This is a genomic window from Actinocrispum sp. NPDC049592, from assembly GCF_040675465.1.
Lineage (GTDB): Bacteria > Actinomycetota > Actinomycetes > Mycobacteriales > Pseudonocardiaceae > Kibdelosporangium.
The window spans coordinates 55,344-113,014 of sequence record NZ_JBFAPA010000025.1; the positions used below are offsets into that span (position 1 = coordinate 55,344).

General features: G+C 69.4%; 48 protein-coding genes and 3 pseudogenes (2 of these 51 cut by a window edge). 27 read left to right on the forward strand and 24 right to left on the reverse strand.

The genetic code is table 11. The features are described 5' to 3' along the window. Positions 1–846, forward strand: partial view of an AMP-binding protein gene (locus tag AB0J95_RS45210; RefSeq protein ID WP_364772095.1) — the 3' portion only. 672 nt of this gene lie to the left of the window's left edge; the window shows 846 of its 1,518 coding nt (coding positions 673–1,518); the start codon falls outside the window, past its left edge; it ends in the stop codon at positions 844–846. Between the two features lie 6 nt (positions 847–852). On the opposite strand, the gene AB0J95_RS45215 is transcribed toward AB0J95_RS45210, so the two are convergent. Further along, positions 853–1,743 (reverse strand): hypothetical protein, encoded by an 891-nt coding sequence (locus AB0J95_RS45215; protein WP_364772097.1) that lies wholly within the window; start codon positions 1,741–1,743, stop codon positions 853–855. A 50-nt stretch (positions 1,744–1,793) separates the two neighbouring features. Between AB0J95_RS45215 and AB0J95_RS45220 the strand changes: the two are divergent. Beyond that, positions 1,794–1,967 (forward strand): annotated as a pseudogene (locus AB0J95_RS45220) (winged helix-turn-helix transcriptional regulator); the annotation flags it as partial. A gap of 288 nt (positions 1,968–2,255) precedes the next feature. On the opposite strand, the gene AB0J95_RS45225 reads toward AB0J95_RS45220, so the two are convergent. Then, positions 2,256–3,050, reverse strand: coding sequence for a helix-turn-helix transcriptional regulator (locus tag AB0J95_RS45225; RefSeq protein ID WP_364772099.1), 795 nt, complete (start codon positions 3,048–3,050; stop codon positions 2,256–2,258). Positions 3,051–3,098: 48 nt separating this feature from the next. Here AB0J95_RS45225 and AB0J95_RS45230 point away from each other — a divergent pair, with 48 nt between their 5' ends. The 3 genes from AB0J95_RS45230 to AB0J95_RS45240 are packed head-to-tail and all read left to right on the forward strand — an operon-like array spanning position 3,099 to position 5,105. Continuing rightward, positions 3,099–4,085 carry a DMT family transporter gene (locus AB0J95_RS45230; protein ID WP_364772101.1) on the forward strand — a complete coding sequence of 329 codons (987 nt, stop codon included), beginning with the start codon at positions 3,099–3,101 and terminating at the stop codon, positions 4,083–4,085. Beyond that, positions 4,021–4,950, forward strand: a complete 930-nt coding sequence (locus AB0J95_RS45235) for a patatin family protein (protein ID WP_364772102.1) — start codon at positions 4,021–4,023, stop codon at positions 4,948–4,950. Before AB0J95_RS45230 ends, AB0J95_RS45235 begins: the two co-directional genes overlap by 65 nt. Beyond that, positions 4,947–5,105 carry a hypothetical protein gene (locus AB0J95_RS45240; protein WP_364772104.1) on the forward strand — a complete coding sequence of 53 codons (159 nt, stop codon included), beginning with the start codon at positions 4,947–4,949 and terminating at the stop codon, positions 5,103–5,105. The genes AB0J95_RS45235 and AB0J95_RS45240 overlap by 4 nt, the downstream gene beginning before the upstream one ends. Here AB0J95_RS45240 and AB0J95_RS45245 read toward each other — a convergent pair whose 3' ends face one another. Next, positions 5,106–5,714, reverse strand: a complete 609-nt coding sequence (locus AB0J95_RS45245) for a TetR family transcriptional regulator (protein WP_364772106.1) — start codon at positions 5,712–5,714, stop codon at positions 5,106–5,108. A 47-nt stretch (positions 5,715–5,761) separates the two neighbouring features. On the opposite strand from AB0J95_RS45245, the gene AB0J95_RS45250 reads away from it, so the two are divergent. Next, a complete protein-coding gene (locus tag AB0J95_RS45250) occupies positions 5,762–6,544 on the forward strand; it encodes an SDR family oxidoreductase (protein ID WP_364772108.1) in 783 nt (260 codons plus the stop codon). A gap of 2 nt (positions 6,545–6,546) precedes the next feature. Here AB0J95_RS45250 and AB0J95_RS45255 read toward each other — a convergent pair whose 3' ends face one another. Next, entirely contained in the window at positions 6,547–7,458 is a 912-nt protein-coding gene (locus AB0J95_RS45255) for an AraC family transcriptional regulator (protein WP_364772110.1), read from the reverse strand. Between the two features lie 86 nt (positions 7,459–7,544). Between AB0J95_RS45255 and AB0J95_RS45260 the strand changes: the two genes are divergently transcribed. From AB0J95_RS45260 to AB0J95_RS45270, 3 genes are all read left to right on the forward strand, one after another. Continuing rightward, entirely contained in the window at positions 7,545–7,898 is a 354-nt protein-coding gene (locus AB0J95_RS45260) for a nuclear transport factor 2 family protein (protein ID WP_364772112.1), read from the forward strand. Between the two features lies 1 nt (position 7,899). Then, positions 7,900–8,637 carry an oxidoreductase gene (locus AB0J95_RS45265; RefSeq protein ID WP_364772114.1) on the forward strand — a complete coding sequence of 246 codons (738 nt, stop codon included), beginning with the start codon at positions 7,900–7,902 and terminating at the stop codon, positions 8,635–8,637. Between the two features lie 108 nt (positions 8,638–8,745). Further along, entirely contained in the window at positions 8,746–9,477 is a 732-nt protein-coding gene (locus tag AB0J95_RS45270) for a GAF and ANTAR domain-containing protein (RefSeq protein ID WP_364772116.1), read from the forward strand. Between the two features lie 11 nt (positions 9,478–9,488). On the opposite strand, the gene AB0J95_RS45275 is transcribed toward AB0J95_RS45270, so the two are convergent. Together AB0J95_RS45275 and AB0J95_RS45280 are read right to left on the reverse strand one after the other, a co-directional pair. Continuing rightward, positions 9,489–9,782 (reverse strand): STAS domain-containing protein, encoded by a 294-nt coding sequence (locus tag AB0J95_RS45275; protein ID WP_364772118.1) that lies wholly within the window; start codon positions 9,780–9,782, stop codon positions 9,489–9,491. Continuing rightward, the gene (locus AB0J95_RS45280; protein WP_364772120.1) at positions 9,779–13,843 is read right to left on the reverse strand and encodes a SpoIIE family protein phosphatase; all 4,065 of its coding nucleotides are present in this window, start codon (positions 13,841–13,843) and stop codon (positions 9,779–9,781) included. Before AB0J95_RS45280 ends, AB0J95_RS45275 begins: the two co-directional genes overlap by 4 nt. 208 nt (positions 13,844–14,051) lie before the next feature. On the opposite strand from AB0J95_RS45280, the gene AB0J95_RS45285 reads away from it, so the two are divergent. Both AB0J95_RS45285 and AB0J95_RS45290 read left to right on the forward strand, forming a co-directional pair. Further along, positions 14,052–15,092 (forward strand): RICIN domain-containing protein, encoded by a 1,041-nt coding sequence (locus AB0J95_RS45285; RefSeq protein ID WP_364772122.1) that lies wholly within the window; start codon positions 14,052–14,054, stop codon positions 15,090–15,092. Positions 15,093–15,378: 286 nt separating this feature from the next. Then, positions 15,379–18,546 carry an RNA polymerase sigma factor gene (locus AB0J95_RS45290; protein WP_364772124.1) on the forward strand — a complete coding sequence of 1,056 codons (3,168 nt, stop codon included), beginning with the start codon at positions 15,379–15,381 and terminating at the stop codon, positions 18,544–18,546. Here the strand turns inward: AB0J95_RS45290 and AB0J95_RS45295 are convergent. The 5 genes from AB0J95_RS45295 to AB0J95_RS45315 form a co-directional block, all read right to left on the reverse strand. Further along, positions 18,503–19,162, reverse strand: a complete 660-nt coding sequence (locus tag AB0J95_RS45295) for a hypothetical protein (RefSeq protein ID WP_364772126.1) — start codon at positions 19,160–19,162, stop codon at positions 18,503–18,505. The two genes, AB0J95_RS45290 and AB0J95_RS45295, sit on opposite strands and share 44 nt — an antisense overlap. A gap of 206 nt (positions 19,163–19,368) precedes the next feature. Further along, positions 19,369–20,346: an alpha/beta hydrolase gene (locus AB0J95_RS45300; protein ID WP_364772128.1), complete on the reverse strand. Its 978-nt coding sequence runs from the start codon at positions 20,344–20,346 to the stop codon at positions 19,369–19,371. Positions 20,347–20,431: 85 nt separating this feature from the next. Continuing rightward, positions 20,432–21,820 (reverse strand): PLP-dependent aminotransferase family protein, encoded by a 1,389-nt coding sequence (locus tag AB0J95_RS45305; protein ID WP_364772131.1) that lies wholly within the window; start codon positions 21,818–21,820, stop codon positions 20,432–20,434. A 24-nt stretch (positions 21,821–21,844) separates the two neighbouring features. After that, entirely contained in the window at positions 21,845–24,118 is a 2,274-nt protein-coding gene (locus tag AB0J95_RS45310) for a penicillin acylase family protein (protein WP_364772133.1), read from the reverse strand. Positions 24,119–24,330: 212 nt separating this feature from the next. Next, a complete protein-coding gene (locus tag AB0J95_RS45315) occupies positions 24,331–24,492 on the reverse strand; it encodes a pentapeptide repeat-containing protein (RefSeq protein ID WP_364772136.1) in 162 nt (53 codons plus the stop codon). A 72-nt stretch (positions 24,493–24,564) separates the two neighbouring features. On the opposite strand from AB0J95_RS45315, the gene AB0J95_RS45320 reads away from it, so the two are divergent. Both AB0J95_RS45320 and AB0J95_RS45325 read left to right on the forward strand, forming a co-directional pair. Beyond that, a complete protein-coding gene (locus AB0J95_RS45320) occupies positions 24,565–25,305 on the forward strand; it encodes a DUF6882 domain-containing protein (protein WP_364772139.1) in 741 nt (246 codons plus the stop codon). Between the two features lie 279 nt (positions 25,306–25,584). Beyond that, positions 25,585–28,260, forward strand: a complete 2,676-nt coding sequence (locus AB0J95_RS45325) for a BTAD domain-containing putative transcriptional regulator (RefSeq protein ID WP_364772142.1) — start codon at positions 25,585–25,587, stop codon at positions 28,258–28,260. A gap of 11 nt (positions 28,261–28,271) precedes the next feature. Here the strand turns inward: AB0J95_RS45325 and AB0J95_RS45330 are convergent, their stop codons facing one another. Next, positions 28,272–30,935, reverse strand: a complete 2,664-nt coding sequence (locus AB0J95_RS45330; RefSeq protein WP_364772144.1) for a BTAD domain-containing putative transcriptional regulator — start codon at positions 30,933–30,935, stop codon at positions 28,272–28,274. A gap of 422 nt (positions 30,936–31,357) precedes the next feature. Between AB0J95_RS45330 and AB0J95_RS45335 the strand changes: the two genes are divergently transcribed. From AB0J95_RS45335 to AB0J95_RS45345, 3 genes are all read left to right on the forward strand, one after another. After that, positions 31,358–31,522 (forward strand): hypothetical protein, encoded by a 165-nt coding sequence (locus AB0J95_RS45335; RefSeq protein ID WP_364772147.1) that lies wholly within the window; start codon positions 31,358–31,360, stop codon positions 31,520–31,522. Continuing rightward, positions 31,519–32,544 (forward strand): hypothetical protein, encoded by a 1,026-nt coding sequence (locus tag AB0J95_RS45340; RefSeq protein ID WP_364772149.1) that lies wholly within the window; start codon positions 31,519–31,521, stop codon positions 32,542–32,544. The genes AB0J95_RS45335 and AB0J95_RS45340 overlap by 4 nt, the downstream gene beginning before the upstream one ends. A 417-nt stretch (positions 32,545–32,961) precedes the next feature. Then, positions 32,962–34,458, forward strand: coding sequence for a hypothetical protein (locus AB0J95_RS45345; RefSeq protein ID WP_364772150.1), 1,497 nt, complete (start codon positions 32,962–32,964; stop codon positions 34,456–34,458). Between the two features lie 6 nt (positions 34,459–34,464). On the opposite strand, the gene AB0J95_RS45350 is transcribed toward AB0J95_RS45345, so the two are convergent. Together AB0J95_RS45350 and AB0J95_RS45355 are read right to left on the reverse strand one after the other, a co-directional pair. Beyond that, positions 34,465–35,268: an AraC family transcriptional regulator gene (locus AB0J95_RS45350; protein WP_364772410.1), complete on the reverse strand. Its 804-nt coding sequence runs from the start codon at positions 35,266–35,268 to the stop codon at positions 34,465–34,467. Positions 35,269–35,295: 27 nt separating this feature from the next. Then, a pseudogene (locus AB0J95_RS45355) lies at positions 35,296–35,564 on the reverse strand (carboxylesterase family protein); the annotation flags it as partial. A 144-nt stretch (positions 35,565–35,708) separates the two neighbouring features. Between AB0J95_RS45355 and AB0J95_RS45360 the strand changes: the two are divergent. Continuing rightward, positions 35,709–36,383, forward strand: coding sequence for an SDR family oxidoreductase (locus AB0J95_RS45360; protein WP_364772153.1), 675 nt, complete (start codon positions 35,709–35,711; stop codon positions 36,381–36,383). Positions 36,384–36,415: 32 nt separating this feature from the next. Continuing rightward, positions 36,416–36,994 (forward strand): TetR family transcriptional regulator, encoded by a 579-nt coding sequence (locus AB0J95_RS45365; protein WP_364772156.1) that lies wholly within the window; start codon positions 36,416–36,418, stop codon positions 36,992–36,994. 240 nt (positions 36,995–37,234) lie between these two features. On the opposite strand, the gene AB0J95_RS45370 is transcribed toward AB0J95_RS45365, so the two are convergent. From AB0J95_RS45370 to AB0J95_RS45380, 3 genes are all read right to left on the reverse strand, one after another. After that, positions 37,235–37,771: a dihydrofolate reductase family protein gene (locus tag AB0J95_RS45370; RefSeq protein WP_364772159.1), complete on the reverse strand. Its 537-nt coding sequence runs from the start codon at positions 37,769–37,771 to the stop codon at positions 37,235–37,237. A 20-nt stretch (positions 37,772–37,791) separates the two neighbouring features. Next, on the reverse strand, positions 37,792–38,388 hold the full coding sequence (locus AB0J95_RS45375; RefSeq protein WP_364772161.1) for a dihydrofolate reductase family protein: 597 nt from the start codon (positions 38,386–38,388) through the stop codon (positions 37,792–37,794). Between the two features lie 428 nt (positions 38,389–38,816). Then, entirely contained in the window at positions 38,817–39,785 is a 969-nt protein-coding gene (locus AB0J95_RS45380) for a WYL domain-containing protein (protein WP_364772163.1), read from the reverse strand. Positions 39,786–39,879: 94 nt separating this feature from the next. Between AB0J95_RS45380 and AB0J95_RS45385 the strand changes: the two genes are divergently transcribed. Beyond that, positions 39,880–40,275 (forward strand): RidA family protein, encoded by a 396-nt coding sequence (locus tag AB0J95_RS45385; RefSeq protein WP_364772413.1) that lies wholly within the window; start codon positions 39,880–39,882, stop codon positions 40,273–40,275. A 50-nt stretch (positions 40,276–40,325) separates the two neighbouring features. Further along, a pseudogene (locus AB0J95_RS45390) lies at positions 40,326–40,460 on the forward strand (transposase); the annotation flags it as partial. A 59-nt stretch (positions 40,461–40,519) separates the two neighbouring features. Here AB0J95_RS45390 and AB0J95_RS45395 read toward each other — a convergent pair. Then, complete coding sequence (locus AB0J95_RS45395) at positions 40,520–41,005, reverse strand: NUDIX domain-containing protein (protein WP_364772165.1); 486 nt, start codon at positions 41,003–41,005, stop codon at positions 40,520–40,522. 21 nt (positions 41,006–41,026) lie between these two features. On the opposite strand from AB0J95_RS45395, the gene AB0J95_RS45400 reads away from it, so the two are divergent. From AB0J95_RS45400 to AB0J95_RS45410, 3 genes are read left to right on the forward strand one after another with little or no spacing between them, the layout of a single operon-like run. Beyond that, positions 41,027–42,148, forward strand: coding sequence for a glycosyltransferase (locus AB0J95_RS45400; protein WP_364772168.1), 1,122 nt, complete (start codon positions 41,027–41,029; stop codon positions 42,146–42,148). A gap of 3 nt (positions 42,149–42,151) precedes the next feature. Continuing rightward, the gene (locus AB0J95_RS45405; RefSeq protein ID WP_364772170.1) at positions 42,152–42,778 is read left to right on the forward strand and encodes a hypothetical protein; all 627 of its coding nucleotides are present in this window, start codon (positions 42,152–42,154) and stop codon (positions 42,776–42,778) included. Positions 42,779–42,787: 9 nt separating this feature from the next. Then, entirely contained in the window at positions 42,788–45,649 is a 2,862-nt protein-coding gene (locus tag AB0J95_RS45410) for a hypothetical protein (RefSeq protein ID WP_364772173.1), read from the forward strand. 9 nt (positions 45,650–45,658) lie between these two features. Here AB0J95_RS45410 and AB0J95_RS45415 read toward each other — a convergent pair whose 3' ends face one another. After that, the gene (locus AB0J95_RS45415; RefSeq protein ID WP_364772176.1) at positions 45,659–46,633 is read right to left on the reverse strand and encodes a zinc-binding dehydrogenase; all 975 of its coding nucleotides are present in this window, start codon (positions 46,631–46,633) and stop codon (positions 45,659–45,661) included. A gap of 81 nt (positions 46,634–46,714) precedes the next feature. Between AB0J95_RS45415 and AB0J95_RS45420 the strand changes: the two genes are divergently transcribed. Then, the gene (locus tag AB0J95_RS45420) at positions 46,715–47,269 is read left to right on the forward strand and encodes an ABATE domain-containing protein (RefSeq protein ID WP_364772179.1); all 555 of its coding nucleotides are present in this window, start codon (positions 46,715–46,717) and stop codon (positions 47,267–47,269) included. Positions 47,270–47,566: 297 nt separating this feature from the next. Here AB0J95_RS45420 and AB0J95_RS45425 read toward each other — a convergent pair whose 3' ends face one another. Next, positions 47,567–47,947: a winged helix-turn-helix domain-containing protein gene (locus AB0J95_RS45425; protein WP_364772181.1), complete on the reverse strand. Its 381-nt coding sequence runs from the start codon at positions 47,945–47,947 to the stop codon at positions 47,567–47,569. A 414-nt stretch (positions 47,948–48,361) separates the two neighbouring features. On the opposite strand from AB0J95_RS45425, the gene AB0J95_RS45430 reads away from it, so the two are divergent. Together AB0J95_RS45430 and AB0J95_RS45435 are read left to right on the forward strand one after the other, a co-directional pair. After that, positions 48,362–48,994 carry a GntR family transcriptional regulator gene (locus AB0J95_RS45430; RefSeq protein ID WP_364772183.1) on the forward strand — a complete coding sequence of 211 codons (633 nt, stop codon included), beginning with the start codon at positions 48,362–48,364 and terminating at the stop codon, positions 48,992–48,994. Positions 48,995–49,261: 267 nt separating this feature from the next. Then, complete coding sequence (locus AB0J95_RS45435) at positions 49,262–50,761, forward strand: GMC family oxidoreductase N-terminal domain-containing protein (protein ID WP_364772185.1); 1,500 nt, start codon at positions 49,262–49,264, stop codon at positions 50,759–50,761. Here AB0J95_RS45435 and AB0J95_RS45440 read toward each other — a convergent pair. The 3 genes from AB0J95_RS45440 to AB0J95_RS45450 all read right to left on the reverse strand — a co-directional run bounded on the left by AB0J95_RS45440 (position 50,742) and on the right by AB0J95_RS45450 (position 54,524). Next, positions 50,742–52,382, reverse strand: coding sequence for a metallophosphoesterase (locus AB0J95_RS45440; RefSeq protein WP_364772188.1), 1,641 nt, complete (start codon positions 52,380–52,382; stop codon positions 50,742–50,744). The two genes, AB0J95_RS45435 and AB0J95_RS45440, sit on opposite strands and share 20 nt — an antisense overlap. A 106-nt stretch (positions 52,383–52,488) precedes the next feature. Further along, the gene (locus AB0J95_RS45445) at positions 52,489–53,910 is read right to left on the reverse strand and encodes a hypothetical protein (protein WP_364772190.1); all 1,422 of its coding nucleotides are present in this window, start codon (positions 53,908–53,910) and stop codon (positions 52,489–52,491) included. 29 nt (positions 53,911–53,939) lie between these two features. Then, positions 53,940–54,524: a deaminase gene (locus AB0J95_RS45450; RefSeq protein ID WP_364772191.1), complete on the reverse strand. Its 585-nt coding sequence runs from the start codon at positions 54,522–54,524 to the stop codon at positions 53,940–53,942. Positions 54,525–54,646: 122 nt separating this feature from the next. Here AB0J95_RS45450 and AB0J95_RS45455 point away from each other — a divergent pair, with 122 nt between their 5' ends. Next, a complete protein-coding gene (locus tag AB0J95_RS45455) occupies positions 54,647–57,307 on the forward strand; it encodes a LuxR C-terminal-related transcriptional regulator (protein WP_364772193.1) in 2,661 nt (886 codons plus the stop codon). A gap of 309 nt (positions 57,308–57,616) precedes the next feature. Here the strand turns inward: AB0J95_RS45455 and AB0J95_RS45460 are convergent, their stop codons facing one another. Then, positions 57,617–57,671 carry the 3' end of a hypothetical protein gene (locus tag AB0J95_RS45460; protein WP_364772196.1) on the reverse strand. It continues 530 nt past the right edge of the window, so 55 of the gene's 585 nt are visible here — the last part of the coding sequence; the start codon falls outside the window, past its right edge; its stop codon occupies positions 57,617–57,619.

Below are 57,671 nucleotides of genomic sequence, written 5' to 3' on the forward strand. Positions count from 1 at the left end.
GTCGGCGGCACGGCCGTGATCATGCCTACGTTGGATCTGGGGCAACTGGCCGAGGTGGTCGGTGGCGAGCGGATCTCCTTCCTGGTCACGGTTCCGGCCGTGTATGCGTTGCTGTTGCGGAACTCCAGCCTGGTGGGAGCGGATCTCTCGGCCGTGCGGTGGGTCGGGTACGGCGGGGCTCCGATCGCCACGTCGCTGGTTCGCAAGCTGCAGGAGGCCTTCCCGCGGGCTCGGGTGTTCAACGGGTACGGCATGACCGAGACCGCGTCGCTGCTCACTGTTCTGCCGCACGAGGACGCCGCTGAGCACGCCGACTCGGTCGGTTACGCGGTGCCCGTTGTCGATTTGGCGATCGACCCGCTGGACGGGCCGGACCACGGCGAACTGCTTGCGCGCGGCCCGAATGTCACCGCGGGATACTGGAACCGGCCCGACGCGACCGCCGACACGATCACCGACGGCTGGCTGCACACCGGCGACATCGTCCGGGTCGACGCGGCGGGGCGGATCGCCATCGTGGACCGCGCCAAGGACATCATCAACCGCGGCGGCGAGAATGTGTCCAGTGTGGAGGTCGAGGACGTGTTGTCCGACGCCCCTGGGGTGGCCGAGGTCGCCGTGATCGGTGTGCCCGACGAGGTGATGGGCGAGAAGGTCGGCGCCGTACTGGTCGGCGACGGCCTCGACGTGGACAAGATCATCGCCCACGCGAGCACCCGCCTCGCCGACTTCAAGCTGCCCCCGTACGTGACCATTGTGGACGGTCCCCTGCCCCGCACCGCCGCGGGAAAGCTGCGTAAGGACCAACTGCGCCACGACACCGTCTGGGGTCCGCCACTGCGGTGACGTCGGTCAGAAGGCGAACGGGCCGCCGGTCTCGAAGGCGGTCTTGTTCTCGACGACGAACTGTTCGACGGACAGCGGCGCCTGACCGCTGATCCGTTGGACGTTGTCGTCGGTGCCCGCGAACACGCCGTTGTGGTAGTCGATCGCGACGTTGGTCAGGTGCTGGATGAAGTACGTCGACGCGCCCCGTTTCGCCATGGCCTCAGCGAACTCCTCGATCGTGATCGGCTCGTAGTGCACCGGGAGGCCGAGGGTGGCCGACATGGCCTGGGCGATGTCGTAGTGGTTCATCTCGACCGGGCCGTGCAGCGAGTAGCTCGCACGGTCGTGCGGCTCGGGGTCTCGGAGCAGGGCCGCGATCACGCGCGACTGGTCGGCCACGGCGATCGGGGCGTGACGGCCGGCGCCGAACGGCAGCCGGAGACACCCTTCGCCGTCACGTTTCTGCCACCACAGCGTGAGCCACTCGGCGAAGAACGTCGGCCGGATGTGCGTGGTGATCAGGTTCGTCCGGTCCAGCAGCCGCTCGCACAGCCAGTGGTTGCGGGCGGCGTCGCTGACCGCCTCACGGCGGGCGCAGACCTGGGACATGTTCACCACCGAGCCGACCCCGCCTCGGTGGCCGCCTGCGCGAAGATCGCGGTCGCCTCGACCAGGCCGGGCACGATCGGGTGGCAGGAGTAGGCGCCGCTCACACCCCGCAGGGCCGCCGACATCTCGTAGAGGTTGTGGAAGTCCCCCGACGACCACCTCGGCGCTGGCCTCGGCCAAGGCCCGGGACCGGTCGTCCTCGCGGTGCACCAACGCCCGGACGCGGTGGCCGCCCTTCAGCAGGAGTTCAGCCGTGCCGCGGCCGGACTTTCCGGTCGCCACGGTCAGGAACAGTTTCTCGGTCATCGGTCAGGCCGCCTTCCTGATCGTCCGCGACGCGTTCTACGGGGGTACGCCGGTTCGGCGACTTCGCCACCCAGCTCGGCATCCCCCGCGCGGTGCTGACCAGGCGCCTGAAGTTCCCCGTCCGCGAAGGCGTACTCGACCGCGACACCACCGGCGAGTACCAGCTCACCGGCAAGGGCGTCCAGCTGTGGCCGATCGTGCGGTCGCTGATGGCCTGGGGTGACGAGTTCTACTCACCGACGGGCGTGAAACGGGCCCTGCGCCACGACATCGACGACGGCCTGCTAGACCACGCGGGCCGTTGCCCGGAATGCGGCGAGATCGTGCCGGTCGCGGACACCCGGATCGAACCCGGGCCCGGCTTCACCCCCTCGGAGACCGAACTCGACCCGGTGTCCGCCGTGCTCAATACGCCGCGACGCCTGCTGTCACCAATTCGCCGACGCCAGAAGGGGCGAGATCTGAGGCTGTCTTGCGGGACAAGGACTTCATCAGCCTGTGGGGTGACCGGGTCACCGTCGCCCGGCGAACCGGGCGGGGCTGACGCCCAGCATGCGTTTGAAGTGCCGGGTCAGGTGGGACTGGTCGTAGAACCCGGCTTCGCCTGCCACCGCGGCGGCCGGGTAACCCGCCAACAGCAGTCTGCGGGCCACTTCCACGCGACGGCCGGTCAGGTACTGGTGTGGTGGCAGGGAAAACCGCCGGGTGAAGGCGCGGATCAGGTGGGTCGGGTCGGCGTGCAGCAGGCGGGCGGCTTCTTCGAGCGGCAGCCCTTCGACCACGCGCGAGTCCAGCAGATCGCGCAAGTCGTCGGCCAGCCCCCGGTCCGGGCGCGGTGGTGTGGGGCGCATGTCGCGGCGCAGGTGTTTGCCGAGGCGTTCGACGATCAAGGCGAACCGGCTCTGGGCCTCGAATTCCTCGCCCGGGGTGGTCAGGGTGTCGTGCAGGCTGCCGAGCCGGTTCCACAGCAACGGGTCCAGCATGGTCGGGTGGTCGGTCGCCGGGCCGATCAGGTCGGCGTCGAGCGCGTCCTCGGGCAGGTACAGCACCCGCTTGCGGAACCCTTGCGGCGCCGCGGTTCTTCCGTTGTGCGGGATGTGCGGCGGCAGGAGAACGACCTGCGAGCGGAGCGTGCCGTGCTCGTGACGGTCCAAATCGTACTGCAGCACGCCGTCGTCCAGGATCAGCAGCGTCCACACCGTGTGCGTGTGGACGGGGTACGCGTGCCGCCGGAAGTGGGCGTGGAAGACCTCGCTGATTCCCGGGATGCCCGGGCTCCAGGCGGTGATCGCGGTGTCGCCGACCATGCCAGGAATGTACAAGACCGGCGAGCCACCGGCGAGCAGGATCGTTGCGTGGAAACCAGTCACCGAGACGCGCCCGGCCTTGCCTCGTATCTGTCCCTGCTCACGACCATGATCTTGTTCGGGGCGGCGTTCACCAGCTCCAAGGTCGTGGTCGGTCAGTTACCCCACGGCGTCGCCGCGGCGCTGCGGTTCGGCGGCGCAGCGGTGATCCTGGTGGTGGTGCTGTGCCTTCGCCCCGGCTCGATGCGGTTCTCCTGGCGTGATCTGCGGCGGGCCGGCTCGATCGGACTGATCGGCATCACGGCCTACAACTTCTTTTTCTTCTGGGGTCTCACGCTCGCCCCGGCGATCGACGGCAGCATCATCGTTCCGGTGCTGGCTCCCGTTCTCACGGCGCTGTTCTTCCTCGTGACCGGGCGGGAACCGGCCTCGCCCAGCCGGATCACGGGTCTCGTGCTCGGCGTGGCCGGGTCTGTCGTGTTCTTCGCCGGCATCGGCGGGGCCGGGTCCGCAGCGTCCGGCGGCCGGTTCGCGGGCGATCTTCTGTATCTCGCCGGGGCCGCGTGCTGGGCGACCTACAGCATCCTGTCCAAAAAGGTCTTGAGCACGATAGAACCGTTGCGCGCCACCACATATGCCACTGGCATGGGCGCGCTGGCACTGATCGTCATCGCCGTTCCGCCGGTTGCAGGCACGGACTGGTCGTCGGTGTCCGCGGTCACGTGGGCGAACGTCGTCTTCCTCGCGGTCGGCCCGACGGCCATCGCTTACTTGTTGTACTACCGTGCGCTCCGTTCCGTCAGCCCGGTCACGGCGACGATCGCGATGTTCGTCGCACCGGTCTTCGGGACGGTGAGTTCCGTGATATTCCTGGGTGAGTCGTTCGGCACGGTTCAGCTCATCGGCGCCCTCATCACCGTCGCCGGTGCCATACTGGCAATTGGTGTGATCAACGAGAAGAAGGTGGCGCGTGACCGTTCTCCAGTTGCTGCTCGACCGCAGGCGCGAAGGAAGCACTCCCGGGCAGCGCACTGACGATGCGCGGCTGGTGCTGGTGATCGAGGGCGGAAGTTCGCGCGGCGCCTACTCCAGCGGCATGACGGTCGCCATCGAACGACTGGGGTTGCTGCCCGCCTTCGATGCGGTCTACGGCAGTTCCGCGGGGGCGCTGAACGGGGCGTGGTTGTTGTGTGGGCGCGCGGAAAGCACGATGCACGCCTGGTGGACGCCGAGCATCATGCGCACGACCATCGACCCCAGGCGCGCACTGCGACGGCAACCGGTGGTGGACACGCATTTCCTGGTGCACACCGTGTACACCGAGATCATGCCGATGGGGTTCCAGGAGATCCTGGGCAGTCCCATCGAGTTCCATCCGATCGCCACGGACTGCCTTACCGGCAAGGGTGTCGATCTGCACGACACGATCCGGGACCAGGCGAGCCTGCAGGCGGCTCTGCGCGCGTCGACCGCGATGCCTTTTCTCGCAGGCGATCCGGTGTCCATCGACGGGAGGTCCTATGTGGACGCTGGACTGAGCGAAGCGGTGCCCGTCCGGACCGCACTCGCCCAGCAGGCCACGCACATCGTCGCGCTTCGCACTCGCCGGACCGGCGAGGCGTCGTCGGCTCCGTCGCTGGGTGAGCGGATGTTGTTGTCGCGCTGGCTTGCCCGGTACGCGCCTGGGGTCGTCCAGCCGTGGCTGGGCCGCGAAGCTCTCCGCGCCGAGGAAGAGGAGCTTCTGGCGTCGCATCCGGCGACCTTGCAGATCCGTCCGCCGCTGGGCAGTGTGCGGATCGGCCGCACCGAACGGCGTCCTGGCCCGCTGCGTACGGCTGTCGATACCGGCATCGAAGCGGCGTTGACGGAACTCGCGGCCGTCGTTGAGGAGCCGGTATGAGCGTGACGGATCGGGTCCGGGTGGACAGGGGAACCATGACGGCCACCGGCACGTTGATCAACGCCGGGCGGCACGTCGCCCTGGCCGGAGCGCGCTTGCAGGACAGCGATGGCAGGGTGCCGGCGACCGCCAACTGCCTCGTCGGCCGGCCTTGATCACACCGGGAGCCCCCGGGCGGCGGCCAGCAACGCGACCCGGACCACCTCGACCGGCTCGACGTTCTTGTCGGCCAGGTCGGTGTAGTGCTCGATCGCCAGGCGCAGGGCGAGGTTGATCAGCCCGGCCCGCATCCGGATCGTCAGGTCGTCGGCCGGCCTCCCGGCGCGCTCGGCCAGAACGGCCGCGAACACCGGTTCGGCGTCGGAGTGCGCCTGGATCCACACCGCGCGCAGGGCCGGTTCGGTCCGGGTCAGGCGGACCAGGTCGACGACGGTGGGCAGCTGCCCGCTGAGGTCGCCGCCGTCGCTCCGCAACCGGTCGGCGAGCCAGCGCACACCCTCCTCCCGCGGCCAGTCGCGCATGCAGCGCACGGTGATGTCGATCCCCGTGGTCAGCAGGGGCAGGACGCAGCTTTCCTTCGATGGGAAGTAGCGCCACAACGTGCGCAGCGACAACCCGGCCGCCGCGGCGATCTCCTCCGCCGAGGTCGCGGACACACCTTTCTCGGTGAACAGCCGGACCGCCTCGCGGGCGATCTCCAGCCGCGTCTCGGCCTTGCGCCGTTCGGTCAGTGGCGGCCTGCCGACCCTCCCCGTGGCGTTCACCGGCGCAGCCTAACACTTTTAGGCACGATGCGACTTAGTGGCACTTCGTGTCATTAAGTTGTACGCTGGCGTCCGAGCGATCGGAGTCCACTGTGGAGAACACCAGCGTTGTCGTGACGGGTGCGGGTTCGGGGATCGGCCGGGCGACCGCCCTCCGGTTCGCCTCGCAGGGCGCCAATGTCGTCGTGGCCGATGTCAACGCGGAGACCGCCAAGGCCGTCGCCGACGAGATCGGCAACGCGGTACCCGTGGTCGGGGATCTGAGTGACCCCGCGGTGGTCGACCAGGTGGTCACCACAGCCGTGGAGACCTTCGGCGGCATCGACGTGTTGGTGAACAACGCCGGGATCATGGACCGGATGTCCGCCGCGGCCGACGTCACCGACACCGAGTGGGAGCGCGTTCTCCGGGTGAACCTCACCGCGCCGTTCCTGCTGACCCGCGCGGTCCTCCCCCACATGCTCGCCAAGGGCAAGGGCGCCATCGTCTACACCGCGTCCGAGGCGGCTCTGCGCGGAAGCGCCTCAGGCACCGCGTACACCGTGTCCAAGCACGGCATCGTCGGGCTGACCAAGTCGGTCGCGATCATGTACCGCGAGGCCGGGATCCGCGCCAACGCCATCGCCCCCGGCGGCACCATGACCGGCATCACCCTCGACGTGGACCCCGGCGCCGTCGGCCCCCAGATCGTTGGCGGCTATGCGAAGAACGTCGGCCGGGTGTCCACTCCGGACGAACAAGCCGCCGCCATCGTCTTCCTCGCCTCCGACGCCGCCAGCAACATCAACGGAGTCATCCTCCCCGTCGACAACGGCTGGTCCGCTGTCTGAGATCATGCGTCGACCATGCGCGCGCCGGATCGGCGCTGGCGGCGGTAGTCGGTGGGTGACAAGGAGAACTCGCGTTTGAAGGCCTTGCTGAACGCGAACTCGGACTGGTAGCCGACCTGACGGGCGATCGCGGCCAGCGGCTGGTCGCCGCGGCCGAGGAGGTGGCCGGCCTTGGTCATCCGCCACCAGGTGAGGTAGCTCAACGGAGGTTCGCCGACCAGCTCGGTGAACCGGCGGGCGAAGGTGGCGCGGGACAGGCCGACGTGTTCGGCGAGACTGGCGACTGTCCACTGTGTCTCGGGGTGGTGCTGGATGCGGCCCAGTGCCGCGGAGATCGCCGGGTCGGTCATGGCGGAGGCCCAGCCGCTGGGGTTGGTGCGGTACCAGGTGCGGATGATGTAGAGCAGCAGCAGGTCGAGCAGGGCTGGGATGGCGGCGCTCGTTCCTGGCCGGCGTTCGTCCATTTCGGCGCCCAGGAGGTCCACAATGGACTGGACGCCGGGCTCGGGTGCGACCTTGGCCGGCAGGTGGATCACTTCGGGCAGGGCCGCGATCAGTGGGTGTGGGCGGATGGTGTCGAGGTAGTAGGAGCCGCACAGCATCGAGGTGCGCGGGCCGTCACCGTCCGGGATGTCCGGGGCGGCGACCCCGCCCATGGGGTGCTGCGGCGACTTCGGGTCGTCGACCAGGGCGTGGCTGCGGCCGTGGGACACGAAGACGACGTCACCCACGTTCAGGCGGATCGGATCGGCGTCGCCGGGCGGCAGCATCCAGGCCGCGCCCTGCAGGATCACGTGGAAACCGGCGCCGCCCATCGCCGGGAACCGCATCCCCCACGGCGTCCGCAGGCTGCAGCGCGCGGAGGTCGGCGCGCCGGCCCGCATCGACGCGATCGCCTCACCGATGATGTCCACACCGTCAGCCTACGCCAGACGATCGGACATGCACCCGCGATTCTTGGCTATGGATCGTCTCAGCGAACGCTCATAGCGTGGATGACATGACAGAACTTCCACAGGTGGTGACCCGCTTCATCGAGGCGGGCAACGCCCACGACACAGACGGCATGCTCGCGACCTTCGCCGAGGACGCCCTGGTCAACGACATCCAGCGCAACTTCTGGGGCGCCGCGTCGATCGGGCGGTTCATCGACAAGGAGATCGTCGGCGCGAAGGTGACCATGAACGTTGTGGGTGTCCGGCGGCACTACGACACGTGGATCGTCGACGCGCAGCTCGACGGCACCTACGACAAGACCGGCCTGCCCGACCCGCTCGTGCTCAGCTACCACTTCACCGTCATCGGCGAGCGGATCACCACGTTGATGATCATCGCCGAGAAGCCGGGGTACTGACATGGACCTGGCAGGCAAACGCGTCCTGGTGACCGGTGGCACCAAAGGTATCGGCGCCGCGATCGTCACCCGCTTGACCGACGAAGGCGCCCGCGTGGCCACCACCGCCCGTTCGGCCGCCGGCTCCCCCGCCGAGTTGTTCGTCAAGGCCGACCTCGCCATCGACGCTTCCCTTGTCGCGCAAGAGGTTCTCGATACCTTCGGTGGCGTCGACATCGTCGTGCACAACGCCGGCGGGTTCCACTTCGAGCCGGGCCCGGCCGAGTCCTGCCGCGACCAGGACTGGCAGGACGTCCTCGAGCTCAACCTGCTGGCGCCGATGCGGATCGACCGCGCGGTCATCCCGCACCTGACCGCCGGGAGCGCGATCGTGCACATCACGTCGATTGCCCGGCTGATGCCCATGACCGGGCCGTTGCCGTACGCCAGCGCCAAGGCGGCGTTGACCGCGTACAGCAAGCGCCTGGCCGCCGAACTCGGCCCGCGCGGCATCCGGGTCAACTCGGTGCTGCCCGGGTTCATCGAGACCGAAGGCGCCCGGCGGGTGCTCGGCAAGTTCTCCGCCGACCCGGACATCGCGCGTGCCGAACTGCTGAAATCCCTCGGCGGGGTGCCCCTGGGCCGGCCCGGGCGGCCGCGGGAGGTCGCCGACCTGGTCGCGTTCCTGGTGTCCGGGCAGGCCTCGTGGATCACCGGCGCCGAGTACCGGATCGACGGCGGCAACGTCCCCGCTGTCTAATGACCCGCGGGAGAGTGCATACTGGCGGCCCGAGGTCATTTGGCCGTTCCGTTGAACCGCCAGCGGCAGGCACAGTGCTCGTGAGCACCACACGCCGCAGGAGGTTCCATGCAGAGCAACGAGGACGTCACCGACCTGCTGGACGATGTCCGCACCTCGATGGCGGACCTGACGGCGGCGCTGGAGGACGACCCCGGTGGCCCGCAGACGCTGACCGCGATCTGCGCCGAGGCGGTGCGGGTCGTGCCCGGCGCCGACATGGCCAGCATCACGTCCATCACCGGCCGGACGCCCCGGACGGAAGCCCACACCGACGAACGCGCGCTGAAGGTCGACCTGGCCCAGTACGAGGCCGGGTACGGCCCGTGCCTGGAGGCCGCGCGCACCGGGCAGACCGTGCGGGTGTCGACGGGGACCGCGCACGAGCTGTGGCCGGATTTCGTCGAGCCCGCGCTGCGGCATGGGGTCCGCAGCTACCTCGCCGCGCCGCTGCGGGTGGACGACCGGCTCTCGGGGGCGATCAACCTGTTCGGGTTCGAGGACCACGGGTTCCACGAGACCGACGGCAAACTGCTGGAGCTGTACACTACCGTCGTGGCGTTCTGCCTGCGCACCGCGCGGCGCTACCGGGAGACCCGCGAGCTCGCGGAGAACCTCAGAGCCGCGATGCAGTCCCGCGCGGTGATCGAGCAGGCCAAAGGCATCCTGATGGCGGTTCACAAGATCACCGACGAGCAGGCCATCGGCAGGCTGATCGAGCAGTCCCAGCGGCAGAACGTCAAGCTGCGGGAGGTGGCGACCGAGTTCGTCCGCCGGATGTCGGAGGACGAGGACGCCTGACGGCGCCTGTTTCAGTCCCCCAGACCGTGCACGGTCGTCATCGTGGACAGGCCGGAGAACGCGACCACGGGCGCCAGCACCGACGGGACCACCACCTCGATGCGCTCGGCGTGGATGAACAGCACGGCCAGCCCGGCGCTGTCGATGTACTCGACCCCGGACAGGTCCACCACGACCCGGCCGGGCGTGCCCTCGATCGCCTCGGTGAGCACGTCGCTGTTGGTCATGTCGATCTCGCCGGTGGCCAAGAGGACCACGGTTCCGTCCGGCCCCCGCTCGGGTGTCACGGTCAGTGGTGTCGTCATCCGGGGATCCTCATGTGCATGTCGACGGTGGTGCCGTCCGGGCCGGGAAGGAAGGTGACCTTTCGCATGATCGCACGCATCAGCTTGATGCCCCGGCCACGCATCGGGTCGGCCTCGGGCTGGGGTGGCCGCCAGCGACCGGTGTCGGCCACGCTCAGGAACAGCTCACGGGCCGTCGCCTCCAGCCGCAACCGGATGGCGCCGGGTGACGTGCCCCGGTAACCGTGTTCGATCGCGTTGGTGCACGCCTCACCCGCGGCCACCAGCACTCCCTGAGCGGTCTCCCGCGTAAGCCCGCAGCGGTCCATCCACGTGCGCAGCTTTCTTCGGACCTCCCGCAGCCGCGCGGGTTCGGCGGGGAACGTCAGGTCGAACGGCACCGGATGGCGCCACAGCAGGAGAGCCACGTCGTCCTCATACCCCTCGGCCGGGGCCAGTTTCGTCATCAGCCGCGTGGCGAGCTCGTCGAGCGCCAGGTCGCGACCGCCGAGGAGGACGGCGGCGGCCTGGTCGATGCCGTCGGTCAGCGACCGGCGGCGGCGCTCGACCAGCCCGTCGGTGTACACGAGCAAGGTGGCGCGAGCAGGCACGACACAGTCCGCTTCCGGGCGGTCGGCCCCGGGCAGCACGGCCAGCGGGACCGAGCCCGCCCGGCCGAGCAGCACGGTGCCGCCGTGCGGATCCGCGAGGACCGGCGGCAGGTGGCCGGCGCTGGAGTAGGTCAGGTGACCCGTTTCCGGGTCGAGAACGCCGCAGAACACGGTCGTGCACCTGGCCTCGGGGATGCCCGCCGCGAAGGTGTCCAGCGCCATCAGGGTGCGGGCCGGACCGGTCTGCTGCAACAGGAGGGCCCGGCAGGCGCTGCGCAGCTGCCCCATGACCGCGGCGGCTTTCAGGCCGCGGCCGACGCAGTCACCGACCACGATGCCGATCCGGCCGTCCGGCAGGGCCACGACGTCGTACCAGTCGCCGCCCACCGCGAGCGGCCGGGCGGCCGGCTCGTACCGGACGGCGAACCCGCCGGGCAGCTGCGACGGACCGAGAAGGGCCCGTTGCAGCGCCAGGGCGGTCTCGCGCTGCTGGTCGATCTGGTGGACACGGGCCAGACCTTGGGCGAGGTGGGCGGCCAGCAGCGACAGCAGCAGGGTGTCCTGTTCGGTGAACTGGCGATCGGCGGCCAGGTCGACGCCGAGCACCACAGTGCCGTCGGGATGCCCGAAGGCGATGCCGGTGCCGTCGGCGGTCGTGGTCAGGGCGGGCCGTTCGCGCAGCGCGGTCAACGCCTCCCGCCAGTGGCCCGGGAGGTCGTCCCACGAGAAGCCGGGGTCGGTGCTGGTCGTCGTCGGCCGGTCGCGCTCGTCGAAGACGACGGCCACAACGCGCTCGGCATCCCACAACCGCCGCATCTGGTCCAACGCACCGGCCAACGCGTCGGACACACTGGTCGCCTCGGACATCCGCATGCTCAACGCCGCCAGCGCGGTGTCCCGCTGGATCGCGTGGCGCTCGGCGGTGACATCCCGGAACGTGCCCACCACGACCTTGCGGCCCGAGTCGGGGTCCTCGGCCGGGTTGACCGTGACGCTGATCCACATCCGGCGGCCGTCGCGGTGGTTCACCGGAATGGTGTGACTGCCGCGCTCGCGGCCGATCAGTTCGCGGAACACGGCCATGATCTGGCGGTGCGCCTCGGGATCTGCGTGCTCGTCCGGCCACCACGGGTGCGGCGGCGCGTAGGGCATCCGGTCCGGGCCGTAGCCGAGGATGTCGGTGAACGCGCGGTTGATCTCCACGACGTTGCCGTCCTCGTCGCAGACGAAGAACGCCTCCTGCAACGAGTCGATCAGCGCGGCACGCCATCGGACGTGGTGGGTGCGCAACCGGACCAGGTCCACGTTCGCGCGGACCCTGGCCAGCAGCTCGGCCGCGCTGAACGGCTTGACCAGGTAGTCGTCGGCCCCGGCGCGCAGTCCCTCGGCCGACGCCTCCTGCCCGGCGCGCGCGGACAGCAGCAGGACCGGGACCGTCTCGGTCCGCCGGTCCGCTCGCAGGGCCGCCACCAGGGACAGGCCGTCCAGGCGCGGCATCATCACGTCGCTGACGACAAGATCGACCGGACGCCGGCGGACCGACTCCAAGGCCTCCACACCGTCGGTGACCGTGCGGACCTCGTAGCCGGCGCCAGTCAGCAGGCGGGCCAGGTACTCCCGCATGTCGGCGTTGTCGTCGGCGATCAGGACTGTGGTCGTGGACGGCGCCACAGCGAGGTTCATGCCCGGGTCGTCGCCGTTGTGCTCGCCGGGCAGCCAGCGCAACGCCTCCTGCACGTACGGGTCGGCAGTGATGGCCGGGGTCGCCGTGCCCGCACCCGCTGACAAGGCGTCGGCGGGCAGATGAGCCGAACCGAACGGCAGCCGGATGGTGAATCGTGTGCCCTCGGACTCGACGCTGTCCGCCGTGATCGTGCCGCCGTGCAGGCCGACGAGCTCCTGCACGAGCGCCAGGCCGATACCGCTGCCCTCGTTGGACCGGCCGCGGACGTTCTCGATCCGGTGGAACCGCTGGAACAGCCGAGGTATCTCCTCGGGCGCGACGCCGATCCCGGTGTCGGCGACGGTCACCACGGCCTCGCCGTCACCGGCGTGCACCGAGACCCGGACCGAACCGTCGAAGGTGAACTTCAGCGCGTTGCTCAACAGGTTGAAGATCACCTTCTCCCACATGCCCCGGTCGATGTACACCGGCTCGGGCAGCGGCGGGCAGTCGACCTCGAAGGCCAGCCCGGCCTTCTCGATCGCCGAGCGGAACACGCTGGCCAGGTCCGAGGTGACGGCGGCCAAGTCGGCGGGCTCGTAGCTCGCCTTCATCCGCCCGGCCTCGATGCGGGAGAAGTCCAGCAGCGCGGTGACCAGCTTGCCCAGCCGCAGTCCGTTGCGGTGGACGAGGTCCAGCTCCCGCTGGGTCTCCGGGTCGTGGCCGCCCAGCCGGTCGCGCAGCTCGGCGACCGGGCCCATGATCAACGCGAGCGGGGTGCGGAACTCGTGGCTGATGTTGGCGAAGAACGTGGTCTTGGCCCGGTCCAGCTCGGCCAGCTCCTCGGCCCGCCGCTGCTGCGCCTGGTAGCTGCGGGCACCGGCGATCCCCGACACGACATGCCCGGCGACCAGTTCGACGAAGCCGCGGTAGGCCTCGTCCAGCGGCCGGTACCGGTTGAGCCCGGCGACCAGGAACCCGTAGGGCGCGATCCCCTGCTGCTGCAACGGCACCAGCAGGGCCTCGGCGGGCGGCTCCGGCCAGTCGCCGCCGGGCAGGCCGGTGAGGGGGTCCTTGTCGAGCTGCACGACCACGGACTGCCCAGAGTGGGCCTCCGGCCAAACCTCGGCCGCCGGGAACGTGGCGCCGAACCCGGTCGCACCCGCCAGGCGCGCACTGCCGTCGTCCTCGAACAGGTAGGTCAGCGTGAACGGCAGGTCCCGGAGGTTGCCGTTCAGCTGGTCGTGGAGGAACGCGAGGGTCTGCTGTTCGGTGCGGACGACGCTGGTGTCCGACCCGAGGTCGCGCAGCGTTGCCATCCGCCGCTCGCCGATGACCTTGTCGGTGTCCTCGCTGACCACGCACAGCATGCCGACCACGACGCCCGCGTCGTCGCGCAGCGGGCTGTAGGAGAACGTGTGGTAGGTCTCCTCGGGGTAACCGGACCGCTCCAGCAACAGCAGCAGTTCCTCGTCCCAGGTCGCCTGTCCGGTGGTGAGCACGGTCTCGATCCGCGGGCCGATGTCGCGCCAGATCTCCGCCCACACCTCGCGGGCGGGGCGGCCCAGCGCCCACGGGTATTTGCGGCCGAGGGTGTCGCGGCGGTAGGCGGCGTTGCAGAAGAACGTCAGTTCGGGTCCCCAGGCCAGCCACATCGGGAACCGGGACGACAGCACGATGCTCACCGCCGTCCGCAGGCTCTGCGGCCAGCCGGAGGGCGGGCCGAGCGGGCCCGCGGCCCAGTCGACCGCCGCCAGGTCCGCGCCGACCTCACCGTCGGCGGCGAACACGTCGGGCACGTGGGTCACCGGACAGTCACTCCCTCGTGCCAGCAGAGAAACCGAAGCATTGCGCGCTGTCCCCTGTGGTCGCAGCCCGGTACCTGCGTCGAAGAATAGCCAGCCACCGGCGGTTGTGCCGGACAGCGAGATTCTCTGGGGAGAAATCGCCGCGGGGCGGCACGTCACCGGCGAGGCGGTCAACCGGCCGCCCGCAACCGGTGAAACGAGGAGTGCCATGTCACTTCGACGAATCTGGTGCCTGCTGCTGGCGGTCGCGGCCGTCCTCGGGCTGCCGTTGGCGCAGGCCAACGCCGCGCCCGTGCTGCCGTGGCCGGACCAGCCGGTCGGTACGCTGACCAACCCGGCGACCGGCCTGGCGATGGACGTCTTCGGATATCGGACCGACGCGCAGACACCCATCCAGGTCTGGCCGCTGCTGGGCGCCGACAACCAGCGGTGGAAGCTGGTCAACGTGCCCGGCGGGGTGGAGATCCGCGGCATCGGCAGCGGGATGTGCGTGGATGTCGCGTGGGGCAGCACCGACAACTGGGCCCCGGTCTGGCAATGGCCGTGCTACGGCGGCACCGCGCAGGTGTGGCGCGAGGAGATCTTCCAGACCCGGCCGGACGGGGTGCGCACCACGAAGTTCCGCAACGTCAACAGCGGCAAGTGCCTGACCATGGACGGCCTGTCCAGCGCACAGGGCCGTCAGCTGCGCCAGTTCGACTGTTCCACCAGCGACCTGCGGCAGGAATGGGCGCTGACCACGTCACCGCAGGTCGCCGCGTGCACGACACCGGCGGTCCCGCCCGGTGCCATGTTCCGTGCCATCGGCAACCGCAACACCTTCTGGCACAGCGGCCTGGACGATCCGTTCTGGCACAGCAACGGCGGCTTCCTGCCCGGTGACCTGATCCGCTTCACCGCCACCGGCAGCACCCAGATCGCCACGTGGGGCTCGCACAAGCCACCGTCCGGGGACGTCGGCGACATCGCCCCGGACGACGGCCGCTGGCCGCTTCCGGGTTCGCCGAAGTACGGACTGCTCATGCGGGTGCGCACCGGTTCGGCGGTGTGGGTGAGCGGACGTGGGTTCGCGCGCTCGATCGACCCGGGCCAGTGGCAGTACATCGGCCAGGACAGCGGCTGCCTGATGGTCAAGCAGGCCCCGGGCGACTTCGAGTTCCTGATCAACGACGCCAACCTCGGTGACAACAACGACGGCCCTGACGTCACCGCCGCCCAGTGGCGCGGCACGCCGTACTACACCGGCTGATTCCCGCGATCCGGCCCCTCCGCGGGGCCGGATCGCTTGCAACGCGCCGAAATGCGGGTTTCGGGCAGGCACACCCTATCGGGCGATCGCGGGCGGGCAGGTGGGTGCGGGATCCTTCGGGCACTTGGCCGAGGGGGCTGACGATGGTGTTCGCGGTTGTGCTGACAGCCGGAAAAATCTTGGGAAACCGCGGGGAGAACTCGCGGTCCGCTCGCACGTACCTCCCGACACGGTCCGACCGGTGCCCTTCGGGAGGAAAGATGACGACGGCTCAAGGCGGTGCGCGATGACCGCCGACCACAGTGACCTGGTGCAACGGCTGCGGTTCGCGGAAGGCGCCGGGCAGCGGCTGGCGCAGCGGCAGCTCTATGACCTCTGCCGCGACCGGCTGGGCAGATACTTCCGGTCCCGGTTGCGCAACCCGGCGGACGCCGACGACTACGTCCATGAGGTGTTCGTCAAGGCGCTGGAGGGCATCCAGCGCGGCAACGAGCCCAAGGACATCGCCGCCTGGCTGACCGGCATCGCCTGGAACATGCTCAAACGCCACTACGAGGAGCTCAAGCACTACAGCGATGTCGAGGTCCCCGAGGACCACGTGCGCGACCACGGTGTCGTCCTGGAGCTCGCCAACGAGCTCACCGACGACGACCGGCCCGACCAGCCCGCGGACTTCGAGACCCTGCTGGGCAAACGCGAACTCTGGCGGATCGTGCAGATCGCCATCACGGCGATCAGTCCCAGTCTGCGGAAGGTGATCACCAAACACATCGAGCTGAACGTCGCCCTGCGGCGCAAGATCACGAGCGCGGAGCTGGGTGAGGCGCTCGGCATGCGGGCCAGCCAGGTCGACCGGCAGCTGCACCGGGCCCGGCTGGCGACTGTGAACGCCGCGGCCGCGCTGGTACTGGCCCGGTCGGGCCGCAGCGCGTGCCCGGATCTCGGTCTGATGCTGGCTGAGCTGCTGACCGAGGCCCAGCTGGCGGCCGGCCACAACCTGGTGCTGGAGCCGAAACAGTCCGACAAGGTCCTCAAGCACGCCGCCGGGTGCGCGAAATGCGGTGCCGGCGCGGACAACGCCCGCGACTACGTGAACTGGGTCCTGGGACCGGGGCTGGTCTTTGCGGACGACGACGAACGGCGCCGCATGCTGGCGGCGCTGTTCGGCCGCGCGAGTGACGCGCCCGCGGCGGTGGCGGTCGCCGAACCCACCGTGGCCGCGTTGGAAAAGGTGGTGGACAAGCCGACGGGACCGGGTGGGTCGCTGCCGATCCTGTCCCGGGTGACCGGGTCGCGGCTGATGACCTCGATCACCCAGCTCGCGCACGACCCGATCATCGTGCGGGCCCTCGCCAGTACCGCGGCCGCGGTCGTGCTGGGCATTTGCGGGTTGATCACCGCGTCAGCGCCGTTCCCGCCACCGGCGTACGGCGAAGCTCTGCAACCGCCGCCGATCTCGACCACACCAAAGCCCACCGATCCCAGCTCGCAGAACCCAGGCCCCGTCGCCGGTCCACCCACTACGACGACCACCACCACCCCGAAGCCGCAACCGGGCAACGACCAACCGGCGCAAGCCGGAGAACCGGCGCCGAACCCTCCCGCACCGGCCACGACGACTTCAGCCACTCAACAGTCACAGCGATCGTCAGACAACCAAACCCAGACGGGCGCCACAGAAACCAGTTCGACCGACTCGTCCTCCACCGGCACCACAACGACGGAGACCACCACTACTACCGGCGGCACGCAGGCGCCGCGCTACGAGAACACCGGGTTCGACCTCAGGGACACCGACTACATGATGTTCGGGGTCTCCGGTGGCGGCAACTGGCAGGCCACAACCGCCGTCCAGCACCAAAAACTGACTCCGGGGCGGCACTTCCTGATGGCGGTGCCGGGCCAGCAGGTCTGGTTCACCGTCGCCGATGACAACACTGTTGACTACGACCACAGCCAGGACGGGATGTTCGGCGGCCGCGGCACTAACACTCTTGTGGTGCACGGGATCCCGATGACGCTCGACAACTCCGGCGTGGACTACTCGAACAGCTCGGTCAGCGGTGTCGGCTGGAAGGCGCCGCAGCCGAAGCACACCTTCAAGCTGCTGCCCGGCCAGCACCAGGTCGTCACCACCGGCAGCCCTGGCGTGCCGTTCGCGATCACCCCGGACGGTCACGTCGACTACGCGGCCGAACAGGATCGCGTCCTCGACGGTCAGGGCACGAGCACACTCACGCTGCGCGGCCTGCCGGTCACGCTGAACACCACCGACCTCGACGACGGCAACACCACCATCGGCGGCATCAACTTCAAGGCCCCAGGCACGAGCCGCGTCTTCCAGCTCCTGCCCGGCGCACACCAGTTCCTCAGCTACACCAACATCCAGCTCCCGTTCGTCGTCTCGCCGGAGGGGACGGTCGGCTACCGTGCCGACCTGCAGGGAACCCTGACCGGGTCCGGCACTCGAACCCTTGCCGTGCACGGTGTTGCGGTGACCCTGAACACGGCCGGGATCGACTACCTCAACACCACCATCGGCGGGATCGGCTGGCAGGCGCGTCAGCCAAGCCGTACCTACAAGATCCTCGCCGGCCCGCATGAGATCGTCACCTACAACAACCTGCGGTTCCAGTTCACTGTTGGCAAGCAGGGAGAAGTGGGCTACAAACCAGAGCTGGGCAGTATCCTCTCAGGCAGCGGAACGTCCACTTTGACCGTTCGCGGGTTCACGATCACCCTGGACACCAACGACATCGACTACGGCAACACCACAGTCGGCGCGGTCGACTGGAAGGCTCCGCGCAAGCTGCAGGAGTTCAAGTTGTTGCCCGGCGCCCACGAGATCGTCACGAACAACAGCATCAAGTTGCCGTTCACCGTGAGCCCCGACGGGCACGTCGAGTACAAGCCGGAACTGCGTGGGACGTTCACCGGCGGCGGCACGACCGCGCTCGCGATCCACGGGCTCACCTTGACCTTCAACACCACTGAAGTCGACTACGCGGACGACACGATCAACGGCATCGGCTGGCAGGGGCGCCAGGCCATCCGCACCTACAAGCTGCTGCCCGGCCCGCACGACATCATCACCTACGGCAACATCAAGATTCCGTTCACGTTCACCCCGCAGGGAACCGTCACCTATCCGGCGGACGTGCGCGGCACGTTGACCGGCGAGGGCACCTCGACGCTCGCGCTGCACGGCGTCTCGATCACCTTCGACGGCCGCGAGTGCGGCACGGCGTACTTCGGTGTCAGCGGCGCGGGGTACTGGGTCTCACCGCAGCTCAAGACATTGCGGCTGGCGCCGGGTCCGCACGTGTTCGCGTTGCAGAACACCACGAGGTACGCCTTCCAGGTCACCAAGGACGGTCACGTCGAGTACGACCACAGCCTCGACGGTGTCCTCAGTGGACGCGGTGGTTCCACTCTCGTGGTGCGGCAACGGTGATGCCCTCCCGGCCCGGCGGCGCCACCGCCGGGCCGGGAACGTGCAGCCACGCGGTGGTCTCGACTTCCTTGGCCACCACGCGGACCTGTGTGTACGCGGCCCGGTCGATCCCTGGATAGCCGTGCCGGACCACCGCGTCGTGCATCGCCTGGGACACAACGACCACGAGATCGACCTCGGGCGACCGCACCAGCTCCTGGTACAGCGGCGAGCTGTTGACCAACCGGCAGGCCAGATACAGGTCCGTGCCCACCCACCCCGACGGTCCGCGCAGCACCTCACCGGCGTGGATCGCCACCCGCAGCCGGATCCGCAAACCCTCCCCCACCACCGAATTGTACTCACGCAATCCCTTTGCCAGCGTGGGAACCAGCGGACCGAGCAGATCCACTTTGGACACATCAGGCGGCACCAACAGGATCATCCCGTCACCCCGGTCCTCCACCACGAGCGTGCCCCACTCGACCCCCACCGCCCGGAACGCCGCCCGCACCACCACATCCAGCGCCTCCCGCGACCTCAGCTGCGCACAGTCATCCCACCGTCCCGACCCCACCATGTCGATCACGACGATGGACCTGTACTCCGGCCGCCACACCAGTTCCGCCACACTCATCTCGACCACTCCTCGGTTGTTGTGCGTCTCACCGGTGTTGTGGCCCGATCGCGGCGGATCTCCCCGAATTTCGCCAGGGTCGAGGAAGAGTCGTGCCGATAACCGATCGAGAGCTGCTGGCCGCGTGCTCGAACTCCCCATGCTCCCCATCGCCTCGGCTCGTGAAGGTACACGCGACCGCGGGCCTGGTCTTCTGTGGCCGGGGGTCAGCCGCTCGTCCGCGATCGGGCGATGGCCGCCAGGATCGCCGCGGCCACGAGGTCCGGGTCATCGACGTTGATGTTGTGCGTGGTGTGGCTGGCCCGGACCTGGCGGGTGTTGCTGGACATGGTGAGGAAGTCGGCCTGCAGTTGCTCCCAGGCCGGAAACCACTGCTCGCGGCCATCCGGGCCGGCGGTGACCACGGTGATGGGCAGGTCGCCGAAATGGCGGGCAAGGGTCCTCGGCGTGGTCATGCCGAAGATCATTCCGAGCGCCTCCTGGACCACCGCCCGCCGCAGCGCCGTGGTGAGGGAGCGGGCGATGTGGGCGTCGACGAGGTCGGCGGGCACCTCTTGGGAGGCCCGCTTCCGCAGCCCGGGGACGAGGCCGAGGGCGACACGCGCCCGATACAACCCCAGCACCCGCGCCCGATGACTGACCGCCAGCGTCCACAGGTCACGGACGCCCATCTTGGGATCGAGCCGGGAAAGGACGCGGGTGTTGTCCTCGTGAGAGGCGTCGACCAGGATCAGCTCCGCCACCCGGTCCGGATGGCGGGCCGCGAACACCCGCGCGACCAACCCGCCCAGCGAGTGGCCGACCATGATCACCGGACCCTCGATGCGCAAGGCCGTGATCAGCGAGTCGAGTTCGCCGGCCATCGCGGCAGGCGTCCGCGGCCACGCAGCCGGGTCGCTCCAGCCGATCCCGCCACGATCGACCACGATGACCGACGCATCGGAACGCGCGGCCACAGCATCCTGAACGCGGACCCACTCCAGCGCAGGCGTCCCCAAACCCGGTTGCACCACCACAACCGGGCCGCGGCCGCCGGAGCGCAGGACGTGCATCCTCCGCCCACCGATGTCGACCAGCTCGCCGGGTGGCGGGAACCGGCGACTGTCCCGTCGCTCGGCCAACCATTGGAAGAGGGCGCTGGCGGCCGGGAGCATGAACAGAACCGCCCGAGTAGTCCGGCGCACCGCTAGGTCCTTCCCCACCAACGACTTCGAGAGGGCGACCTGCATTGTCCCGGCGCTACCGGACCACCGCCAGGGCCACCATGCGCTACAGGCGATCGGGGAGGATCCGGGACAGGGCGTTGAGGGCACTCGGCCAGCCGCTGGGTGATGGGGCGCCGAAACCAACGACCAGGGCATCCCGATCGCGCGGAACCGTGGGGTGGCGGAAGAGGTCGAGGCCGTAGACGGCGAGGCGGCGGGACACGGCGCTGGCGACTGTCGCCTTCTCGGTGTCGCGCGGGAGTTCGATGAGGGCGTGCAGGCCCGCGGCGATGCCGGGCATCCGGACGGACTCGCCGCGACCGGCGACCATCTCCACCAGCTCGTCGCGGCGCTGGCGGTAGCGGCCGCGCATGATCCGGACGTGTTTGTCGTAGCCGCCGGAGTCGAGCAGCTCCGCGAGGGCGAGCTGCTCCACGATCCCGGTCACGCCCATGCCGCCGAGCACCCGGGCGAGGTCCGCGGCCAATGAGTCGGGCACGACCATCCAGCCGATGCGCAGCGCCGGGGCGATCGCCTTGCTGGCCGTCCCGAGATACACGACGTGGTCCGGGTCGAGGCCCTGCAGGGCACCGACGGGTTTGCGGTCGTAGCGGAACTCACCGTCGTAGTCGTCCTCGATCACCAGGCCGCCGTTGGCTCGGGCCCAGTCGACCGCGGCCGCCCGCCGCCGCGCGTCGAGGGCGACCCCGGTCGGGAACTGGTGCGCGGGGGTCAGCAGCACCGCACCGCCACCGGCCAGCCGATCGGTGCGGGCACCGTGCTGGTCCACCGGGATGGGCGGCGTCCGCAGCCCGGCGCGGCCGAGCAACTCACGGTGCAGCGGCATGCCATACGCCTCGACCGCCACGGCACCCGTCCGCCGCACCCGCAAAGCCGCGGCCAGCAGGGCGATGCCGTGGGACGCGCCGGAGCTGATCACGATTCGTTCCGGGTCGGTGTAGACGCCCCGGGTGCGGGCGAGGTAGTCCGCCAACGCGCGGCGCAGCTCCATCCGCCCGGCGGGCGGCGTCGCGACGAACGCACTGCCCGGGGCGTGCTCGGTCGCCCGCCGGGTCGCCTTCACCCACGCGGCCCGGGGGAACGACGAGACATCCGGCCGGCCGGGGCGCAGATCGTGCAGCGGGCGTTCATCGGACGACTGCTGCTTCGTCACAGGTGGCCGCGGCTCGGCGACCGCCTGACGACGGTCCGCCACCTGCGTGCCCGCCCCTTGGCGCGCGGTCAGCCACCCCTCGTCGATCAGCTCGGCATACGCGGCCACCACGGTGTTCCGGGCGATACCGAGATCCAACGCGAGACTGCGGCTGGACGGCAGCTTCGTGCCGGGCGTGAGCCGGCCGGTCCGCACCGCGTCCCGCAATGCCCCGGTCAACCCTGCCAGCACCTTCGGACCGCGCACATCCAGGTGCAGGTCGACGCCGACACGACTCATGGCACCCCTTCCCATCCTGGCCAGCTATGACAACGCCGATGGCTGATCTGTGACGCCCGGTGGCCGGAGCACCAGCCGCGACTCGGTGAACCGCTCCACCGCCGGCCGCGAATACGACAGCGGGAACGCGTTCCCGCGCGACCACGCGTCGATGTGGTCGTCGTAGTGCTTGGACTCCGGGCGGCCGGACTGGCCTGGGGCGTTGACCGCGACCGACTCGTCCCACGCCCCGACGTCGATGACGATCCGCAACGAGGCGCCGAGCACCTGCCGGAACGACGGGTCGAACGCCGTGCTGCCGACGGTGTCGCCGCTGCCGCTGCGCGGGAACGGCGGCAGCTCGTAGGACTCGGGCAGCAGGCACGCGAGCGGGTGCGTGAACGTCAGCGTGTGCAGGTCGCCCCACCGCCATGCCTCCGGCCGCCTGCCGTGGGCCGCCACCAGTTCTGTCACGGCGTCGGCGAACGTCGACCGCAGCAATTCCCGGTCGTCCAGGCGCGATCGCAGGAGCTGCAGGTCCACGCGCGGATCGCCGGCCAGGGTCTCGTCCGGGAGCACGGCCTCAACGGCGTCGGCCAGCCGATCGGGCCTGACGTGTGGCGCCAGCGCGTCCCGGAGCAGCGCCGGTCGCAGGTGCCGGCGGAACCACACGTGGAACACCGCGGGAGCGGCGGCATCGGCGCTGTCTAAGAAGTCCCACGCCAGCAGCAACGACAGCGCGCGGCGGACCGCCGGGTCGGCCGGGCGGCCCGCCGACCTGAGCAGCACCGGCACCACCTTGCGGGCCAACGGGTTCAGCTCGTCCACCTGCAGGCCCAGGCCGCCCTCGACCGTCCACTTCGTACCGTTCGTGAGCACCTCGCGGATCCGCGCGCTGCGCTGCGGGGCGAGCCAGTCGTAACCGATCGGGACGTCCTTCTGCAGTTCCCGCGGAAAGTTCTGCTCGTTCGCGGTGACGATCAGGTCCTCCGGCGGGTTCACCGAGCTCGGCAACAGGTCCGTGGACCGGAACCCGTCCCACTCGTACCGGCCATCGCCCGGCACCGGCAGCGTGCCGTCCCAGCCGCGGCGCACCGGCACCCGGCCCGCTGCCTGCCAGCCGATCTCACCGGATGGCGTGGCGTAGACGTAGTTCTCCCCCGGCGCGCCCCACTTCGCCAGCATGGCCCGCAACTCCTTGGTGTCGCGAGCCTGCATCAGGTGCACGCCACCGAGATACGGCGCCATTCCCGGCTCCAGCCAGGCCGCGCGCAACGCGAACATCTGGCCCGGTTGTTCACGGAGAACCGGACCGTGCCGGGTGTAGGCCAGGGAGACTTCACGGGCCGCTTCGCCGCGTACCGGGATGTATTCCGTGACCCGGTGCGGCACCTCCCACGCGTCCTGGTAGCGGTAGCAGCCGTCCTGGTCGGTCTGGTAGACGTAGAGGTCCTCCTGGTCGATGCCGAAGAAGCTCACGCCGAACGCGATGGACCCGTTGTGCCCGATGGTGATTCCGGGCAGCTGTGGTTCTCCCGCGCCGATCACGTTCAGCCCGGGAGCCACCAGGTGGGTGAGGAACCGGTGTGACGGCACCGTCATCGCGTGGTGCGGGTCGTTCGCGAGGATCGGCCGACCGCTGCGGGTTCTCGTCGCGCCGATCACCCAGTTGTTGCTGCCGCCTTTCAGGGACCCGGTTGCGAGCCGGTAGTCGCGCAGCACGTCTTCGGGGACATCGGCCGGATCGAGCCCGTCGGGGATCACGAGCCGGTGTCCCTCCGCGCGAAACCGTCTTAAGTCTTCGGCTTGCGGGCCGTACTTGGCGATCGTGACCGCGCGGGCGACCTCCTGGTCCAGGTTGGTGTAGCCGGCGCCGGTCCGGATGCGGATCAGGTCCTCGGCGTGCCAGTGCCCCGGCCGGTACTCCAGCTCGTGGAACTCCCGCGGCAGCAGTTCCTCCCGCTCGAGGCACAGGTCGATGAACGCGTTCACCCCCGTGACGAACGCCTCCGCGCCGCACTTGACCGCGGGCCCGTAGTGCGACCAGTCGGGGGCGCCCCGATAGAGGAGCAACCGCGCGGCCCGATCCTGTTCCACATAGGACGGACCGAACGCCGCAGACATCAGCCCCAGCCCTTTGCGCCGCCACAGGTCCATTTGGCACAGACGTTCCCGCGCGGCAACAAACCCCTGCGCCACGAACACATCGTGCCCATCCGCGGCGTAGATGTGCGGCACACCCCACCGATCGGTGAGCACCTCCACCTCACCATTGAGCCCCGCCAAGCACTCGGCCAGCCCATTCTTTCGCCCAGCCACCTGTCCCACCCTGTCCCCATCCCTCCCGTGAACAACGGGAAGGACTGCAACACGGCCTTGGTCCACTTAGGCCACTGGACCACACAAGCCGGTCCGAAGTGGACCACATCTGCATTGGTCCAGTTCCGCCCGGGATCCGTGGTCCACTTCCGGCCACCGCCGGTTGTGCGTCAAGGATGGCCCGTGGCCGGTGAACCGCCTCACCGGCCACCTCACTTCGGCACGCCAATGGCATCGGTCAGATCCGCGCCGTTCAGCCTTGCAGTGGTCAGGTTCGCGCCGGTGAGGTTGGTGGCCGACATGTTCGTGCCACTCAGCCCTCGCCGGGCAGATCCCCCACAGACAGGTTCCCGGCGAGAGCCGGGCAGGGACATCACCAGTCGTCATCCCGCAGTGAGTTCGGCGAAACGGCAGTGGGGCTGGGAAGCGTCCATTATGGTCGCGGCATGGTCAGCTTTGGGGAGCTCCGGGATGATGCCGCGTTGTTGTCGCTCGAGCATCAGTTGCGGTTGTACGACGTGCTGGGGTTGGCGGCGTGGTGGATGGACTTGGAGGCGGGGCGGTTCGAGCTGAGCAACGAGCAGACGACGGTGGCCTGCACGGACGTTCAGTTCCTCGGAACGGCGGCGCCCGGGCCGCAGTCGTGGCTGTGGTCGTGGTCGGACCCGTCGGGGTATCCCGAGCGGATCATGGTGGCGGCGCAGCAGGTCAAGGAGTTCGGCGACCGGCACGGTATCCCGGAGCTGGCGACCGCGGAGGTGCCGTTCAGCGCGTTGCCGGGCGCGCCGACGGACCCGGCGGTGGTGGCGTCGTACATGATGGAGGTGACCAAGGCGGTCTCTGGCCGCTACACCGGGTATCAGGGGCCGGTGGGTGGCGGGACTCGCGCGGGGATGTTGATCGGCCACCCGGACTTCCACCTGCCGCCGCCGCAAGGGCCGCGGGTCGCCCGGGTGGTGCAGCAGGGGCTGACCGAATTGGCGATCCACGACCAGCGGCGGGCCTTGGACACCTACGCCCGGCGTCGCCCGGGTCTCGGCATCGTCCATGACGGTGAGCTGGCCCGTGTCACCGGGCCCGGGCTCACCATCGAGGTCCGGTTCGACGACCGGAACCTGTTCACCGCGATGTCCGTGCAGATGGGCGACGCGCGGATCCCGCCGCAGGTCTTCACCGCGCCCCGCTGAGGGTCAACGGCCGATGACGGTGGCGCCGGTGTGGCTGCTGTACTTGTCGGACTTCGCGCGGCACGTCCAGTGACCGCTGGCGCCCTCGAGCTCCCCGCGGATCTCGACGATCCCGGCCCGGGTTCACCGGAGCCATCCTCCGGATGAGGGCTCAGGGTGCCCGGCGGACCTTCTGATTTCCTTGCGGAACCGTGCAAACCGCAGCTCACTGCCGCCATGGGGGTTGCGCGGACGGCGGAGGGCTTGCCACCGTACGTAGTCAGGAGGTGGGGGCCATTGGTGCGTCTGCTGGGTGAACTGGCCGCGTATGTCGACGGGCAGCCGGTGGATCTGGGACCGCCCCGGCAGCGGTGCATGTTCGCGGCGCTCGCGGTCGAGGCCGACCGGGTGGTGCCGGTTGACCGGCTGATCGAGCGGGTCTGGGGCGTGGATGTGCCGCGGCGTGCACGGCCGACGCTGCACAGCTACATCTCCCGGTTGCGGCGGGTCCTGGCGAGCGCGCACGACGTGGCGATCGTGCGCCGGTCGGGTGGGTATGCCCTTACCGCAGGCGGGACGGTCGATCTGCAGAAGTTCCGGGACCTGTGCGCACGTGCCCGCGAGGACGACGCCAACGCGGCGCGGCTGCTCACCGAGGCGCTAAGGCTGTGGCAGGGTGACGCGTTGACCGGTGTCGAGGGCGAGTGGGCCGAGGCCGAGCGGGAACGCCTCGCCCAGGAACGGCTCGCCGCCCAGCACGACCTGGTCGACGCCCGGCTGCGGGCCGGTCAGGGCGAGGACCTGGTGGTCGAACTGTCCGAACGGGCCGCCGAGCACCCGTTGGACGAACGCGTGCAGGGCCAGTACATGCGCGCACTGCACCAGGCCGGCCGGTCCGCCGACGCCTTGGACCACTACCGGCAGACCCGCCAGCGGCTGGTCGACGAGCTCGGCGTCGACCCCGGTGGCGCGCTGCAGGACGTACACCGGCAGATCCTGGCCGCGGGGTCACCGGCCGAGCCGACGCCGCCTCGCCAGCTGCCCGCCGCGCCCGCGTCGTTCGTCGGCCGGCTCGGCGAACTGGACCGGCTCGGCCCGTCACCCGGCGGCGGGACCGTGGTCATCTCGGCCATCGCCGGTGCGGGCGGGATCGGCAAGACCTGGCTGGCGTTGCACTGGGCGCACCGGCACGCCTCGCGGTTCCCCGACGGGCAGCTGTTCGTCGACCTGCGCGGGTTCAGCCCGGAGAGCAACCCGATGGACCCGGCGGTGGCGGTGCGCGGGTTCCTCGAAGCGCTCGGCGCGGACACCGTCCCAGCGGATCCGCATGCCCGGACCGCGCTGTTCCGCAGCCTGATCGCGGGCAAGCGGATGCTGCTCGTGCTGGACAACGCCGTCGACACCGCCCAGGTCACTCCCCTGCTGCCAGGCAGCGAGACCTGCACCGTGCTGGTCACGAGCCGCAACCGGCTGCCCGGCCTGATCACCCAGCACGGCGCCCGGCATCTGTCGCTGGACGTGCTGTCCGACGCCGAGGCGCTGGCATTGCTCACCGCGCGGCTCGGGCCCGAGCGGCTGGACGCCGAACCGGACGCGGTGGAGCGGCTGATCTCGTTGTGCGGCGGGTTCCCGCTGGCGTTGAGCATCATCGCCGCGCAGGCCCACACCCGCCCGCAGGTCCCGCTTTCCGCGCTGGCGGAGGAACTTCGTGAGCTGGACGACGACGATCCCGCGGCCAGCCTGCCGGCCGTGCTGTCGTGGTCGCTGCATGCCCTGAACCCCAAGCAGGCCACGGCGTTCGCGTTGCTCGGCGTGGCCCCGGGGCCGGACATCAGCCTGGCGGCCGCCGCGAGCCTCATTGGACTCTCCCTCGAGGACACCCGGATCGTGTTGCGCGGCCTGCAACAGTCGTCGCTGCTCAGCCAGGGCGCCGACGGCCGCTACCGGATGCACGACCTGATCCGCCGGCACGCCGCCGGGCATGTGGCCCTGCCGGATCCGGCCGTGCAGCGGGTGCTCGACTTCTACCTGCACACCCTGCTGGCCGCGGACCGCGAGCTGAACCCGCACCGCGACCAGATCCAGGTGCCACGGCCCATCGATGGCGCGGAACCCCTTGCGCTGTCGGGTGAATCGGCCGCACTGGCGTGGCTGGACGCCGAACACCAGTGCCTGCTCGCCGCCCAGCAGGCGGCGCGCGGCCAGCAGGCCTGGAACCTGGCCTGGGCGCTGGAAACGTTCCTCCGCAGGCGCGGGCACCTGCGGGACCGGCTCACCGTCTGGCTGACCGGCCTGGACGCCGCCGAGCACATGTCCGACCCCACCATCCAGATGCTCACGCACCGCTTTCTCGGGCGCGCCAACGCCGATCTGGGCCGGCACACGGCCGCCACCGACCACCTGGACCGCGCCCTCGCCCTCGCCGAACAACACGGTGACCAGACCAACCAAGCGCACGCTCACCGCACCCTGGCCGCCGCGTGGGTGGACCGCGGTGACGGCCACAAAGCCCATGACCACGCCAGGCGCGCGCTGGAATTGAGCCGCGCGGTGGGCAACCCGACCTGGGAGGCGGGAGCGCTCAACGCCGTGGGCTGGTACGCGGCCAAGATCGGCAGGTATGAGGAGGCCAGCGAGCACTGTGTGGCCGCGCTCGACCTGTTCCGCCGTCAGCACAACGCCGAGGGCGAAGCGACCACATTGGACAGTCTCGGCTACATCGCGGGCCACACCGGCAACCACACCGACGCCGTCACCCACTACCGAGCCGCCCGGATCCTCATGCGCGAGATTGGTTCCAGCTATCTGGAAGCCGACACCCTCAACCGCCTCGGCCAGTCCTACACCGCGCTGGGGCGGCACGAGGAAGCCCAGCACGCCTGGCAGGAAGCCCTGGAGCTGTACCGGATCCAGAACCGCAAGGCGGACGCGGACCGGGTTCAGCGGAGTCTCGACCGCTCCGTACTCACCGCGTGACGACTGTGGGCTCACAGTTCGCGTTGGAGGCGTTCGGCCTCCATGGTCCGGCCTTGGGCCTGGTAGAGGGCGATGGCTTCGCGCCGGGCCTGCCGGGCCGCGACGTGGTCGCCGAGGGTGGTGTAGGTGTCGCCGAGGTTGGCGAGGGTGTTGGCTTCCTCGTAGGTGTTGCCGATGTCATGGAACAGGGTTTGGGCTTGTTTGTAGTAGTCGAGGGCCTGGGTCGGATTGCCGGCGTGGCGGGCGATGTAACCGAGACTGTCGAGGGCGCCCGGCGCGCCGGGGTAACGGCTGCCGTTGCCGTACAAGGAAAGCGCGGCCTCGCAGTGCAGGCGGGCCTGCTCGTAGCGGCCCAGCCGGGCTTCCAGGAAGCCGACCGAGTTCAACGCATCCGCCTGCCGTAGCGGCTTGTCCAGGGTCTCGTACAGCCGCAACGCGTTCTCGGCGTGCTCCAGCGCGCGGCCGAGCTCGCCCTGGCGCTCCCAGGTCTCCGCCAGATAGTTCTGCACGCCGGCCTGTTCAAGGGGTTCCGTGACCAGCGTCAGGGCCTGCGTCAGGTGGCTCACCGCGTCGGCGAACTGCTCCGCCCGGGTGAAGGTCGCGCCGAGGATGCGGTGTGCCTTCGCGCACATCTGCGTGTCGCCCAGTTGTTCCGCCGCGGCCAGGCCCAGCTGCCAGGTCGTGAGCTGGTCGAGCCACCGGCCCCGGCGCCACAGATAGTTGTCCATCGCCCACGCGAGCTGCGGCACGACAGCATAGTTGCCTCGGCCGAAAGCGAACTGCTGAGCCGCCATCACACACGGATGCTCAACGTCGAACCACGCCAGAACCTCGGCCTCGTCGACGAAGGGCTGTGTCGCGAAAGGAATGTCCATGACATCCCGTTGCGGCGCCAGCAAACGGTCACCGGCATAGGCGGTGCGCAGGTAGAAGTCGACCAGCCGGTCCACCGCCAGCGGATCGCCGAGCTCGCTCGCGTACAGCCGGACCAGGTCATGCATCCGGTACCGGCCGGGGACCGCTTGCGTGACCAGGTGTGCGTCCTCGAGCTCCCGCATGATCAGGCCCGCGGGCCGGCCGATCAGCGCGGAGATACCGGCCAGCCCGCAGTCCGGCCCAGGCGCCAGCCCCAGCAACCCAAATGTCGTCATCGCGGCAGAACTCAAGGCCTGGCAAGACGTTGAGAACACCGCGCGCAGATCGGACTCACCGGGATTCAACGCGTCCAGGCGGGCGGCGTGGTCCTGCAGCTCGTGCGCCAGCAAAGCCAGCGGCAGGTCGGGACTGAGCGTGGCGCGGGCCGCCACCATGCCCACTGCCAACGGAAGACCGGCACAGTGCCGCAGGATATCCGCCACCTCAGCAGGTTCGGCGGAGATCCGTTCCGAGCCCAGACGCGCCCCGAGCAACTGCTTCGACGAGTCGAGATCCAGCGTGTCCAGCGACACCGACTGAGCGCCGTGCGTGGTCACGAGCCCAGCCAGCCTGCGGCGGCTGGTGATCAGCACGCCGCAGCTCGGACTTCCGGGAAGCAGTGGTGTCACCTGGTTGCTGTCTCGCGCATTGTCTAGGACCACCAGCACTTTCCGGTCGTTGATCAAGCTCCGGTACAACGCGGCCAACGCGTCGAGATCCATCGGCACGCTGTCCGCGCCCAGCGCCTCGACAAAGCCCCGCAGCGCCACCGCGGGAGACATCGGTTCATTGGACGGGTCGAAGCCGCGCAGGTTCACGAACAACTGCCCGTCCGGGAACCGGTCGAGATGCTGGTGCGCCCAGTGCAGGGCAAGCCACGTCTTGCCGATGCCGCCCGCACCGCCGATCGCCGAGATCGCGACCGTCGCGCCGGCGTCCATGGCAGCGCTCAACGCTTTCAGCTCGTCCGCCCGGCCGATGAACGAACGCGGCGCGGCGGGAAGCTGGCGCGGTACCGAATGGGCTGCCACCCGGCCGGACAGCCGCGGATCGTTGGCCACGATCTCCTGGTACAGGCGTTGAAGCGGTGGGCTGGGCTCGGTGCCCAGCTCCTCGACCAGCCCAGTGCGCGTGCGCTGGTAGTGGTCCAGCGCGTCGGCCTGCCGGCCGCACCGGTACAACGCCAGCATGTACTGACCAGCCAACCGCTCATCGTGCGGATGTTGCTCGACAAAGCCTGCCAACGCGGGCAAAAGCCCCGTGTGCCCGCCGCAGTCCAGCACGGCGTCGATGTGGTCCAGCTGGACGGCCCACCGGTCGTCCTGCAGCTCGCGGCGGACGTCCACCAGCCACGGGGTGTCCAAAGTGGCCAGTGCCTCGCCCCGCCAGAGGTCGAGCGCCGCGGCGAACAACACCCGCGCCTGCTCGGGATCGCCTGCCGCGCGTGCCCGCGCGACCAGGTCCCGGTAGACGTGCAAGTCCACTTCGTCCTGTTCGACCGCGAGCACATACCCGCCGGAACGCCGCGAAATGTTCGCAGGCAACACCCGGCGCAGCCGCGAAAGGTAGCTGTACAGCGTGTCACGGCCACGCTGCGGTGGCCGCTCGCCCCAGACCCGGTCCATCAGCTGGTCGGCGGACACCACCTTGTTCGCCTCGACCAGCAGCACCGCCAGGACGCACTTCTGCCGCGCGTGCCCGACGTCGACCAGCCGGCCGGCGCGCCATGCCTCGACCGGTCCCAAGAGCCGGAAATCCACCAGCGTCCCCCGTTCACCCCTCGCCCGGTGTCCTGCATAGCGCAGAACACCGCCGGAATTCCAGGTTTCTCGCAAGGTTTGTGACCGGCCCGCCGCCGAAGATGGCAGGCGGGTGGCGGGCCGGACCGGCCGCCCGGACGGCGAGGGGGAAGCGAATATGGTCGCACTGCTGGAAAAGCGCGGCGACAGACTGCCGTCGAAGGTCGCGCCGAAGGCGACCGCGTCGGCCGCGCCACCGCCTGGGTGCTACTGCGACTGGTGCGCCGGGCCGTGGGCGTTCCGGTGTTGCTACGTCGGTGGGGGGCGTGAGCGTCCGCACGACCGAGTGCGTGTCGTGCTGATCTGACCGGCGCCGGGCGCGGCGCCTCCCTCGTCCGCGCCCGGCGCCGCCCTCGCGTGTCCCGGAAAGAAAGGATCACCCCGTGATCAGTCTCGTCGCGGCCGCCCTGCCGGACGGCAAGCAGCGGGTCCTGACCGTGCTGGCCAGTGAACAACCGGAGCTCAGCACCCTCGCGGCTCGGCTCGAGCCGGTCGCGCATGTGGTGGTGGAACCGTTCGACGGCCCGTTGACCAAGGCCGGTCGATGAACCGGCCCGTTCCCGTGGCTCTGCGCATCGCCTGGCGGGCCGCCGCTCCCCTGCTGGTGGCGTTCGTGCCGTTGACGCTGCTCGGCGCGCTCGCGCCGGTGGCCACCGGCTGGTCGGTCAAGCTCACCCTGGACTCCGTGATAGCGGGCGTGATCCTGCCGGCGCTGCTCTGGCTGGTGGCCGGCTTGGCGCTGGCTGGCATCGTCGCGGGTGTCGTCCCGCATGCCCTGGAGTACCTGCGGGCCGAGTCGAACCGGCCGATCACCGTGTTCAGCGAGGACAAGCTGTATGCGGCGACCGAACGGTTCGTCGGGCTCGGCCGGTTCCAAAACCGGCTGCGGCTGGCGCAGGATTCCGGCCGGTCGACGCCGGGCAACGTGATCACCAGCGCGGTCGGGATGAGCCGCGGCCTGGTCACCGCCGTCGGCTTCGTCGGGTCGCTGGCGATCGTCGACCCGCTGGTCACCGTCGTGGTCGCGTGCGTGCCCGCGATCCTGGCCGAACGGGCGCTGGCCGACCGCCGCGCCGCGGTCCTGCCGGAGATGACGCCCGCGATCCGGCGGGAGGTGTTCTACGCCAAGCTGCTCAGCGACACCCGGGCGGCCAAGGAGGCCCGGCTGTTCGGGCTGGGCGGGTTCTTCCGGCGGCGGATGCTGGCCGGACCCGAGGCCGCGAACGCCGCCGAGCGCGGTCTCGACCAACGCGAACTGCGGACTCAGGGTGGTTTGTCACTGTTGTCCGACCCGGCCAGGGGATCGGTGCGGTGGATCGAGTCGGCGGCGCGGCTGGCGGGTGTCCACGAGGCGGAACACCAGATCCACGAGACCCTGCGGACCCATGCGGGCAGCACCAAAGTCCTGATCTCGTGCACCACCCGGGACGCGGACGACATCTACGCGCTCGCCGACGGCCGGGTCATCGAACACGGCAGGCACACGGGGCTGATGGCGGCCGAGGGCGAGTACGCGCGGTTGTTCGCCATGCAGGCCAAGGGATATCAGCAGTCCGACAGTCTGGTGTGAGAGGAGGTTCGCGTGTCCCCAGTGGCCATTGCCTGCCGTTTCACGCTTTCCTGGTCTTCGTGGCGTCCGCTGCCGGGAAGGTGCGCAACGACGCTTTCAGCTGGTTCGTCACGACCTTACGGGTGCTGCGACTGACGGCGTCGTTGTGGCAGGCGACAATCCCGGCGCCAGTTGCGCCTCACGGCTAGCCATTGTGGACAGTCTGCCGGTCCTGGTGAAGTGGTGCGTTCCGCCTAGGGGCTGGTACCCCGGTGTGAGGCGGCGCCACGCGGTGGGGTGATGGGTTGCGCCCCGGACGGTGTGAGTTACCGGGTGGTAGCGCGTTTAGGTGAAGGTTCCACGCTGCGGACCTGTACTCCTGTGCCTGACACGGCGGGTTCCCGCGCGCTCTTTTCCCGGCTGCCCACGGGAGGCACGATGTCGACCACTGTCACGCGCAAACCGGCCGCGCCGACCCGGCGGTGGTGGATCGCCGGTGGGATGCTCGGCCTCGGGATCGGCTACTTCCTTTGGTACACACCATATAGCGCGCTCGCCAAGGCGTTGTCCGGCGGGTTGTTGTCGTCCACGCACGGACCGGTGGGCGGGCTGATCCTGTTGCCCGCGTCGGCGTTGGGGCAGTTGGTGGTCATGCCGATCACGCTGACGTTGCTGGGGTGGTGGAAGTACTCGCGGCGGCGCATAGCCGGCGGGGTGCGGGTTCCGTTCCCGGGCCGGGAGACGGCGATGTCCGCGTTCTGGATGGCGTTGATCGTCGGCACGACCACGCTCAACTTCACCTTCCCTGGTGTGTCCATCCTGCTGGTGCTGGTGCTCATGCGGGTCGAGACGCTGATCATCTCCCCGTCGATCGACCTGGTGCGGTCCCGCAAGATCCACTGGTACTCGGCTGTCGCGTTAGGACTGTGCGGTCTGTCGGCGGCGGTCGCACTGGCCGACGTGAACCACTACGTGCTCACGGCCGGCGCGGTCGCGAGCCTGTTGGTGTACATGGGTGCCTACACCGGCCGGTTCCTGATCATGAGTCACCACGCCAAGAGCGCCCACACCGCGACCGACCGGCGTTACTTCGTCGAGGAACACATGACCACCCCGGTGCTGCTGGTGTCGATCCTGGCCATCGGCGCGCTTGCCGGTCCCGGCCCGCTGCGCGAGGGGTTCACCACGTTCCTGACCACCCCGGCCGCGATCCCGGCGTTGCTGATCGGCGTGTTCTACGAGGGCCTGTTCGTGTTCACCACCCTGATCTTCCTCGACCGGCGCGAGTACTCGTTCTGCATGCCGGTGCACGTCTGCTCCAGCCTGCTCGCCGGGGTGGCCGCCTCGTTCGCGCTCAGGTTCCTGTTCAACGCGCCGGCGCCGAGCATCGCCCAGCTCGCCGCCGGGGTGTGCGTGATCGCGGCCGCGTTGATGTTGAGCTATCCCGCTTTGCGTGCCCGGCTCTTCCCCGCGCGCGACACCGCGGTGCCGACGGATCGGCGGCTGCTGCTGTTCGTGTGCGCGGGCAACACCGTCCGCTCGCCGATGGCCGCCGCGATCACCCGCGCACAGCTCGGGCAGGACACCGTGTGGCAGGTCGGCAGCGCCGGCACCTCCGTCGCCCAACCCGGTGGCGGGATCGCACCGCTGGCGGTGAAAGTGTTGCGTGAGTTGAACATTCCCGTTCCCCGGCACGAGTCGCGGCCACTCAGCCCGGCCTTGATCGCCCAGGCGCACACCATCTACTGCGTGACCTCCGCGCACCGCGACGCCGTCCTCGCCCTGGTTCCCGAGGCCGCGGACCGCACGGTCGTGCTCGACACCGACGGCAGCCTGCCTGATCCGCATGGCCAGGCGCCGTCTGCCTACCGCGAGTGCGCCGACCGCCTGCAGGAACTGCTGACCCCGTTGACGACCCAACACCAAACGACCTGACGACCGCTACTCCTGCACGATGGCCATGGTCTGCAGGCGCAGCGCGTCCTGCCCGGGCGGGGCGCCGAACATCCGGCGGTACTCACGGCTGAACTGCGAGGGGTTGTCATAGCCGACGGAGTGGCCGATCGCGGCCACGTCGTGGGGTGCGGCGATGAGCTTCATGCGGGCCCTCTGTAGCCGCAGCTGTTTCTGGTACTGCAACGGGCTCATCGCCGTCACCGCACGGAAATGCCGGTTGAGCGAGGACACGCTGGTGCCGATGTCGGCGGCGAGGTCGTCGATGCGGATCACGCGGTCGTAGCGGGTCCTGATCCACGCGATCGCGCGGGCGACGAGGGCCAGCCGGCTGTCGGCCATCCCGGCCTGCCGGATCATGGCGCCGTGCGGGCCGTTCAGCAGCCACCAGTGGATCTCGCGGCGCACCCCGGCGGCGAGCACCTTGAAGTCGCGGGGTTCGTCGAGCAGGCGCATCAGCCGGACGATCGCGTCCAGCAGCTTGTCGCCCGCGTCGCCGACCGTCATGCCCGGTCCCTCGTGTGGGCGAACGGGGGCAGGCCCGCCGTCCACCAGCAGCTGCGCGATGGTCGCCGGTTCCAGCCGCAGCCCCATCGCGAGGAACGGCTCACGGCGGCTGGCCCGGATGATGTTCCCGACCAGCGGCAGGTCGACGGTCACCACGGAGATCTGGCCGGGTTTGTGCTCGAACACGTGATCGCCGAGGACCACCCCACCGCGCTGGGTCTCGATCCTCGCTGAGGTCAAGGAAAGCCTGCGTGGAATTCCCCGCCGGAACAGGGTGGTGCGCATGGAGATCAGCGCCAGGATCGCGTTGGCCCCGGCGGAGGTGCCGAACACGGTGACGTTGCCGGGGTCGCCGCCGAACGCGGAGATGTTGTCCCGCACCCATTCCAGGGCGGCGACTGATCGAGCAGCGTCCGGTTGGCGACCGTTCCCGCCAGCAGCGCGAACCCTTCGGCGCCCAGCCGGAAGTTGACCGACACGACCACGACTCCCTGACGCGTCAACGAGGTTCCGTCGAAGATCGGCTGCGCGGACGAGCCCGACACGTTGGCGCCGCCGTGGATCCACACCATCACCGGCATGGCGCCGCTCCCGAACGGCGCCGCCGCGTAGGGATGCCGAGGAAGCGCCCGGCCCGGTCGACCTCCTGGCCGCGGACCCGGCCTGCTTGCGCAATTAGATTATAGATGTATTCTATTTTCGAGCCGACCCGAACGGAGAACCCCATGGACCTCACGAACGCAGTCGCCGTGGTGACCGGCGCCAACCGCGGCCTGGGCCGCATCCTGGCCGCGCAGCTGCTCGAACGCGGCGCCGCCAAGGTCTACGCCGCGGCACGCAGGCCGGAGAGCGTCGATCTGCCCGGCGCACAGCCGCTGTACCTCGACGTCACCAAGCCGGAGTCGATCCGGCAGGCGGCCGCGATCGCGCAGGACGCCACCCTGTTGATCAACAACGCCGGGATCTCGACGCACACCAACGTCACCGACGGCGACCTCGACACGATCCGGCTGGAGATGGAGACGCACTTCTTCGGCCCGCTGGGCACGATCCGCGCGTTCGCCCCGGTTCTGGCCGCCAACGGGGGCGGCGGGATCCTCAACGTGCTGTCCGTGTTGTCGTGGGTGCACCCGCTCAACTACGGCGCCTACGCCTCCGCGAAGGCCGCCGAGTGGGCGTTGACCAACGCGGCCCGCGCCGAGCTGGCGGACAAGAACATCCAGGTCACCGCGCTGCACGTGGGGTACATGGACACCGAAATGGCCGACTACGTCGCACCGGAGAACAAGACCGACCCGGCCGTGGTCGCCAAGATCGCGCTCGACGGTCTCGCGGCCGGCCTGCCGGAGGTCCTCGCGGACGAGTTCACCCGCGCCGTCAAGGCCGGCCTCGCCGGCTGACATAGATGTCGATCGGCTTCTATACTGGTGTTGTGGGAAGAGTCTCGAAGGCCGCAGCCGCTCAGCACCGCGAACAGGTGGTGGAGGCGGCCTCACGGTTGTTCCGTGAGCGCGGGGTGCAGGCCGTCGGACTGTCCGACGTGATGGCCGCGGTCGGCCTGACCCCCGGCGGCTTCTACAAGCAGTTCGAGTCCAAACAGGCCCTTGCCGCCGAGGCGACGAGCAGAGCGTTCGCCCTCACCAACGCCGTCCTGGAGGAGGTCTCCGGCCGCCACCCCGGCCGCCCAGACGAGGCTCTCCAGGAACTGCTGGTCACCTACCTCTCCACCGACAACCGCGACAACCGCGCGGACGGCTGCGCGGCCACCGCCCTCGCCGCCGAGTCCAGCCACGAACCCCTCGACAGCCAGGTCCGCACCGCCTACGCGGACGGCCTGGCCGGGTTCATCGACCTGCTCACCGGCTTCACCCCCGGCGAGACCACCAGGTCCGAACGGATCGCGATGGCCTGCACCCTCGTCGGCGCCCTCTCCCTCGCCCGCGCCGCCGCCGGAACCCCCCTGTCCGACGAGATCCTGCACTCCGCCCGCGCCCACCTCACCCCGAAGTAGTCCAAACAGCGAATACACGTCGAACGCAGGTGCAGACAACCAGCCCGGTGCGGACGGCGAAGCCGCGTTCGCCTGCCACGGTCAGGTCATGCACCGACCCGGGCTCGACGTCGGCCACCCACAACGGCAACCCGTCCGGCGGCGTTCGGCACGCAGCAGGCCGCTGAGGTACTGGGCGAGTCCGCGCGGCGCATCCCAGGCACCCAACAAGGTTCGTGGTTTGCACGGGCGCCAAGGCGATCATTCCTTGCGTACGTAGGTGAGGGACACGACGCCCGTCGATCGCCGTTCCACGGAGTCCAGCTGGAGTTCCTTGCGCTGTCCCTTGTGCAGCAACGACTCGCCGGTGCCGAGGATGACCGGGTGGATCCAGAGGTCCAGCACGTCGACCAGGTCGTGTTCGAGCAGAGTCTGGCCGAGCCGGCCGCAACCGTACATGACGAGGTCTCCGGTGCTGTCCTGTTTGAGCCTCGTGGTCTCCGCGACGACATCTCCGGAGATGATCTCCGAGTTGTTCCAGTCCGCGGACCGCAGTGTGGAGGAGAACACGTACTTCCGCATGTTGTTGATCCGCTCGAGGTAGGGCCCGGAGGGCTGTGACCACGAGGGCGCGAGGTACTGATAGGCGTTGCGTCCCATCAACATCGCGTCACAGTGCTCCAGCCGGGCCATTGACTTCGCCACGGCCTCCTCGTTGAAGTATTCCCCCGCCCACGACTGGGGGGCGTGCTGGCCTCCGTCGAGGCTCACCAGGCTGCTGATGATCAGCTTTCCCATGGTTGTTCCGTTCGCTCGGTTCAGGACAGGTCTTGTGGCTGCGTTCGCCGGTATGTGTGGATGGCGACCCCGGTATCGGACACCGAGGACTCGACCAGTTCCAGACCGATCGGATCGCCGCCCTGTGGGAACAACCGCTTCCCCGAGCCGGCGACCAACGGGTACACCAGCAGCACGAACTCGTCGATCAGGCCGTGCCGTACCAACTGGGGGACCAGCGTGCTGCTGCCCCAGACACTGATCTCGTTGTACCGCTGCTTCAACTTGGTGACCTCGTCAATGAGGTTGCCGTTGAGCAGGCTCGCGTTTTCCCACTCCACCCCGGTCAGCGTCCGGGACGCCACGTACTTCGGTTGCCGGTTCAGTTTGCCCGTCCGCGGGTCGTCAGGGTCGGCGCCAGGCCAATAGGACACGAACAGCTCGTAGGTCCGGCGACCCAGCAACAGCGCGTCCGCCGCGAGCACCGAGGCGACCACTCGCCGCTCAACCACCGGATCCCCGTACGGCTGAGTCCATCCGCCCAGGTCGAACCCACCGTCGCGGTCCTCGTCCCGCATACCCGGGGCCTGGATCACTCCGTCGACGGTCATGAACGCGGTCACCACGATCTTGCCCATCTCGCACGTACCCCCTGTCGTTGGTCGCGGACTCCGCGAACGGCGTCCGGCCGGCAAGTCTGCGGACCGACCTCATGCCGGGTAGCTGCCACTGTCACCGGCCGAGCATGTCACGCAGGGCTTTCGTAGGTCCTTCACTGTCCTCACACGACACGGGACTCGCTGACAATGCCGCCGAGAAGCACTTGTGAGCTCTGCGGGAAGGCTTACGAGCACGGCGGCGGCATCCGAGCGGTCGTCGAACCGGACGGGTTCCCGTTGTGGGTGGCGACGTCGAGCCCGGCTCGGTGCATGACCTGACCGTGAATGCAAGCTTTGCAGGGTGCATGGCATTCGACAAATTCGACACCAGGCCCACGGAACGGGCCACCGGCGAACATGTTCGAACATCGCCGCGACTCCGGGCCACCGCCTGACAGCGGCAACTCTCAGGCTTGATAGCGGGTGGCGATCGAGGTGGCGCGGTCGCGTAGGGAGGCGCGTAACCATTGCGGGGTAAGGGCTTCCGCGTCGGTGCCGAGTTGCCAGAGGGCCCATTCGGCGTGTCTGGGATCTTGGAAGGTCACCGTCAGGCGGAGCCAGCCGTCGGGGTCGGTTTGTTCGGCGAGGACGGCGAGGGCGGTGTCCAGTAAGTCCTCTCGGTGTGTGGGGTGTATCCGGAGCTGGACGGTGACTTGGTCGCCGCCGGTGCGGAAGCGGGTGCTGCGTTCCTGCCAGGCACGGTCGAGGTCGATGCGGTCGGGGCGCTGTGCGGGTTCGTCGAGTTGCTTGGCGGCGAGGACTCGGGACAGGCGGTAGGTGCGGTCCTCGCCGGACCTCGTGGCGAGCAGGTAACCCCGGTCGCGCACGGTGACCAGGCCGATCGGGTCCACCGTGCGCCATTCTGGAGCCTCGCCGGTGGCGGCGTACTGGATGCGCAGCTTGTGTCCGGCAAGCACCGCGCGCCGGACCTCTGCCACGATGGTGTGGGGCACTTCCTCGGCGGCTACGCGGCGTGAGAGGAGATCGGTCTCGGGGTCGATGAGCAGTCGCTCTGCCACGCCCGCCGCGGCGGCCCGGTGGCTTTCGGGGAGGGCGTCGACGACTTTGAGCATGGCCGATGCGAGTGCCGAGCCGAGGCCGAACGCTTGGGCGCCGCGCCGCGACCCTGCGATCAGCAGGGCGAGGGCCTCGTCGTGGTTCAGTCCGGTGAGCTCCGTCTGGAAACCGGGCAACAGCGCGAACCCGCCCTGCCGGCCGCGTTCGGCGTAGACCGGGACACCGGCCGCGGACAGCGCCTCGATGTCACGCAGGACAGTGCGGGTGGACACCTCCAGTTCGCGGGCCAGCGTGGTGGCGGACAGGCGACCGCGTTGGCGCAGCAGCAACACCAGGGAGACCAGCCGGTCGGCGCGCATGCGAGAACTCTACGGAAATACACGACACAGGATGTCGTGATTCGGGGAGCAGGCTCTCCGCATTGTTGATCAATCGGATGGAGCTGAAGTGGCTGTGCAGCGAACGGCGGTCAACCCGTGGACGTGGTCGGTGGCGTTGGGATACAACCAGGGCGAGGTCGTCGCCGGGCACACCCGGACCTTGTACTGCGCCGGGCAGACCGCGATGAGCGGCGACGGTGAACCGCAGCATCCCGGTGACATGGCGGCACAGTTGGCGTTGAGCCTCGACAATCTGGAGGCAGTTCTCGGCGAGGCCGGTATGTCCCTCGCGAACCTGGTGCGGCTCAACGTCTTCGCCACCGACGTGTACCTGTTGTTCCAGCACTACGGCTTGCTGGCAGCGCGGTTGGGCGCCGCCGGAGTGGCTCCGGCCACCACCATGCTCGGCGTGACCCGGCTAGCGATTCCTACTTTGATGGTCGAGCTTGAGGGGACGGCCGTCGCGTGAGCTAGCGCGCGTTTCAATGCTGTGAGTTGGTGTGATGCCGGGTGAGGGTCGTGTCGGCAGGACTGGAACCGCTGCTACCGGTGGGCAGGAAACCTGGACGCGCGCCGCCGTGGAGCAAACGACAACTGATCGACGGGATCCGCTGGTGGATCCGGGTCGGCGCGCCCTGGCGGGACATCCCGCCAGGGTATGACCCGACCCCGGCTCGGAGTCCGCCGAACGCATGGCCGCCTCCCCCCGCTCGTCAACTACTGTCTGTTGTGGACTGGTGGACGTTCGGTCCTTGTGCGGGCTGGTCACCCGACGCTGAATGGGTAGCCAGTGCGGGATCGATGAGGCCGAGCCAGGCGTCCTGGTCATCGGCCAGCGGGTGCCGCAGTGGAAGCGGCTCGAAATGGCAGGCGAACATCAAACCCGCGTCGCCGCCGGTCCCCGCGACCCGGTGAACCCAACGACCGGCCGCCTCGATAGGTGCCAGGACGTGGAAAAAGGTGGTGCGGCGGGGTTGGCCGGTGTCCGGGTGGGGTTTGTCCTCGGTGGTCAAGGGGCGGACGATCGTGAGCCCGCTCAACCCGGTTTCCTCCAGGGCTTCCCGGAGCACCGCCGCGGGAAGATCCTCGCCGGTGTGCACGCCGCCGGCCGGGACCTGCCAGCCGGCTTGGCGGATGCCGACGTGTTCGAAGATCAGGAGTTCGGGCCGGGGCCGTGGGCGGATGACGTAGGCCGCCACGCGGAGTCTAGGTTGGGGATCATGCGTGTGCTGTTCGCCGGTAGTGGGATCCATGGGCATTTGCTCCCGATGATGCCGTTGGCGCGGTCGTTCGGGTCGAATGGTCATGATGTCGGGGTGCTGACCAGCGCGCAGATCGGGGACCTGGTCGCGCCGGAGGGGTTCGACCTGCTCGCCACCACGGCCACGACCGCGGACTTCATCGCGGACACCCTCAGAGCGACGGGTGTCGACATGCGACGGAAGCCGGAAAACCACGGCGCGGCCTACGTTTTCGCAGGTAGCGCGGTCGACCTGACCGTGGATGAGGCCATGGCGCAGACCCGTGACTGGCGGCCGGACCTGATCGTCTACGAGATCTCCAACTTTGTCGGCCCGTTGGTAGCCGCCGCGTTGGGGGTACCGGCGGCGATGTTCGCCTACGGGCCACGCAGGCCGGACGCGTACACCGCCGCGATGGCGGACGTCGTGGCCAAACGGTATGCCGACCGCGGTCTGACCCCAGTTCCGCCCATCCGGTATCTCGACACGTGCCCGCCGTTGGTGAACTACGCGGACTGGCAGCCACCCGCCGAACGGCAGTTGCTGCGGCCGGAGGCCTACCGGCAGCCGTGGCGGACCGACCCGGTCGCCTTGCCGGAAAAGGGAGCCCGCCACAGGGTTCTGGTGTGCTTCGGGACCGTTTTCGCCGACCCGTCACGGTTGTCGCCGTTGCTGAGGGCGTTGACCGACCAGAACCTCGACGTGGTCGTCACTCTCGGGCTGGCGGCCCAGGACACCGAGTTCGACGTCGACCACACCCGCGTGCACTTCACGCCGTTCGCCCCGCTCGACGAGCTTCTGTCCGATGTGGACGTTGTCGTCACCCACGGTGGCGCAGGCACTACGCTCGGCGCGTTGGCACATGGCATTCCGCTTGTGGTTCTCCCGCGAGGAGCCGACCACCCCAGGCAGGCGGACCGAGTGACGCACGCCCAAGCAGGCATAACGCTGCACGGCGCCGAAGCCACCCAGGCCGCCGTCGCCGACGCAACCACCAGGTGTATCAACGATCCCCGGATCAAAGCGGGTATCGCCCGTGTGCACAAGGAGATCCAGGCCATGCCGTCCCCGGACGAAGTCGTCCAGATCCTGAGCGCGTAGACCATGTCGACCTACATGGGCCTGGCCTGGATCGACCTCGTGCCCGGCGCCAACCCTGAAACCGCACTGGCCGGATCGTCACTGCAAGCCGACGCACCCCTCGGCCTTGGCGGCAATCGGCACCGGATCGTGGCGGTCCTCGACTACGACTACTACCGGCTCCCCGACCTCGTACTGCGGCTGGCCGAAGGGAATGGCCTTGTCTCGCATGCCTTTCTGGCGTTGGACCACGACGAGTTCGGGGCGGAGCACGTAGTCCTCGATGTCCGCGACGGCCTCGTACACCGCGCCTACCACTACCTCGCCTATCCCCGGAACGAAGACGGTTCGTACTACACCGACGCCGAGCCTTGTTTGCTCAACGTGCCGGGAATAGCGCAACCGTCGGCGGTTGATCCTGGTGTTTTGGTAGACGGGCCGGTGGCGCGCCGCACGGTCGCCGACAGGTACGCCGTGCCAATCGCCGCGGTTGATCGTGCGGCGGACGCGGATGCGTTGGCGTATCAGGAGTGCGGCCTGGTCGGCGGTCCGTGCGACGCGTGGCGCACAGCGCTGGACCTCGCCTGGCCCATCGCAGCTACGGGCATTCCGGTGCGCCAGCCGAAAACCGGTGGCGCGGGTACGGAATGATGGTCAGCGATGTCCGTGCAACTTGCTTTCGGGGTGACAGCTGGAGCCGGGATGCGGTGCTGGCTGCCCATCTCCGGCGGGAAGGCCATGCCCCGGCCGGTCAACGAGCGGGCGGGCGCGCATCCGCCGGGTTCGCCCGTGGTGGTCGGCCCGGCCGACGCGGATCCCGAGGTGGTGCGGGAGGCGACCAGGCAGCTCGCCTCGCTGGTCGCCCTTGGGTCCGAAGTGGCCGCGGGGGCGGGTGTCGATCTGGGTGGCGGCTTTGTCTCGGCGCGGTTGGCCGGTGCTCACGGCGATCGGCGTGACGCGGTTCTCGCCGCCTTGAAGGTGCTGGGTATCGATCGCGCGGATCAGCTGGGTGACCGCAACAGCACGCTGGTGGCGCTGTTCGGGCCGTCGGCGACCAAACCGGTCGGCGCGGCCGCGAACGCGGCGATCGGTGAGGAGCGGTGGCCTGCGCTGCAGCTGGCGTCCGCCGCGTCGGACCTGCTGGGACCCGAACAGGTGGAACGCCTGCTCGCCCTGCGCGCCCCGGAGGGGATCGACCCGTTCCCGCGCGGCGCGGCGTCCACAGTGGCCGATCACCTGTCCCGGGTGCTGTCCGGGTATCGGCAGCCGCGGCGGCTGAACCTGATCATCAGCTTGTGGGATCACGTGTGCGCGCAGCTGGTCGAACGGGAACGCGTGGCCCGGCGGCCGTCGACGCAGACCCGGGAGGACCGGATCGACCGGCTGCGGGAACGCCACCAGGAGCATTTCGACGAGGCGATCATCCACCACATCGACGGGGCCCTCGGCGCCATCCCGGGGGTGGCCGCCGCGGCTCGCTGGCGGCCGCCGAAATGGTGGCCCGCACGGGATCTCGGGCATCTGCTGAGCGACGCCATCGCGGCGACCGCCTTGCTGCGGTTCGCCAGGACCTTGTCCGATGAGGGGCTCACGGTCGCCGTCGAGAAGCACTACAGCGAACTCGTCGCTGCCGACCAGTGCCTGCACGACCGGGACCGGACCGCGGCGGAACGCCGCTCCAAGATCTACAACCATCCGGCCCGGCCGGGCTGCTATGTCCACTACCTCTGCGAACACCTGCAGCCGGGCCAGCCGGTCAACTCACGGATCGCCACCGCCGTCACGGAACGGGCCGCGATGGCCCGCAACTATGGTGTTGTGGTCTTCGACGCGATCCGTTCGCTGATCAGCGAGCTGGAGACGTGGCTGCAGGACGACGGTCTGGAGTGGCGGGCCGAGCAGCTGCCGAAGTGGCGCGCGGCAACAGGGTTCTCGCGTGCGCCAGGCAGCTGGGAACAGCCGCCGCTGCCCGGCCCGCGCAGCGATGGCCAGGAGCCGACCCTCGCGCAGCGGATGGCCGCCGCTCCCGGCACCGACCCGGCCAAGGTCGAGACACCGCACGACCTGCTGTGGTTGGCCGACCTCGCCGACGCGTTGGCGCCCTTCTACGGCAACGAGTCCGCCAACGTGAAGCACGAGCCGCAGTTGCCCGCTCTGACCTACGACGCTCCCGTGCCCTGGCGTCCGGCCGGCTCGGTGCCGCTGATGGTCGCCGAGGCCGCCCAGCTGGTCGCGTTCGGCGCGAAACCGCCGCCGCGCTGCCGGAGCTGGGCCGAACTGATCGACGGGATCAGCGCGGACGCGGTGATCGCCGAGGCCAATGTGGGCAGCTTCCCGGTCCCCGCCGAGGTGTCCGATGTGCACGGGCAGACCGTTCCCGGCACCACGCTGACGGTCGAGCTGGGCCGCGACCCGAGGCAGCTGTCCGAATGGTCGGCCTACATGGGCAACTGCATCGGTGACACCTGGTATGCCGAGCTGGCCGACGACGGCCAGTGTGTCCTGATGGCCCTGCGCGACGCCGAGGGCCGCATCATGGCCAACCTCGACATCCGGCGCGGCTCGGGCGGGTGGCAGATCCACGAACTGCGGGCGCGGTTCAACGACCTCGTTCCCCCAGCGCGGGAAAAGCCCATCCAGCAATGGGTGCGCACCCTCCCGGTCGCCCGGCCGGCCCTGCCCGAGCCGATGGTCGCGGTGCCGCCGGTGCGGGCGCGGAGTGGTTCGGCCCGCCGTCCGACCGCGAGCCGGCTGCCCGCCGAGCTCACCAACGCCCTGGTTGCCGCGGTCGGCCGGGAGCTCGCGTCGGCGACCTCCGCGCTCCGCACGTACGCCGTACTTGCAGGCGGTCTCGGGCGCCCAGGTCAGCCCGCCGATTTCGACCCGGGTGCGGCGGTGATCGCGTTGAAGCGCGTCGGCCGGGCCCGGCACGTCGAACTGGTCGGCACGGCGGTGGACGGCGGGCTCGGCGCTTTGGTTCTGTGGCAGGCGACTCGCGTACGTCCGCTGGCCGCCGCGGTGGGCTCGCTCGATCCGCGGCTGCGCGACTACGGCCGTCTCCAGACGCTCACCACCCGCGAGCTTCTCCCCCGGACGCTGCGCGCGCTCGTGCGCAGCCCGGAGATCGCGCCGGCCTACGCCATGGACGTGGTGGCGCGGGATGTCCGCCGGGCCATGGGCGGGATCCTCGGCAGTGCGGCGCTGATCCGGTCGGTGGCCCGCAAGCCCTCGCCCGAGCTGGTGTGCGCGTTGGCGATCGCGGCCACCTGCGCCCGCCGGTCCACAATGGACGATGTGGTTCAGCTGGTGCCGAAGAAAAGGATCAAGGTTCCCGGTTTCCCGGCCAGCAAGCTGTTCGACGAGGACGGCCCGTGGCAGCAGGCCATGCCCGCGGCCGCCGAACTCGGTGTCCGGGTGGACCTGTTCGCGGACCGCATCGCCGAACACGGCCTGCTCATCCCGGCCGACCTGCTCGGCCGGGGTGGCTGGGCCGCCCTCTGGACCCGTGCGCATCGCCAATGAGCGCAGCGGTTACGGAGCCAGCAGCACGATCTTTCCCCGAGTGGCGCCGGATTCCAGTCGCAGGTGTGCCGAAGCGGCGTCAGGCAGGGGGAATCGCGAGTCGATGGGCACGGTGAACCGGCCCTCGGCCACACCGTCCAGCAGGGTGCGCAGGTCGGGCCGGGGGTCCCAGCCGTGTTTCTGCAGGTTGGTGAACTGGAAGCCGTGGATGGTCACGTTCTTGGGATAGAAGTCGCGGGTGTCGACGGTGCTGGGCGCCAGTGCGACGTTCGCCATCGCGGCGACCCGGCCGCCGTGGCCCACCGCGCGCAGGCTGTCGGCGAAGGCCTGGCCGCCCGCCAGGTCGAGCGCCACCTCGGCGCCGCGGCCGTCGGTCAGTTTGCGCACCTGCTCGACGATGTCGTCGCGATGCCGGTCGAGCACCTCGGCGGCGCCGAGATCGCGAACCCACGCGGCCTTCTCCGGCGACCCCACCACGGCGATCACCGAAGCCCCGGCGTCCCGCACGATCTGGATCGCGGCGCTACCGACACCGCTCGCCGCGGCATGCACGAGAACGACTTCGCCGGGCCGGACCTGAGCCAGTGTGTGCAGGCAGTGCCAGGCTGACAACCACGCGATCGGCATCGCCGCAGCGCTTTCGAAGCCGACGCCGTCCGCAACGGCCACCACCCTTTCGGCATCGACCGCGACGAGCTCCGCGTAGAAATCCTGCGATCCCCAGGCGACCACCCGGTCACCGACGGCGAATCGGTCCACATCGGACCCTACGGCCACCACCGTGCCCGCTCCCTCCGCGCCCGGCACCAACGGCAGCGGCGGCAACGTGTGGTACCGGCCGGACCGCAGCAGCAGGTCGGCCCGGTTCACCGACGCGGCAGCCAGCCGGATGAGCACCTGTCCCGGCGCCGGACCGGGATCTGGCGCATCGGCCCAGGTCAGCCGGTCCGCCGGGCCGAATTCGGTCAACGTGATCGCATGCACGAGCGCTCCTCCATGACACCAGTTGTAGTGGTGTCAGCATCCGACACCTGTAGTACCGGTGTCAACCGGTAGAGTGGTGGCATGAGCGATCCGAGGTTCCGGCTGACCGGTGGACGGGTGTGCCTGGACCTCGTGGCCACGCTGGGCCGCAGGCACGCTCCCGAGCAGGTGGAACGGGTGCCGGACGAGGCGACGTTCGCCGACTGGCTGGTCGCCGCCGGCCTGGCCACGAGCCCGCCCGACGTGCGGCCGGAAGACCTCGGCGCGGCCCGCGAACTACGCGAAGCCGTGCACCGGCTGGTCCGGGCCGCGATGACCGGCGGCGAGTTCGACCCGGCCGACACCGCCAGGATCAACGCGGCCGCCACCCATCCCGACCTGGCGCCGCAACTGGCGGGTCCCGGTCGCCTGGTGCTCGGACCGGCTGCACGACCGGTCGAAGCCGCGCTGGCGACCATCGCCCGCGACGCCGTGCACCTGCTGTCGGGCCCCCGCACCAACCGGATCAAGGAATGCGAACACCCCGACTGTTCGCTGCTGTTCTTCGACGACTCCCCACCCGGCCGCCGGCGGTGGTGCTCGATGGACCGCTGCGGCAACCTCGTGAAGATCGCCGGCTACCGGTCCCGCCGCTAACGGCTCCAGTCCCTCTGTCCGGCGTCTTTCGCCGCGGCGGGCCCGCATGCCACGGTCGCGAACCCGGCGGCAGCACCACAAGGAGATCGACCGATCTGGGCAATGTGATGGCGACAAAATCCTCCGCGCCGATGCCACGACACCGAGGGATTTCGCCAGCCGATTCGCCGCCGAATTCAGATCGCGCTACGAAACGACGTCATCCTGCCAGACAACCGCCCGAAATTTCGACGGACGACGGCGTCGAACAACGCCGGTATCGTCTTGAGTTTCCTCACGTGCCGTATCCCCCAGTGGCTAGGCCGCGGTGGAGTCCAGCAGATATCCTTTGCGCCAGACGGTGACGATCTCCAGGTTCACCGTCGCAATGCGCCTGCGCAGCCGCAGGATCCTCAGATCCAGGGCGTTGCGCCGCTCCCTGGCGTCGCCACCCCGGGTGAGCTTGGCCAGCTCGGACCGCGAGACGACGTTGCGGAAGTCGGCGACCAGCGGGTTCATCACCTCGGCCTCCGACATGGACAGTGCCAGCCATTTCTCGCCGACCCGCAGCACGTCGTTGTCGTCGATCTTCGGCACCTGTTCGATCAGGGCTCTCGACCGCAACGCCGCCGTCCGCGCGTTGAGATCCTGTTTGCTCACCGGCGGGCGGATCCAGTCCTCCAGCGTGTCGACGCACATTGGCGGCGACGCTCCCGCCTCAATTACCAACAGCCGCGGAATTCTCGAGATCTTGCAGCGTACGCGCATATCCTGATCGTGCGGCCAGCGTAGAAGTTTCACATCCACCGTTGACCCCCCAGCCAAGTGACGCATTCCTCCATTGACGGATAGCGGCTTAACCCTCCCCCGGCCAACGCTACACGAACTCACCGGAAGGGCGCCATTCTCGCGAAAAGATCACCGATGGTCAACTTTACGTTACCGTGCGGAAGCAGCGGGTATATCAAAGTCCGACATATCACCAATGCGCGATTTGAACTATTAGCGGCTCGGTCAGCGCACGCCGCACAGGGGCCGACCGAAGCCCCGGCCGGTCAGGCACCCTCCGCGGGACGCCCCCTGTAGTGTGAGGGAATGCAATATATTGGTCGGATGGACCGGGGGCTGCTGAGTGAGCAGGCCCTGGGGCTGATCCGGCGCGCGATCATCACGGGTGAGCTGCCGCCCGGCGAGGCGATCAAGGACATCGACCTGGCGAACCGGCTGGGTCTGTCCCGCACGCCGGTGCGCGAGGCGCTCGCACGGCTGACCGACGAGGGTCTGATCGAGACCAAGCCGCACAGCTACACCCGGGTCACCCCGCTGAACGCCCAAGCGGTGCGGGACGCACTCGAAGTCGTCCAGACCATGCACGCCCTGGCCACCCGCCTGGCCGTCCCGAAACTCATCGCGGTCCACCTCGACGCGATGCGCGCGGCCAACCTGCGTTTCACCGCCGCGGTCGAAAGCGGATCCGTGGAAGACGCCATGCAGTACGACGACGCGTTTCACGACGTTCTCGTCCAGGCCTGCGGAAATCACGCGGTCGCGGCCACCATTTACCGGTACACGCCATTGCTGCATAGAGCCGAACGGCTACAGTTCGGGTCCCCGCTGGGCCGCGACTCCGCCAGCATGCACGAACGAATCATCGCCGCCTGCGAGGCGGGCTATGGCGACCTGGCCGCCGCGCTCGCCGAGGAGAACTGGGCCAGTCTGTCCGCCCTGATGGACAAGGCAGAGTAACCCGTCATAGGTCTGGTCACTGTGCCGGCCGAACATATCGCCACCGGTCGGAAATGATTTCCACCCGGAAAGGTTCAGTCCCACCCACAGGTGGCCAACGTCCGCCATTCGGGGATCGACCCTGTGCGGCCCGGGCGATCGCGGATAAGTTCGATCTGGTCACCACGCTCATTGTGTCCGGAACTCCCATTCTGACGAAGAGAGCCATCATGTCTTCTTCTCGCCGGAAGTCCCTCGCAGTCGCGCCCCGCTAACCAGGAGACGAGTTTGTCCAGCTACGACTACATCGTTGTCGGCGCGGGCACCGCTGGGTGCGTGCTCGCGGCCCGTCTGAGTGAGAACCCGGAGGTGCGGGTTCTGCTGCTGGAGGCGGGACGGGCCGAACCGTACGAGAACACCGAGGTCCCAGGGGCGTGGGTGGGGTTGCTGACGGGGCCGGCGGCGTACCAGGACACCACGGTGCCCCAGACAGAACTGGGCCGCGCCGTGCCCTGGCCGCATGGCCGCGGTCTCGGAGGTTCGTCGAGCATCAACGGCATGGTCTTCGTCCGCGGCCACCGGTCGAGCTATGACGCCTGGGCCGCGAACGGCGCCAAGGGCTGGGGGTTCGACGATCTGCTGCCCTGGTTCAAGGCCAGTGAGTCCGCGGCGGACCGCGATCCGGCGGTCCGCGGCACTGAGGGCCCAATGGTCGTCCGTCCCGCCGCCACCCGGCACCCCGTGGCAGTCGCGGCTGTGGAAGCCGCTGTGTCCGTGGGACATCACCGCGCCGAAGACATCACCAGCGGGCTGGAGGACGGGTTCGGCTTCGTCGACCTGAACATCGTCGACGGCAAGCGGCTCAGCGCCGCGGACGCGTACCTGCGTCCGGCACTCCCCCGCCCGAACCTCACTGTCATCACCGATGCGCTGGCAACAGGTCTCGTGGTCGACGGCGGCCGGTGCACCGGCGTCACGTACACGATCGGCGGACAGCACCACCATGCCCAAAGCAGTCAGGAAACCGTGCTGGCCGCGGGCGCGATCGGTTCGGCGAAACTCCTGCTGCTGTCCGGGATCGGCCCGGCCGGCCAGCTGCGCGGCCTCGGCATCGACGTGCTGGCCGACCTGCCCGGTGTGGGCGCCAACCTGCAGGACCATCCGCTCTGCAGTGTGGTCTACGTGGCGCCCCGCGGGATCAGCCCGGGTCCGTACAACCACATCGAGGCGCTCGGCCTGTTGCGCAGCGACCCGTCCCTCGCCGCCCCGGACATCCAGGCGCTGGTGTTCGCGCCCCTCACCCTGGAGGAACAGACCGGCTTCATGTTCGCCGTCGGCCTGATGACCCCGTTCAGCCGGGGAACGCTGCGGCTGGCCGACGCCGACCCGGACACGATGACCTTGCTGGATCCCGCCTATCTCACCGACAGCCGCGATCTCGACGCGATGACCGCCGCGGTGCCCCTCGTGCGGGAGATCGGCGCGGCCGCCGCCCTGGATCCCTGGCGTGCCATGGAAGTGGCGCCCGGGCCCGAGGTGACCAGCCCGGCGGACCTCCAGGCCTTCCTGCGCGCGAACGTCCAGACCACGTACCACTACATCGGCACGTGCCGGATGGGCACGGACGACCTGGCCGTGGTCGACACCGAACTACGCGTCCGTGGCGTTGATGGGCTCCGGGTCGCCGACGCGTCCGTGATGCCGTCGCTGCCCTCGGCCAACACCAACGCGACCGTCTTCGCCATCGCCGAACGGGCGGCAGCACTGATCACCGGCCGCCAGCGGTAGGGACCCGTGTCACCGGCGTGATCTTCTCGATCAGCTCGGCCTTCAGTTCGCCTTGCGGGACAATCCATGGCGCGCCGGGCGACCGGTCCTCGTTGATCTTCCAGTCCCGGCAGACCCGCGGCACCTTCACCGGGAAGATCTCCAGGTCTCCGCCGGTCGTGATGTGCATCCGCAGGAAGCTCTTGTAGTCCTGGATGGACTGGCCGGCGAACGCCTCGTTCAGGTTGACTCCCCACCGGCTGGCGAGCAGCAGGTACAGGGCCACGATCTCGGCGTCGAGAAACCCGATCACGGCAAAGGTTCCCACGATGCCCACCACGCCGGTGACCCAGCCGTCGGCATGACCGTTGAGCCAGAACAGGAACCAGGCCCACAGACCGGCCAGCACCAGGTGGGCGGCCGCGTGAATGAGACCCGCGGCCGTCCGTGCTCCCCCGGGCGGACTGTACCGGGCGAACAGCACCCCCATCAGCACCACCAGGACGATCATGAACACCGCGGGGGCCCACACCGAGATCTCGCCGAACGCGCCGCCCGGATGGACGGTCAGTCCGATTTGGAGGAACAGCGCGAGCACGGTCTGCAGCACCGCGGTCAGTCCCCAGAAGCCGGGATTGGTCCACGGCAACCGGAAGATCCCGTTCGCCAGCGACTTCGACTCGGCTTCGGACGGGTAGGTCTCCCGCAGCACGATCGTCTCGACCGGATCGGGCTCCGGGATGCGAGTCTCCTTGGGCGGCAGCTCGATCGTCTTGTGCAGCCGGTGCGTCGCCGACAAGTACGCTCCGCCACCGCCACACGTGATCCGCTGGCAGGTGCCCTCGTACCGCGCGTAGTGGTGGGAGTCGCCGGACAGCATGACGCGGATGACGGCTCCGGCCGGCCGGACGATCTCGTGCTCGAAGAACTGGATGATGTCGTAGCCGCGATAGTTCTCCGGCGCGTGGGCCCACGTCGGAACCGGCGTGCACAGGATGACGGCGTCGCCTTCGCGCAGGTTTTTCGCGGCCTCGCGGAAGTATTCGAGCTGCGGCCCGTCGATGTACTGGTCGAACTGGGTGTCCACGGCGAACAGCCACCAGCGCTGCGGCAGCTCGATCGCGAAGTAGCTGCGGGACTGCTCGGTCTGCCACCCGCCGATGTTCCGCTGCTGGGCGAACGTCCGCAGGAACGACGTCAACCCGTCGTACCAGTCGTGGTTTCCGGGCAGGGCGAACAATCTCGGGTGATCCTCCGCCGCGGGTAAGGCCGCGCGGTACGGGCCCTTCGTGCGGTCCTCGTACGCCTCCGCGGACGCGGACGGGTAGACCTCGTCGCCGCCCATGATGAGAATCCGGCCGCGCGGCAACGTCTTCTCGTCCAGACGCAGCTCGGGCGCGGCGAGCAGGGACGCGATGGAGAAGGTGGCGTTGAAGCCGTCGCCGACGTCGGCGACGAAGTCGAACCACAGCTCCTCGCCGTCACACGAGTGCACCGTCGAAGGCAGGCCGCGCTGCAGCTCCCGTTTGTCCGCATAGGACCCGAAGATCCCGGCCAGCACCGACTTGATGCCGGTGGTGACCAGGACCGGCGGCATCAGCCAGCGAACCGGATCCTGGCGCTGGAAACTCAGTTCGGACATCTTGCGTGGTTGAGCGTGTGCCACCAGACCTCCACCGTCAGACGGGCGTTCACCTTATCCCGGCGGGGTGTCAGGACGGTCGGTATCGCCGTCGACCAACTTCCGCCTAAGTGAGGCGTTTGAGGTGCAGTACGGCAGGTCCGGTGGTCGTGAACGTGGTCGGTTCATCGTTGGCTACGGTCAATCGTTCGCCGGTGCTGGTGGACCGTGACGTGATGTCGTGCCAGCCGACCGCGTACGTGCCGCTCGCCACCGTCGCGGTGAACGTGCCGCCGCCGGGGTGCAGGATCAGGTACTCCGCGCCGGGATCGGCCAGCGCGTAACCGGTGGAGGTGAGATCCCCTCGGGGCATCATGCTGATGAGGTCGATCGTCTCCGCGTACCGCCGGGTGTCACCCATCGCGTGCCGGGCCGGCTCGAACGCGGCGAACGGCGGGGCGCCGGGCGACGGGTCACCGGCCGGATCGGTGCCGTCGATCAGGCCGTAGTCCATCAGGATCGGGTTGTGGCCACGCAGGAACGCCTTCCAGACCCACACCGGTTCGGCGTGCCCAGGGGCGACGTGGTCGGAGTCGGTGATCAGGACCTTCCGGCCGTCGGCCGCCGGTGGGTCCAGCCACCAGCGCGACACCGGGGCGCCGTCGCGGAAGAGGTCGTCGTCGAACCCGGGCGAGATCCAGTCGGCCGGCCCGTCGAACAGCGGCGCGTTGACCTTGGCCTGGTCGGGTACCGGGAACTGCATGGTCATGCCGACCGGGCGGGGCTGGTAGCCCTGCTGCCGCTCGTAGTCCTTGACGAACTCGATCACCCAGTACTGCCAGCCGGTCGAGTCGCCCCAGTCGGTTCCGGACGGAACCCCAAGCACAGCAGCCATCTCCGCGTCGGCGGCGCCGCCACCGGATGACTCGTTCGCGACCTCGTAGAGCACGTTGGGCAGGTCGTGCACGGTGTCGACGACCTGCCGCAGGTAGTCCTCCTGCAGCGCCTGGACGGCCGGGTCGAGCGGCAGGACCTGGTGGTCGAGAATCGAGGTGATCCCGACGCCGTTGATGTTGTTGGCCGCATGGAACGGGTGACCCTCGACGTTGTCCAGGGCCGGGCTCAGATGCAGCGCCCAGCCGTCGAACAACATCACCGCCACGTACATCCCGCGGTCCCCGGCGGCCTCGACCCGCTCCCGCAGCCGCCGGAAGTACGCCGGGTCGAACCGGGAGAGGTCGAACCTCCCGGAGTCGTCCCGGCGCCACGGCTGCGGGGTCATGTTCAGCTCGAACGCACCGCCCGCGGCCTGGGAACGGAAGTGCTCCCAGCGCCACAGCCGGATGAAGTTGTGCCCTCGCGCGGCCAGGAAATCCAGGTAGGCGCCGTAGTCCAGGTCCTTCGGCGCGGTCCCGGCGGGCCCCATGCCGTCGTGGAAGTTGTTCCAGATGTGCGAACCGGTCAGGTACACCGCCCGCTGGGCGCCGGAAAGTGGTGTGAGGTAACGCGGGTTGTCCGCCGAGACCGTCAGCGGGTCCATCGTCGACATGATTCCAGCCTTTCGTTGCCAGGACCGGGTCAGTGGCGGACCTGGTAGCGCAGGTGGGTCACGCCCTTGGCCTCGACGACCGACGGGGTGTCCAGCTCGACCGGGATCTTGTTCAGGCCGGCGAACAACGCGATCCCCTCGCCCAGCACCACCGGCACCAGATCGATCGCGATCACGTCGATCAGGCCCAGCTCAAGGCACTGCTGGGTGATGGTCGGCGTGGCGATGGCGACGTCACCGTCCCCGGCGAGTTCCTTGGCCTGCCGCACCGCGCTCTCGACGCCGTCGGTGACGAAGGTGAACGGCGCGTCCTCGCGCGGCCAGCCGTCCGGCACGCTGTGGGTCACGACGAAGACGTGCGCGCCCATCGGGTGCCTGCCGCCCCAGGCGTTGGTGAGCTCGAACAGTCTGCGCCCGCAGATCAGGGCGCTGACCGTGCCCGGCCGGAACACCTCGGCGCTCTCCTCGGAGATGTTCACCGTGATGTCGGGGTTCTCGGTCTCCACCTCGACGGGCCCGGCGCCGTACCAGGCGAAGACGTGGTCCACCTCGTCGTTCGGGCCGGCGACGTAGCCGTCGAGGGACATGGACATGTTGGCGACGACGTTTCCCATCGCAGGACTCCTTCGGTTGGTCGTTCGTGCTGGTAGAAGCCTGCTGCCCGGGGCGGGCCAGAACATCGGTCAGGTGGCCGAGGGCAGGCCCGGCCGGTGGCCGATGGCAGACTTGGCCCGCCATGACCACCGACGCGCCGAACAACCTGCCCGCCGAGCTGACCAGCTTCATCGGCAGGCAGTCCGAGCTCGCCGCCGTGCGGGCGTCGCTGGACGGCGAGCGGCTCGTGACCCTGACCGGGCCCGGCGGTGTCGGCAAGACCCGGCTCGCCGCGCAGGTCGCCGCCGCCGAGGTCGCGCACCGGCCGGGCGGGGTCTGGTGGGTCGAACTGGCCGCCGTCAACGATCACACGCAGGTCGCCGAGCTCGTCGCGGCGACGCTCGGAGTGCTGGTCGAACCCGTGCAGGGTCCCGTGCGGTCACTGGTCGCGCAGTTGCGGGACCGAAAGACCCTGATCTGCCTGGACAACTGTGAGCAGGTGCTCGACGGCGCCGCCGAGCTGGTCGCGGCGCTGCTGCGGTCGTGCCCGCAGGTCTCGGTGCTGACCACCAGCCGCGAGCCGCTCGCGGTGCCGGGCGAGGTGGTCTGGCGGGTGCCGCCGCTGGCCGCGGAAGAGGCGTTGCGGCTGTTCGTCGAGCGCGGCAGGCAGGTCCGGCAGCTGTTCGACCTGGACCAGGCGGGCGAGTCCGCCGCCCGGGTGATGTGCTCGCGGCTGGACGGGATCCCGCTGGCCATCGAGCTGGCCGCCGCCTGGCTGCGAACCCTTACCCCGCAACAGATCGAGCACGGCTTGGACGACCGGTTCGGCCTGCTCGTCCGCAGCCCCCGCGGTGTCGCCGCACGCCAGCAGACCCTGGTCGCGTCCATCGCCTGGAGCCATGACCTGCTGGACGAGCCGGACCGGGCGGTGTTCCGGCGCCTCGCGGTGTTTCCCGCCGGGTTCTCCCTGGACGCCGCGCAAGCTGTCTGCGCGGACGGCGTGATCGATGTGCTCGGCGCCTTGGGGCGGTTGGTGGACAAGTCTTTGGTTGTTGCGGAGACCCGCGGTGGTGCGTCCCGGTATCAGCTGCTGGAGACCATCCGTGAGTACGCCGCGGGCCGCTTGCGGGAGTCTGGCGAGGGGGACGCCACCCGCGACCGCCACCTTGATCATTTCCTCGCTGTCGCGGCCGGTGAGCCGCGGCCGGCCGAGGACCTGGACGCGTGGCGGACCCGGGTCGAGGGTGAGTACGAGAACCTGCGGGCGGCGCTCGAATGGGGTCTCGCCGCCGACGATCCGGGACCGGGCCGCCGTCTCGCTGCCGAGCTGGCGTGGTTGTGGCACCTGCATCGCCACGGGTACGAGGGAATCTCGTTCCTGCGGCGTGCGATCGACCTCGCGCCGGATGACCGCAGCCTGCTCCAGGCGCGGCTGCTCGCAGGGCTGGCGTTGGTCGCCGACACCACGAGCCCGCTCGACCTGGAGTACGACGTTGCCCAGCAGGCGCTCGAACTGGCGGCCGAGCACGGCGAGGAAAGCCTGCGTGCTGTGTGCTTGTCGCTGTCCGCGGTGGGCCGGTTCTACACCTCCTTCGAGGAGGCCTGGGAGCTGACCGAGCTCGCCATCTCCTCCGCCGAGGCCGCTGGCGACAAGCTGTTCCCGCACTCGATGCGGGCGCTGCAGGGCATGATCCGGCAGCTGCAGGACCGTCACGAGGAGGCCCGGGAGCTGCTGGAAGCCGCGGCCGAGGGCCTGCGCCACCGCCATCGCGGGATCGCGTCCACCACACTCGCGTCGTTGGCCAGCAGCGCCCTGGCGTGCGGACGTTTGAGCGAGTCCCGCCGGTTCGCCTCGGCGGCAATTGACCTCGCCGAACCTCTGAGCGACTACCTGCGCGTTGGTATCGCCCGTAGCGCTTTGTCGGCGGTCTGCGCTTTGTCGGGAGACCTGGACGCCGCTCTCGACGTGCTGCGGCCGCTGCTGGTGCTGACCGAGAACGCCGACCGCGCCGTGTTCGTCCCCGGTATGGCCGCCGCCCTCGGCCAAATCCACCTCGCCCAGGGCGACCTCGACTCGGCTCTGCGCTGGTTCGAACGCGACAAGCCCGGCACCGCCACCTATCTGGCCGCGCAGATCCAAGCGGGCTATGGGGAAGCGCTGCGGCGCGCGGGCCGGTCCGAGGACGCCCGCCGCGAACTCGACCAGGCCGCGGCCACCGCCCGTACCCTCGGCATGCCTCGCGCCCTCGCCGACGCTTTGGCGCAGCAGGCCTTCCTCGCCGACGACCTCAACCTGCACCACGAGGCCCTCACCATCCGCGCCGCCCACGGGCTGCGGGCGTTCCTGCCGGACAGCCTCGACGCCCTCGCCGCTTTCCTGCCACCACCCAACGCCGCCCGCGTCCTCGCCGCGAGTGCCGCCGCCCGCACATCCCTCGGCTGCCCACGCCGGGCCATCGACCAACCCGCCTACGACCACCTGCGCGACGACCTCGAACACACCCTCGGCCAAGCCTTCGCCGCCGAATGGGCGGCAGGCAGCGACCTTTCCCTCGACGACGCCGTCGCCTACGTCCGCCGCAGCCGAGGCGCCCGCAACCGCCCCACCGCCGGCTGGGACAGCCTCACCCCCACCGAACTGAAGGTGGCCCAACTCGCCGCGGCCGGCCTGAACAACCCCGAGATCGGCGCCCGCCTGTTCATGAGCCGAAGCACCGTCAAGACCCACCTTTCCCAGATCTACGCCAAACTCGGCGTCGCCAACCGCACCGAACTGGCCGCCCTCACTGTCCAGACCGGGTAGCGGCGGACCATTCGCCATTCACCGGCCATGCCTCAGGACAACCATTCCCACTTGATCGCATCGATCCGCTGTTGGTCGTTCGCCAGCCAGCCCCAGATCAGCTGCCCGACCTCGCTCACGGCATGGACCGTGGCGGCACGGTATCCGGCGTTTTCGGCTCCAGAATGGACTTCGACCAGATAGTTCGGTGTTCGGTGTCGCTGTTGCGGTACGTCTGGATGAAGGCCGACTGACCCCGCTACACGGCTCACCCGGCTCACCCAACGCCAATTGACCGAACCCCTCGCCGAGCATCCACTGTGGCCTGTGCTACTCCACTGATGCTATCCATCCCCGGTGGTGGTGCCCTGCCACCAGCACGGTG

What these genes read in the sequence shown, in the direction of transcription:
- AB0J95_RS45215 (WP_364772097.1), bottom strand. Translation starts at nt 1,743, where the DNA reads ATGACCGAGAAACTGTTCCTGACCGTGGCGACCGGAAAGTCCGGCCGC.
- AB0J95_RS45225 (WP_364772099.1), bottom strand. Translation starts at nt 3,050, where the DNA reads ATGGTCGGCGACACCGCGATCACCGCCTGGAGCCCGGGCATCCCGGGA.
- AB0J95_RS45240 (WP_364772104.1), top strand. Translation starts at nt 4,947, where the DNA reads ATGAGCGTGACGGATCGGGTCCGGGTGGACAGGGGAACCATGACGGCC.
- AB0J95_RS45260 (WP_364772112.1), top strand. Translation starts at nt 7,545, where the DNA reads ATGACAGAACTTCCACAGGTGGTGACCCGCTTCATCGAGGCGGGCAAC.
- AB0J95_RS45265 (WP_364772114.1), top strand. Translation starts at nt 7,900, where the DNA reads ATGGACCTGGCAGGCAAACGCGTCCTGGTGACCGGTGGCACCAAAGGT.
- AB0J95_RS45270 (WP_364772116.1), top strand. Translation starts at nt 8,746, where the DNA reads ATGCAGAGCAACGAGGACGTCACCGACCTGCTGGACGATGTCCGCACC.
- AB0J95_RS45275 (WP_364772118.1), bottom strand. Translation starts at nt 9,782, where the DNA reads ATGACGACACCACTGACCGTGACACCCGAGCGGGGGCCGGACGGAACC.
- AB0J95_RS45285 (WP_364772122.1), top strand. Translation starts at nt 14,052, where the DNA reads ATGTCACTTCGACGAATCTGGTGCCTGCTGCTGGCGGTCGCGGCCGTC.
- AB0J95_RS45290 (WP_364772124.1), top strand. Translation starts at nt 15,379, where the DNA reads ATGACCGCCGACCACAGTGACCTGGTGCAACGGCTGCGGTTCGCGGAA.
- AB0J95_RS45295 (WP_364772126.1), bottom strand. Translation starts at nt 19,162, where the DNA reads ATGAGTGTGGCGGAACTGGTGTGGCGGCCGGAGTACAGGTCCATCGTC.
- AB0J95_RS45305 (WP_364772131.1), bottom strand. Translation starts at nt 21,820, where the DNA reads ATGAGTCGTGTCGGCGTCGACCTGCACCTGGATGTGCGCGGTCCGAAG.
- AB0J95_RS45315 (WP_364772136.1), bottom strand. Translation starts at nt 24,492, where the DNA reads ATGTCCCTGCCCGGCTCTCGCCGGGAACCTGTCTGTGGGGGATCTGCC.
- AB0J95_RS45320 (WP_364772139.1), top strand. Translation starts at nt 24,565, where the DNA reads ATGGTCAGCTTTGGGGAGCTCCGGGATGATGCCGCGTTGTTGTCGCTC.
- AB0J95_RS45340 (WP_364772149.1), top strand. Translation starts at nt 31,519, where the DNA reads ATGAACCGGCCCGTTCCCGTGGCTCTGCGCATCGCCTGGCGGGCCGCC.
- AB0J95_RS45345 (WP_364772150.1), top strand. Translation starts at nt 32,962, where the DNA reads ATGTCGACCACTGTCACGCGCAAACCGGCCGCGCCGACCCGGCGGTGG.
- AB0J95_RS45350 (WP_364772410.1), bottom strand. Translation starts at nt 35,268, where the DNA reads ATGCGCACCACCCTGTTCCGGCGGGGAATTCCACGCAGGCTTTCCTTG.
- AB0J95_RS45360 (WP_364772153.1), top strand. Translation starts at nt 35,709, where the DNA reads ATGGACCTCACGAACGCAGTCGCCGTGGTGACCGGCGCCAACCGCGGC.
- AB0J95_RS45370 (WP_364772159.1), bottom strand. Translation starts at nt 37,771, where the DNA reads ATGGGAAAGCTGATCATCAGCAGCCTGGTGAGCCTCGACGGAGGCCAG.
- AB0J95_RS45375 (WP_364772161.1), bottom strand. Translation starts at nt 38,388, where the DNA reads ATGGGCAAGATCGTGGTGACCGCGTTCATGACCGTCGACGGAGTGATC.
- AB0J95_RS45380 (WP_364772163.1), bottom strand. Translation starts at nt 39,785, where the DNA reads ATGCGCGCCGACCGGCTGGTCTCCCTGGTGTTGCTGCTGCGCCAACGC.
- AB0J95_RS45400 (WP_364772168.1), top strand. Translation starts at nt 41,027, where the DNA reads ATGCGTGTGCTGTTCGCCGGTAGTGGGATCCATGGGCATTTGCTCCCG.
- AB0J95_RS45405 (WP_364772170.1), top strand. Translation starts at nt 42,152, where the DNA reads ATGTCGACCTACATGGGCCTGGCCTGGATCGACCTCGTGCCCGGCGCC.
- AB0J95_RS45410 (WP_364772173.1), top strand. Translation starts at nt 42,788, where the DNA reads ATGTCCGTGCAACTTGCTTTCGGGGTGACAGCTGGAGCCGGGATGCGG.
- AB0J95_RS45420 (WP_364772179.1), top strand. Translation starts at nt 46,715, where the DNA reads ATGAGCGATCCGAGGTTCCGGCTGACCGGTGGACGGGTGTGCCTGGAC.
- AB0J95_RS45425 (WP_364772181.1), bottom strand. Translation starts at nt 47,947, where the DNA reads ATGTGCGTCGACACGCTGGAGGACTGGATCCGCCCGCCGGTGAGCAAA.
- AB0J95_RS45430 (WP_364772183.1), top strand. Translation starts at nt 48,362, where the DNA reads ATGGACCGGGGGCTGCTGAGTGAGCAGGCCCTGGGGCTGATCCGGCGC.
- AB0J95_RS45440 (WP_364772188.1), bottom strand. Translation starts at nt 52,382, where the DNA reads ATGTCCGAACTGAGTTTCCAGCGCCAGGATCCGGTTCGCTGGCTGATG.
- AB0J95_RS45445 (WP_364772190.1), bottom strand. Translation starts at nt 53,910, where the DNA reads ATGTCGACGATGGACCCGCTGACGGTCTCGGCGGACAACCCGCGTTAC.
- AB0J95_RS45450 (WP_364772191.1), bottom strand. Translation starts at nt 54,524, where the DNA reads ATGGGAAACGTCGTCGCCAACATGTCCATGTCCCTCGACGGCTACGTC.
- AB0J95_RS45455 (WP_364772193.1), top strand. Translation starts at nt 54,647, where the DNA reads ATGACCACCGACGCGCCGAACAACCTGCCCGCCGAGCTGACCAGCTTC.